The following is a 57,251-nucleotide window of genomic DNA, read 5'->3' on the forward strand; positions in this document are numbered from 1 at the left end:
AGCATTGGAACCACCTGATCCCATCCCGAACTCAGTAGTGAAACGATGTATCGCCGATGGTAGTGTGGGGTTTCCCCATGTGAGAGTAGGTCATCGTCAAGATTAAATTCCGAAACCCCCGATCGCTAACGCGATCGGGGGTTTTGTTTTTTAGGTCTGATAATCAGGCTTCTGAGCGATCTGTAAGTGTTGAGCTATCAACAGCTGATGCACAATCAGGCAGTAGTGCCGGATGACGGCACAGAAGTGAGAAAGCTACTGCTAGCTAACGCTGATTTTTGCTTTACGTACGGGCAATGGTTGAGCGTTAGCCTGGCTTTGCAAATACTGAGTAACGGCTTTCACACCACGGTTGAGGTGCAACTGCAGAGCCTGTACGGTTTCCTCTACCTTCCGTTCCTCAGCCAGTTTAAGCAACTCCCAATGGTCGTCCTGAGCGAGTTTGCCCAAACCCATCGCTGCCAGATTAAAGCGCAGGAAACGCTCCTCTTCGCTTAACCCTTGTTCCACTGCCGCCATTAACCGCCTGTTAGAAACCTTGGCATAGAGCGCCATATGGAACATACGGTTGAGCCTGCCGATTTCAGCGTATTCGGTTTCAACTTCAAGCTTCTCGATGCAGAGCCGCGCTTGGGCAATATCGCTGGCATCAAGGAGGGGGATGGACAAGCGTATTGCCTCTGATTCAAGAAGGATGCGTAGTGCGTAGGCATCAACAGCATCTTCGCCAATCAGTGGAGCTACCACGCCCCCTTTGTGCCGCTCAACCCGAAGCAATGACTGTGCTTCAAGCTGTCGAAGAGCCTCGCGCACAGGCATACGGCTTACGCCGAACAGAGTGGCGAGTTCTTGCTGACGCAACGCGGTACCGGCTGGCAATCGACCATCCAGGATTGCGCTGCGTAGTTTTTCCTCGATCACTGCTCTAGCCAAATGCGCAGGCGGCTGCTCGTCGCCTATGATCGCGCGCAAGAGGCTTTCTCTAGCCGAGTTGGGCATCGCTACTTTTCTTCATGGGTGAAATTATTGGATCCAATTGACACTAGGTGGTGCTCGATGGGTTGTCAAACCTGCTGGCCTGGAGATCAGTGATCTATAGCCGCGGCGGACATACGCTTGCGCGCACTCATGAAGCATAGTGCGCCGCCAGCAGTCGTCAGTCCGGCCAGAACATAAAACATTGTGGTGGGTGGTGTATTGATCAACAGGTAGCCGCAAATCACCGGGCTCAAAGCACCACCGAAGGCGGCCAGGTTCTGCGCGCCATAGTAACTGCCCCGCAAGGCCTCGGGAGCGATTGTATCGACGAACAAATATTCGGCGGGGTATATGATCATTTCCCCGAGGGTAAAAATGAACATTGCGATGCACCACGTCAGCATATTGTAAGAAAAGCTGAAGCTGATCAGGCCCAACACGAACAATCCTATTCCCACACAAATCCATCCGGCCAGTTGCTCGCGCTTGAGTAAGCGGCCTACTTGATATTGCATGAGGATTACCGTCACCGCGTTGCAGGCCAGCACGGCGGACAGAATGTGCAGCGCGTCCTCCTGTACATGAGTGACTAGCAGGAACTGCGATAGATACAGCGTAAAACGGCCATGAACGATCGTGCTGAGCAAACTCCCACAAGTGAACAGGATCAGCGTGCGGTCGCTTTTCAAGATACGCAGAGTGTCGAGGAAACTCTGAGGTTTCGTGCTCTCGGTAGGTTTAACCGGAGCGATCCCGACCATCAAAAACACGCTTCCCAGCGCAATTGCACCTGCAATCAGAAACGGTGCGAGCGGTAGATATCCTGCGATGATCACGCCCAGCATTGGCCCGGTGGCATAGCCGATATTTGTCAGCGTGTAGCGCAGCGAAAAGACTTTGGCGCGCATACCGATGGGCAGGTTCTCGCTGATGATGGCTTTGGAGCCGATAAGAAATAACGCTGATGCTGCCTCGGTAATTACCAATGTCAGGGTCGTCAGGTAGACGTTGTGGGCAAAGGTCAGCAAGGTGAAGCCGATGGCACTGGAAAGCATCGCCATAATCAACAGCCTGCGCTTGTCCAGGCGGTCGATGATGTAGCCCCCATACAGCCCAAGTAGCGTGGCGAGAAACACAGCTATGCCCATCAGCAAGCCGACATCTTGCTGGTCCAGCCCTAGTCGATTGCTCAAGAACAGCGTCAGCAAGGGGCTGGTGATAGCGCGGCTAACAACAATGGTCAGCGAGCAGATCAGCAGCCGACGGATGACGAGGGAATACATGACCACGCGTGGATAACGTCCGCAAAGGATGATTGGGCGTGGCGCGTACCGCCACCCAGGACAACTGATCAGGATGGCAGGATCATCCTGCTCAATTCAGTCAATCGGGTTGTACGGCAAGCTTATATATAAAGTGGGCTGGCGTCAGCGATTGTGCTGACCGCGATAAGGCGTACGGGCGGGAGATGACTTCGCTGCAAACACGGGAGAGTCTGTAGGAGCTGCCGAAGGCTGCGAAGCATTCATGCTCGAATACAGAGATCGCAGCCTTCGGCAGCTCCTACAGAGGATGAATACAGCCCGGAAAATCGAGTGCGGTGAGATGAGTCACCACGTGCGAGAAAGCGCAATACAGCACTTTCTCGCCAGCGATCAGAAGTCCACCGTGGCCGATACCTTGAGCGTCCTTGGCGTACCCTGGGTCAGATAATTATTCGCGGTCGACGCCGAAGCCCAATACGCTTTGTTCGCCACGTTTTCGACATTGGCGCGCAGGGTGATGTCACGTTCGTCCATGGTGAATGTGTAGCGAGCACCCAGATCTACTCGCGTCCACGCCGGGATGCTCAATGTGTTGGTGCTGTTGACGTACTGACCGCCAGTACGCAGCAGGCGCGCATTGAGCGCTGCCCCGCGAATGCCTGGCACGTCCCAGTCGCCTCCCAAATTGAATTGAAAGCGCGGAACGCCAGCCGCGCGGTTACCATCCGTGGCACCCCCGGCGGTTTTAGTCAGCTCGGTGTTCATCCAGGTTGCACCTGCCAACAAACGCAAACCGTTCAGGGGCTCGCCGAATACGTTCAGCTCGACGCCTTTATTGATTTGCTCACCATCAACACTAAAGGTCCCAATGCTCGACCCGGGATTGGTGTACGTGGCGCTGTTAGGCTGCTCAATTCGATAAACACCCAGCGTTGCACCGTATGTATCCCAATCCAGCTTGACCCCTGCTTCTGTCTGTTTGCTTCTATTGGGCGGGAATACTTCGCCGGGATTGGTGACGCCGGTGCCTGTCGGCGCAGTGGGGCCCTGAGCCAGTCCTTCGATACGATTAGCATAAAAGGAAACATGCTCCCACGGCTTGAGCACCAAACCGTAGACCGGGGTCGTGATGGACTCGCCATAATTGGACGTGCGATTTCCAGTCGCAGTGTTCCACGAGTCAACTTCAATGGTCTGGCGACGCAAGCCCAGCGTCAGCAGAATGCGGTCATCGACGAAGCCCAGCGTGTCCGAAAGCGCCACGCTTTTCATACGGTTTTTGCCGACGATACGCGGGTCGTGAAGGTCGCTGCCAAAGTACGTTGCCGGTGGCGTCGGGCGCGGGGCCTGCACCGGGTCATAAAGGTTGCCGGGAAAACGACTGGCGACATACAGCGCCTCATAAGCCGAGCGCTGTTCACCCCATACACCGGACAGGCCGAAGTTCATCTGATGAGTGACAGGGCCGGTATTGAAGTGCCCATTAAGCCCGGCCATTGCGCTCTTGTTGTCTTCGTCATGGGGCGGGTAGAGGAAGCCACCCCGGGCGGTACCCGACTTGTCGCTGACATACAGCGACGAATACACACCGTTTTCGCGCGTGTGCTTGGCGCCCACACCGGCATACACCGTCCAGTTGTCATTCAGGTCGTACTCGCCGTTGAGCATGCCGTAGGTATCTTCGAGCTGCGACCAGGTCCAGTCCTGCGAGTAGTTATGACTGGCCGAAGGTGCCTTGGGAACCGATGTGCCGGTGGGATAAACCACCGCACGACCCTGGTTGATGCGCTCTTTCTGATAACCAAGATCCGCCGAAAGGCGTAGCCGGTCACCGCGATAGTCCAGCGCTACGGCAATCAGCGACGAGCGCTGTGATTCATCATCAATGCCCGTGTCCCCTTCATGCTGGGCCAGGTTAACCCTCACGCCAAATTGATTGTCTTCGCCAAAACGCTGGCCCAAGTCCAGATGCCCGCCGACCTGGCTTTTTCCGGTGTAGTCCAGGGTGACACTGCGGGTAGGTGTGTCCATCGCCCGCTTGGGCACCAGGTTCACGCTACCGCCGATACCGCTGCCTGAGGGTGAAACACCGTTGATGAAGGCATTGGGGCCTTTGAATAACTCGACACGCTCCAGCGCCTGAGTGGTGATGATTTGCCGGGGCAGAATGCCGTACATACCGTTGAGCGAGATGTCATCGGTTTGCAAGGGCAGGCCACGAATAGTGAAGACCTGAGAGAAGTTACCGAAGCCTGCCGATTGGCGCACCGATGCGTCATTGAGTAAGACGTCGCCGACGGTTTTAGCTTGCTGATCAGCGATCGTTTGCGCCGTATAGCTCACGACGCTGAAGGGCACGTCCTTGATCTCGCGGTTGCCCAGTACACCCAGCCGGGCGCTACGGGCGACCTGGCCACCTGCGTAAGTTTCGCTCTGACCGATCGATTGCCCGTCTACCGTGGTCGCGCCCAGCTCTACAGCCTCGCCGGCTTCAATCCGCGGAGCCACGGTGTACCCGTTGTTGCCAGTGCTCAGCAACGTGTAGCCAGTTCCCGCCAGCAACTGCTCAAAGCCTGTTTGTACGGTGTAACTGCCCTTCAGCCCGTTACTTTGACGATTGTTGAGCAACGTCGCATCGAATGACAGTGGTACGCCGGACAGCGCCGCAAACTGCGCGAGCACATGCCCCAGCGGACCCGGGGCGATGGCATAGTCTTGCGCAGTGGTGTTGGTGGTCGCATCAGCCGCCAGAGTGCAATGCATTGGCAGGGCTGCCGTCAGGGCGATGGCGACGCTCAATGCCTTGAGGCGCGAACGGGATGGGCGATTGTGGAGCGAATGCTGAAGCAACCTGGCTGTCATGCGGCATACCTGTCGGCGCAGAGAAAATGTGGGCGTTATCTGCACACCGAACGACACGGGAAAAGGTATCAGCGAAAGTGAAATTATTTTGCGAGCTAGGCGCGAGGCTCAACCGTGACCCAGTAACGGGTCATGTTGCTGACGGTGATCGGGAGCGTGTCATTCAGCAAGCGTAGGCTGGCGTCGGTATCACGCAATGAAAATGCGCCAGAGACGCGCAGCTCGGCAACGGCGGTATGGCAGCGCAACATGCCCGGCCGATAGCGTCCCAATTCAGCCAGCAAATCAGCCAGTCGCATATCCTTGGCCACCAGCATGCCGTTTTCCCACGTCAGCGCACTGGCATCCACACTGCTGACAGGTGTCATCGAGTTATCACTGAACGCACCTTGCTCGCCAGCCTGAAGCACAAGGCTCTGCACGGAGCTGAATGGACGCATCTCCACCGCGCCCTCCAGAACGGCTACACGACTCCACTGTTCATCCAGGCGGACGCTGAATCGCGTGCCCAACGCACGGGCGCTGCCGTGTGGTGTTTTGACGATAAAAGGACGATAGCGGGTCGCAGGGTCTTGCGCCGTGGTAATCAACATCTCGCCCTTGATTAGCTCGACGCGGCGCTCGTCATCGCTGAAAGCAATGTTCACCGAGCTGGCCGTGTTGAGCACCAGATGAGTTCCATCAGCCAGGGTGATTTTGCGCTGCTCGCCAATCGCTGTGTGCTGATCGGCTGTCCATTGCTGCCAGGGCAGACGCTGGTAGGCCAGCCACGCGCTTGGGCCCGCGAGTAACAGCAGGCCAAGACGGGTCAGGGCCTGACGACGTCCTATCCCTTTATTGCGGCCAATCTGCTGCAGTGTCTGCGTAGCAATCGAGCCGGGTACCGAGCGGAAGTCACCGAGGATAGCTTCTGCTCGCTGCCAGGCCTGGGCATGCTGGGCACTGCGGCCACGCCAGCTCTGAATGGCGCGATGGTCTTCATCCGTTGCTGACCCGGAGTGCAGCTGCACCAACCAGTCTGCGGCTTCGCCAAGAATCTGAGGATCAATGGGCGGGTTCATCAGGCCACGCTCAGGCAGGCAAGAAATGCATCGCGCATGTAGCGTTTGACACTGATAAGGGACACGCCCAATTCTTCGGCAATTTGCGCGTAGGTCAGGCCATCGAGCTGGGACATGAGGAATGCTTGGCGAGTTTTGTCCGGCAGCTCTCTGAGCATGGCTTCGATGCGATAGAGCGTCTCAAGAATCAGCAAACGGGTTTCAGGCGAGGGGACTTCCGGCTCAGGTAAATGAGCGATCGTCTCAAGATAGGCGCGCTCGACGTCCTGGCGTCGCCAGCGATCAATTACCAGCCCCTTGGCGATGTGAGTCAGTAGCGCTCGCGGTTCACTCCCCATAGTGCGAGCCTGTCGGGTGAGCAGGCGCAGGAACGTGTCGTGTGCCAGATCCGCAGCATCGCTGGCGTTACCCAGCTTGCGGACAAGCCAACCCTGCAACCAACCGTGGTGATCGCAGTAGAGGTTGTGGATTTCCAGATTGAGTGATCGATCGGCGGACGACATAGATAACCACTGGAGCGCGTCCGGCATCCTTGCCAGATGTAATTAAGAATTGATCGCAATTCTATCCGCGTTCAGCCAGAGGTGGCAATTTTTGAAAGCGGGAGCGAGCGCAGTACCTATCAACAAGCCTCGCTCCGCTAATGACTCAGCCGCAGCGCTGCAACCCTTAGGCCTGGCCTTTCATTGCTGGCAATCCCCAGTTTTGCAGCGGGAAGTCGGCCAGCGATTTCAGAATCAGATCCGCGTGCTCATACTGCTCCAGCGGCATGTGCGAGTCGGGCACCGCAACGGCGTACATGCCAGCAGCCTTGGCGGCCGTCACGCCGAAGGGCGAGTCTTCGAACACCAGGCAGTCGGCTGGCGCAACACCCAGACGGCTGGCGGCGACCAGGAAAATATCCGGCGCAGGTTTCGCCGCACCGACTTCCGGATCATCTGCAGTCACCACGGTTTCGAACAGTTCGAACCAGCTGCGGTGCATCTCGGTCTTGGCGTGGAAGTAATGGATCGATGAACTGGTGCCAACGGCGATGGGAATATTGTTCTCCGCCAGATGCCGTACCAAGGCTTCAGCGCCATGCATCGCGGGGGCTTTCGGGAAGCGCTCATCCAGCATGGGGGCGCGGATTTCGAGGAACTCATCCACTGATAGTGGCAGTTCCAGCGCCTGAATCACGTAATTTGCGAAGTCCTGCGCGCCGCGGCCGATAGTGTGCTGTTTGACACCCCAGTCAAATGTGCGGCCATACCGGCTGGCGATCAAATGGGTCACTTCGGTATAAACCCCTTCGGTGTCCAGCAACAAGCCGTCCATGTCGAAAATCACCGCCTTGATCGGGCCTCGCTCGCTTCGCTGTTCAGTCATCGTCTCGGATCCTGTTATTTCAAACCGGCCCCCAGCCTAACGTCTGGAGCAAGACTATTGCTACCCCACACCTGAATGCAGGCAGTTTGCAACCAAACCGTCGGAACGCTGCCCAACAGCCTTAGAAAAGGAGCATTCGTACACACAAAACAGCAACAGTACTGGGTCATGAGAAGATGGCGATGATAATCTCTCGCGACTTTTCGCCCATGTATCGTGCTGTTTTGGTCGGCCTGGAATCAGGCTGCCGAAAACCCGCGAAGGGTTCAGGGAAGACTTTTTTCAAATTACCCAGAAACGGATCTCTTCGAGTCAAACATGAATAAATCAGTAGGCATCGCAGCAGGCGTCATCGTTGTCGTGGGGGCGCTGGCCACCGCCGGAGCGTGGTACACGGGGACCCGAATCGAAGGCGTACTGCGTGATTCGATCGATCAGAGCAATCAGGAGCTGGCTAAATCCCTCAAAGGCTCTGATAGCAGCATTACGTTGGAGATGGTGTCGATTGACCGGCATCTGTTCAGCAGCACCGCACATTATCGCGTGCTTGTTCACGATGAGAATCTGACCACCGATGGCAAGAATGCCGAGTTCCTGTTCGTCGACAACATCGAACACGGCCCGTTGCCGTTCTCACGCCTGAAGGGCTTCAAGCTCCTGCCGGTCATGGCTCAGAGCAACTTCCAGATGGAGAAGAGTCCAAGCGCCGAGAAATGGTTTGCCATGAGCAACGGTGCAAGTCCGGTCACCGGCTACGCCAGCGTCGGCTATGACCGCTCTGCCACTGGCGCGCTGTTGCTGGCGCCGCTGGAACTGAAGGACACCGACGGGACGTTCACCTTCTCAGGTCTGCGACTGGATACCGAGGCCAGCGCTGATGCTGACAAGATCAAGCTGCTTGGCAAAATGGATAACTTCCAGCTGAACGTCACGTCGCCAGAGGGTGAGGTCGCGTTGGGTGCCAAAGGCGTGACCCTGGACATGGGCGGCACCAAAGGCAAATCCGGTTTCTATCTGGGCCATAACAACCTGAAAGCCGATAGCTTCTTGGCACAGGTTGCAGGGCAGGCCCCCATCGCGCTCAAGGACGTGACCGGGACCAGTCTGGCTCAGGAAGAGGGCGGTAATCTTGCTGCGCAGATGAGCTACAACGTCGGCATGATCAATTACAACGGCAAGGACGTCGGTGCGTTGCAGTCGGCGTTCAAGATCAGCAACTTTGATGTGGCCGCTTCACAGGCACTTTACGACCTGTATCAGACCAAAATCCTGCCGCAACAACAGGCCGCCAACGCAGCCGGTGAGAAGCTGGCGCTGCAACTCAGCCCCGCAGACCAGCAATTGATCGATACGCAAATCATCAAATTGCTGGCCGCCAAGCCACACGTCGAGCTTGAAAGGCTGGCGCTCAAAACTGCCAATGGTGAAAGCCATCTGCACGTTGCCGTGGATTTGACTGACACCGGCTCGACCGAACAGCCATCGCCTGATCGCTTCCGCAACGCCATTGCTCAACTGGACGCGCGTCTGGTTTTGTCCAAGCCAATGATCAGTGACCTGGCGACCCTGCAGGCAGGTCTTGCCGGGCAGACTGACCCTGCTGCGATCGCTGAACAAGCCAAAGCTGCCGGTGACATGGCCGGTGCAATGGCCGTTATGATGCAAGTGGCAAAGGTTGATGGCGATAACATCGTCTCCAACCTGCAATACGCCAATGACATCGTTGATTTCAATGGCCAGAAAATGACCCCTGAGCAATTCATTGCCCTGATCATGAGCAAGGTCATCGGAATGCGGATGAAGTAAGAGGGCGCGGGCCTGCCCTTATAGGGGAGCCGCTAATCTGTTGGCACGAGGCTGGTCCGCGAAAAACGATAACGCGGTGCAACTGGTGCACCGCGTCGACTGATTCGCAGGCGAGCCTCGCTCCAACAAGAATGTGGAAGCAAGCCTCAAACCGGCGGCTGACGAGGAATGTCGACTGGCGTTTCGTGGACGTCGATTTCTGGTCGTACATTGCGCGAGGAAATTTCCGTACGCAGTTGCGGCAGGCTTTGTGGGTATTGCTTGGCGATGAAGGCAATCAGGCGTTCACGCATGTGACAGCGAGCGTCCCAACTGCGCGAGGAGTCTGCCGAACTCAATAGAACCCGAAGCTGCATGGCTTTGGCATTGGTGTCCGCGACTTGCAGTACGCATACTCGACCGTCCCATAGATGGGGAATGTCTTCGCAAATGCGTTGTACCTCTGCGCGCAGTTCTTCCACCGGTAACGAATAGTCCACCCAGACAAACACCGAGCCAATAAGGCTTGAGGTGGCACGTGTCCAGTTCTGGAAAGGCTTCTCGATGAAATACTGCAGCGGAACGACCATGCGTCGTTCGTCCCAGATCTTGATGACCACGTACGTGCCGCTGATCTCTTCAACGCGTCCCCATTCGCCCTCGACAATGACCACGTCGTCGAGCCGGATCGGCTGGGAAATGGCGATTTGCAGACCCGCGATCAAATTCCCCAGTACCGGTTTTGCGGCAAAACCCGCAGCCAGTCCGGCCAGACCTGCTGACGCCAACAAGCTGGTACCGATCTTGGCGACAGGCGGGAAGCTCATCAGGATCAAGCCCGTACCAAAAAGCAAAACCAGCGCATTCAGGCAGCGCACCAGAACGCGGACCTGCGTTTGTATGCGGCGTGCATGCAGGTTATCCACGATGTCCAGCGGGTTACGGATTGCCACCGCTTCACCCACCGCCTTGACGCAGCTGAGCACCAGCCAGGTAAACCCGGCAGTAACCAGCAAGCCATTGACGTGGCGCACCGTGCCGATCAGCACCAGATCATCGGGCGCTGAAGTCCAGACTGTCTGCAACGCCAGTAGTGGCATGAGCCATAGCGTCGGATTGGCCGCTCGATAAACCAGCTGTTGTGGCAGCACGAATGAGCTGGCGACGCGACGCAGAACGCTCAATGCCAGCCAGCGGATCAGCAAGGCCAGTAATACCGCAACACACGCGGCGATCAGAGTCTTGAGCCAAGGCAGAGGCACTGCCTCCAGCCAGCTCTGGGGCAACAGATATTCCATCGACGGTACCCACAGCAAAAATGACTTTAAGCCGAGCGGACCCTCTCGATTTTGGCCCGTCGGCCTCGATGGCGATAGCTGCCTGAAAACGTGTGAACCCTGTAACGCCGCGAATGTTCCCCGGCATTTGGCGTGGCATCTTTCATGAATTGTTGAGGGCGGGAGTCACGAGCGGCTTTCAGGGATTTTTCGTCCCTAAACAAAAAACCCGCCGAGGCGGGTTTTCTTCAAGACCATTCCAACATCCTGTCGGTAAGCCCTCCGGGCCATGGTCGATCATCCTTGATCCTGTGCGCGTCCTGCGCATCAGTTGTTGGATCCAATATTACGCAGGAACCCAAAGCACCAATAGGGCGAATTGCCGTCTCTTCGTGTAAGCCTTTGGCTATTTATGCCAGTAATTCTCATTACCGTTGGGCGGCGCTGTGGATAAGCTGCGGTTAATGTAATATTTAGCAACAAAGATCTGGCCTAGCCTTAGTCGCGAGGTAGCCGGATGAACGATGCGCGACCTGATTAACTTGCCGAGATCACTGATGTCCATGCGTTCCCGTTTTCTGGCCTGGCTGATGTTGCCATTGCTGGCGCTGTGCAGTTCCAGCTTGCTGGCTGATACCACTGATGGCGCGGCGCAAGCCCTGCATTTACTTGATTACATCGGTGCCGATTACCCGTCGAGCGTGGCGGACGGCAAGATCTTGGATGAAGGTGAATACCGGCAACAGGTGGATTCCCTGGGTATTTTGCGAGACCTGGTTGCTGCGTTGCCTGAGCGGGCAGAGCGCGCCGAACTCGGAAAAGCTGTTTCAAGCCTTGCCGATGCCGTTGCCCAAAAGCAGGACGGGGCAGTGGTTACCCGTCAGGCCCGTCAATTGGGAGCACGTTTGGCCGTGGCTTATGAGGTCAGTCAGGCGCCAGTGATCACACCCGATCCTGCGCGTGGCGCGCCGTTGTATGCCCAACATTGTTCGGTCTGTCATGGTGACGCTGGCGCCGGTGACGGCCCGGCGGGTATCGGCCTTGAGCCGCCTCCCTCGGATTTACGCGATGTCGCTCGCCTGGATCGTCTGAGCCTTTACGACTTATACAACGCACTAGGCCTCGGGATTGCCGGGACTGATATGCCGGCTTTCGCTGACCAGCTGGATGATCGTCAGCGCTGGGACGTTGCCACTTATATCGCCAGCTTCAGCGCGCAGCCGGTGACGGCACCCGCCAAGACTTACAACCTCGCTGACCTGGCGCGGCAAACCCCACTCGAAGTCAGCGCTGCCGAGGGCGAACAGGCTGTTGCCATGTTCCGTGCCCAGCGTGCGCAGCCACCACAAGTCCAGCGCGGCCCTGCGCAATTGCTCGATTACACCAGCCAGACGCTGGACAAGAGTCTCGCTGCTTATCGCGCAGGCGATCACGAACAGGCTTATGACTTATCCGTTGCGGCCTATCTGGAAGGCTTCGAGCTGGTTGAAAGTTCGCTGGATAACGTCGACGCCAATGTCCGCAAAGACACTGAAAAGGCTTTGATGGCTTACCGTCAGTCTTTGCAGGACGGCTTGCCGCTTGAGCAGGCTGCGCAAAAGCTGGATTTCGCCAAAGCCAAACTCAAGGAGTCGGCGGGCCTGCTGGGCAGCGATGGACTCAGCACTTCGCTGAGCTATATTTCCGGGCTGTTGATTCTGCTGCGTGAAGGCCTTGAGGCGATTCTGGTGTTGGCGGCGATCCTCGCTTTCCTGCGTAACACGGGTCAGGAGTCAGCGGTACGCAGCGTCAATATCGGTTGGGCACTGGCCTTGCTGGCGGGGCTCGGGACCTGGGCGCTGGCGGCTTACGTGATCGACGTCAGTGGCGCTCAACGTGAACTGCTTGAGGGCGCGACGGCGTTGTTCGCCAGTGTGATGGTGTTGTGGCTGGGTGTCTGGATGCACGACCGTCGTCATGCCGCGGCCTGGCAGGATTACATCAAAAGCAGCCTGGTAGGCGGCGGTGGTCGTTTCGGTTTTGCGATTCTGGCGTTCTTCTCGGTTTATCGGGAACTGTTCGAAGTCATCCTGTTCTACGAAACCCTGTGGTTGCAAGCTGGCCCGGCCGGGCACAATGCTGTATTGGCTGGCGGCGCTACGGCGCTGGTATTGCTGATCGGTCTGGCGTGGATCATCCTGCGCGGCTCGGCAAAACTGCCATTGACGCTATTCTTCGGAATTAACGCTGCACTGTTGTGCGCATTGTCGGTGGTGTTCGCCGGGCATGGCGTCAAAGCCCTGCAGGAAGCTGGCATATTCGGGACTCGCCCCGTGCCGTTCTTCGAGTTCGACTGGCTTGGGATTCATGCCGACGCGTATTCCCTGAGTGCTCAATTCATTGCCTTGCTGGCCATCGCGGTGCTGTACGGCCGCAGTTGGCTGGCCGAGAAGCGCAGGGCGCAGGCTGTGCAATAATTCGCGGCGCGGCTAATTCCCGGTAGGAGCGAACTTGTTCGCGAGCCGTTGGTACAAACGATACACAGCGTTCGCCAGCCGAGGTGCTCGCGAACAAGTTCGCTCCTACCGGTGTTGGAGGCTTCTGTCATGGCGAAATCCCACACCGTTCATGAGTCACTACAAAGGACACCGCCCCATGCGCGTCTGGATCGATGCCGACGCCTGCCCCAAGGCAGCAAAAGACCAGGTCATCAAGTTCGCCCTCAAACGTCAGTTCGAAGTGGTGCTGGTTGCTGGTCAAAGTCAGATCAAGCCCACGTACACGCTGGTCAAGCTGATCGTGGTCCCGAGTGGTCCTGATGCCGCGGACGATTATCTGGTGGAGCATGCTGTGCCCGGCGAACTGGTGATTTGCAGCGATGTGCCGCTGGCCGATCGCCTGGTTAAAAAGGGCGTCGCAGCGCTGGATCCGCGTGGCAAGGAGTTCGACGCGCAGAACATGGGCGACCGTCTCGCTGTGCGTAATCTGTTTACTGACCTGCGTGATCAAGGCCAGATGGGTGGTGGGCAGCCGCCGTATGGCGACCGGGAAAAACAGGCCTTTGCCAACTCTCTTGACCGCATTCTCACGCGTCTCACCCGCTGAAAATTGCACCCTAAAACGGTGCATGCCCGCCTCGGAATGAATCACTCTGCACAGTCTTCCGCAAAAATAGCGCGTTGAGGTGTGCAGTTCGCACATCTGCCGATATCAACACTGCCTGCTTTTTTCTGCTTCGAAGCGACGTCCGGAAACGGCCTGGTTATTGCTCTGGCACCAGCCTGCCCCGACCCTTTCGATGTGGAGAAAAACGATATGAGTTCACCCAGCGAGTTTCCCTTGAGCGAAGCCCCGCGTGAAGGACGCAAAGGGCTGTTGTCGATTTCCATGGTGCTGTTCAGTTTCACGTTCTTCACCGGGACTATGTTTGCCGGTGGAAAGCTGGGTATGGCGTTCAACTTCGTCGACATGCTGTGGATCGCAGCCATTGGCAACAGTCTGTTGGCGATCTACGCGGCGGCGCTGGCCTTCATCGCGTCGCGCAGCGGCTTGAACACTGTGCTGATGGGCCGTTTTTGTTTTGGTGAGGCGGGTAGCCGACTGTCGGACGTCCTGCTTGGCTTTGCCGAACTGGGCTGGTACGCGTGGGGCACCGCGACGGTTGCCATCGTGTTGGTGAAAATGCTCGGCCTGGCGGAGGGCTTCACGTCACCACTGATGGTCTTGTTTGGTCTTGGCTTCAGCATCACGGCGATCATCGGCTACAAAGGTCTGGACGTGCTGTCGCGAGTCTCAGTGCCACTGATGTTCGTTCTGTTGGTTATCTCCATGTACATCGCCACCCGCGATGTGGGCGGTTTTCAGGGACTGGCAGCGGTTATTCCTCACGAAACCATGACGCTTTCAGCGGCTATCACTATGGTTTTCGGTACGTTTGCCAGTGGCGCGACTCAGGCCACCAACTGGACGCGTTTGTCGCGCAGCGGACGCGTGGCCGTGACTGCCAGTGTCGTTGCCTTTCTGCTGGGCAACGGTTTGATGGTCGTCGCTGGCGCCTGGTGCGCGATGGTTTATCAACAGGCCGATATCGTTGAAGTGATGATGCTTCAGGGCCTGTCGTTCGCCGCAGTGATCATGCTTTGCCTGAACCTGTGGACCATTCAGGGGCCGACTATTTACAACGTATCGGCTGCGGCCTGCCACCTGTTGCGTAGCGAGCGGCGGCGGACCATGACATTGATCGCCGCAGCGCTCGGTATCGTGTTGGCCATCGGCGGCATGTACGAAATGCTGATTCCGTTTCTGGTCCTGCTGGGCTCGATCATCCCGCCGATAGGTGGCGTGATCATGGCTGACTTCTGGTATCGCCATCACGGTAAATACCCTGCTTTGGCCAGCGTCGTGCTGCCACGCTACAACCTGCTGGGCCTATCGGCGTATGCGGTTGGCGCCGCACTGGCGTATTTCTCGCCGTGGATTGCGCCACTTGTAGGCATTGCCGCGTCGGCTATTTTCTACATCGTCCTGCTTGAAGTCACCGGCAAGCGGAGCATGGTTGCCAGCGTTCAGGAGGAGCTTTGACCCTGACCGTTGAAGAAATCCTCCAGCTACCGGGGCTGGAGGAAATGACCGTGCGCGCAGGGTCGGCGAATCTGCATCGCAGTGTGCGCTGGTCCTATGTGGCGGAGAATGAGGGTATTGCCGACTGGATCATGGGCGGCGAACTGGTGTTCGTCACCGGCATCAATTATCTGCGCGACGAAGCCAACCTGCTGCGTATGGTTCGTGAAGGCGATGCAAGTGGCATCGCCGGGCTGGTGATCCTCACCGGTGATGCTTATATCCAGCACATCCCCGAGTCTGTAATCGCGCTTGCTGAGCAGTGTGGCTTGCCGCTGATTGAGCAGCCGTATCTGTTGAAGATGGTCATCGTCACCCATCTGATCGGCACGGCGCTGGTGCAGATGGCGCAGACCAAACGCTCGCGCCACGACATCCTAGGCCAATTGCTCAGTGGTGATTACCCGAGCCTGAGTATCGCCCGGCAGCGCGCTGCGCATTTGCGTTTGCCGCTGGAAGTGCCCCGGCATCTGGTAGCGCTGCGTTTGTCGGCGGTCAGCGTGCTGTTCGACAGCCATGAGCCGGAGGCGGCGGAGCGCCTGCTGCAACAGACCCGGCAAGCGGTGCTGGATCATCTCGACGCTTGGAATCGCGTTTTGCCAGACGCTTTGCCGGTTATTGTGCAGGGCGATCTTTTCATCTTGTTGCTGCCCAGGCTTGAAGCAATTCGTCATGAACTGGCGTTGCTTTATCGAGAGCTCGCGTCGGTGCTCGGCAAAATGGCGTTGTTTATGGGGCTGGCCAACCCGGTCGCAGACTGTGGGCAATACCGGCAGGCGCTGAACGAGGCTCGGCAGGCATTGGACGTTGCCGAGCACCTACGCCCCGCCAGTGGCCTTTGCGATTTCAGCGAGCTGGGCGTATTGCGCTTGCTGCAAGCCGTTGCTGATCGCTCGGTCATCGATAGCTTCGTCAAGCAGATCCTCGGGCCGCTGATTGAAACTCACCGCAAGCAGCCTCATAGCCTGATTGAAACCATGGACGCCCTGCTTCAGGAAAACGGCAACGGGCTCAAGGCCGCTCAGCGCCTGGGCATCCATCGCAACACCATCAACCAGCGTATTCAACGAATCGAGCAGCTCAGTGGGCAGTGTCTCGATGACCCGAATTTTCGAATGAACGCTTCGGTTGCGCTGCTGGTATGGCGCATGTCCGAAGCCCAGCGACAGGAATGAACATGAACATCATCAATGCCACATTGCGTAAAACCCAAGGGCTGCACACTGTCAGCTGGGAGAACGGCTGTATTACGGCCATCACCGCTCAGGCTGAGAGCCTGCATCCCGGGGTTGATGACATCGATGCTCGCGGCCAGCTAGTGATTGCGCCATTGATAGAGCCGCATATCCACCTGGACGCAACGCTGACCGCTGGCGAACCAGAATGGAACATGAGCGGGACTTTGTTCGAAGGTATCGAGCGCTGGGCCCAGCGTAAGGAAACCATCACTCATGAAGACACCAAGCAGCGCGCGCATACCACCATTCGGATGCTGGCCGAGCATGGCATTCAGCATGTACGAACCCATATCGATGTCACCGACCCGACCTTGGGTGCGCTCAAGGCGATGCTTGAGGTGCGTGAAGAAGCCCGTCACCTGATTGATCTGCAAATCGTTGCGTTTCCTCAAGAAGGCATCGAATCCTACGCAGGCGGTCGTGAGCTGATGGAGCGTGCCGTGGAGATGGGCGCCGATGTGGTCGGCGGCATTCCGCATTTTGAAAACACCCGTGAGCAGGGCGTCAGTTCGATCAAGTTCCTTATGGACCTGGCTGAGCGAACCGGTTGCCTGGTGGATGTACATTGCGACGAGACTGATGACCCGAATTCGCGGTTTCTGGAGGTGCTGGCTGAAGAGGCGCGGGTGCGTGACATGGGTAGCCGCGTGACGGCCAGCCACACCACCGCCATGGGCTCCTACGATAATGCGTACTGCTCGAAGCTGTTTCGCTTGTTGAAGCGCTCGGGGATCAATTTCGTCTCCTGCCCAACCGAGAGCATTCACTTGCAAGGGCGTTTCGATAGTTACCCCAAGCGCCGCGGCCTGACCCGAGTCGCCGAACTGGATCGAGCAGGGATGAACGTGTGCTTTGGTCAGGACTCGATCAAGGACCCGTGGTATCCGCTGGGTAATGGCAACATCTTGCGCATACTCGACGCAGGCTTGCACATCTGCCACATGATGGGCTTCGAGGATCTGGCACGCAGCCTTGATCTTGTCACCGACAACAGTGCTCGCACCCTTAACCTGGGCGAGGGCTACGGCATCGCAGTGGGCCGACCGGCGAACCTGTTGATCCTCGATGCTGAAAGTGATTACGAGGCCGTGCGCCGTCAGGCAAAGGCTCGGATGTCGATTCGCGGCGGGAAGGTACTGATGACGCGGGTGCCGGAGCGGGTTGAGTTTAGTTAAACCGCCATACTGCGCTGTCCTGCAGGAGCTGCCGAAGGCTGCGAATCGCGGCGCATCAGGACAACCGCTTCCCAGCCTTCGGCAGCTCCTACAAGGCGGCTACTCAAGCCTATTCCTCGTGTGTCAATTCCAGCACCCGGTCCACCAGTTTGTTGATCCCGGCGGCCGCCTCGCCGATGGTTTTGGCAACCATATAGGCCGGAGTACTGACCAGTTTGCGGGCTTTATCTTCGACGATATCGGTCACTTCGCATTCCTGATGCTCACCCTTCATGCGGGTGATGGCGTCTGCGGTTTCGGCATCGTTGCCGATGGTGCAGGTCACGCCGGGGCCGTAGATTTTTGCGGCCAGCGCAGGGCTTATGCAGATAAGCCCGACTGGCTTGCCCGCTTCAGCGAATGCTTCGGCTAATGCCAGGACTTCAGCCTGTACCTTGCAGTCCGCACCTGCGGTGGCGAAGTCAGACAGATTTTTGGCTGCGCCGAAACCACCAGGAATAATCAGTGCATCAAACTGGGTGACATCGGCCTCACGTATATCTTCGATGGCACCGCGAGCGATGCGTGCCGACTCCACCAGCACGTTGCGGGTCTCCGGCATCTCTTCGCCCGTCAGGTGATTGACCACATGATGCTGCGTGATATTGGGCGCGAAGCATTGCACCGCCGCGCCACGCTGATCAAGGCGCAGCAGCGTGAGCACGCTTTCATGAATTTCTGCGCCGTCATAGACACCACAGCCGGACAAAATCACGGCGACTTTCTTTTGCATGATCATTCTCCCTATCGAAAGCAGCGGTCTGCCCAACGACTTTTAACCTGGTATTGGGACAAGCGTCTGGGGCGGGGATTCAATCGGATAGTCTATGCGTACGTCTTGGCACCGCGCTGTCGCGCAGCAAACATTGGACCTGCAGGAGTGACCGGGGTTGCGTTCCACATTGCTCGCGATTCGGTTTGTCAGTCAATGAATATAGAGCCTGTGCTGACGCTATCGCGAGCAAGCTCACTCCTACAGGCAAGTAGGTAGCTGTATTCTTTTGATAGAAGGAGGGGCGTTACAGGCGAGCGCAATGCCGGGGCATTGCGCTCGTGGTGGACCTAGCGGTCGCCGTGTTTCTTGCTGTCAGCAGGCACTTCAACGGTGACTTCAGCCGGAACCGGGTTAGCGACACCCGCTTCAGCATCGGCGGCCGCTGCCATGGATGCTGCGGCAGCTTCTTCTCTGGCAATGCGCGCGTTCTTGAAACGACGACGCAACCAAAGGGCGAACCCAAGTACCAGCAGTGCGCCGAGTACCCACAATTCGTACTTCTTGATGTTACCCAGCATGCCTTCGAGCACTGCGCCGAAGTGATAGGCCGCATAACCCAGCGCCGCGGCCCAGACAGCTGCGCCAATGCCGTTGAGGATCAAGTAGCGCAGCGGCGGATAGCCCGAGAGGCCGATGGCCACAGGCATGACAGTACGCAGCCCGTAGACGAAGCGAAAGCTCAGGACCCAGAGATCCGGATGCTTGCGTACGTGCGCGAGCGCTTTGTCGCCCATGAGTTGCCAGCGCGGTTTACGCGCCAGGATTTTGCGACCGTGCTTGCGCCCCATGTAATACCAAAGCTGGTCCCCGGCGTAGCTTCCGAAGAAAGCCACGACCACGACCAGTTTGATGTCCATGTACTCACGGAACGCCAGAAATCCAGCGAGGACCAATATGGTCTCGCCTTCAAAGAAGGTGCCGATGAAGAGGGCAAAGTAGCCAAATTCGTGCAAGAAATTCTGGAGCATTGTCTGGATGCTGGCGAAATGAACGCGCAGCCTAACTCGGCCAAGGCATTCAGGAAAGTGTGGAAATGTGTCTCGACGTTAATCTTTCCTACAAGGACAATGGCAAAAGCCTCAACTGCGGCCCCGAGTCGCACGTGGCCCATGACTGTCACACATTAGTCATAATGGTCGCTTATAACTGTCACGCTTGCCCGTGTACGCGGGCTCAGGAGTCTCGCCGTGAGCTTTACCCCCGCCAACCGCCTGTTTCCTCTTACCCGCCTGCGCCGCAATCGTCGCGATGATTTCTCTCGTCGTCTGGTCCGCGAAAACGTTGTGACTGTCGATGACCTGATCCTCCCCGTATTTGTACTCGACGGTGAAAACCGTCGTGAAGAAGTCGCGTCGATGCCTGGCGTTGAGCGCTTGAGTATCGATCTGCTGCTCGAAGAAGCGCAGAAGTGGGTGGCGCTGGGCATTCCTGCCCTGGCGCTGTTCCCGGTGACTCCGGTCGAAAAGAAAACCCTGGATGGTGCCGAAGCCTGGAACCCGGACGGTATTGCCCAGCGCGCCACTCGCGCGCTGCGTGACCGCTTCCCGGAGCTGGGCGTCATCACTGATGTGGCGCTTGACCCGTTCACGACTCATGGTCAGGACGGCATTCTTGACGAAGAAGGCTATGTGCAGAACGACATCACCGTCGATGCACTGGTCAAACAGGCACTGTCCCATGCCGATGCCGGTGCTCAGGTTGTGGCACCCTCCGACATGATGGACGGTCGGATCCAGGCTATTCGTGAAGCGCTTGAACTGGCTGGCCACGTCAACGTGCGGATCATGGCCTACTCGGCCAAGTACGCCAGCGCCTACTACGGTCCATTCCGTGATGCGGTCGGGTCGGCGTTGAATCTGGGCAAGGCGAACAAGGCGTCCTATCAGATGGACCCGGCCAACAGCAACGAAGCGCTGCATGAAGTGGCTGCCGATCTGGCTGAAGGCGCGGACATGGTCATGGTCAAACCGGGCATGCCTTATCTGGACATCCTTCACCGGGTCAAGGATGAGTTCAAAGTGCCGACATTTGTTTATCAGGTCAGCGGCGAGTACGCGATGCACATGGCGGCCATCCAGAATGGCTGGCTCAGTGAAGGCGTTATTCTCGAATCGCTCACCGCTTTCAAACGCGCAGGGGCTGACGGCATCCTTACTTATTTCGCCGTCCGCGCTGCAGAACTGTTAAAAGGGCAATAGCCGTACAGGAACATTCATGAATACCGAAGGACTCACCGAAGCTGCTGTTGAAGTCAACGATCAGGAAGTTCTTACTGTGGTCGAGCCAAGCGTCGAGGTCATACCCGCTATCGTCGAGACGCCGCCGGTTCCGGCTATTGTCGTGCCAAATCTGGACGACAGCAGTCTGTACATTCACCGGGAGCTGTCGCAGCTCAAGTTCAACATTCGCGTGTTGGAACAGGCACTGGATGAGTCCTATCCATTGCTGGAGCGGCTCAAGTTCCTGCTGATCTTTTCCAGCAACCTCGATGAGTTCTTCGAAATTCGTGTCGCCGGTCTGAAAAAGCAGATCACCTTCGCCCGTGAACAAGCCGGTGCCGACGGTCTGCAACCGCATCAGGCCCTGGCCCGCATCAGTGAGCTGGTGCATGGCCACGTTGATCGCCAATACGCGATCCTCAATGACATTCTGCTGCCTGAGCTTGAAAAGCATCAGGTGCGCTTCATCCGTCGTCGGCACTGGACGGCCAAGCTCAAAGCCTGGGTTCGTCGTTATTTCCGTGACGAAATTGCGCCGATCATCACGCCCATTGGTCTGGACCCAACTCACCCGTTCCCGCTGCTGGTCAACAAGAGCCTGAACTTTATCGTCGAACTTGAAGGCATCGATGCTTTTGGTCGTGACTCCGGTCTGGCGATTATTCCGGCTCCGCGTCTGTTGCCACGTGTGATCAAGGTGCCGGAAGAGATCAGTGGTCCTGGGGATAACTTTGTCTTCCTGTCATCAATGATCCACGCCCACGCTGACGACTTGTTCCAAGGCATGAAGGTCAAGGGCTGCTATCAGTTCCGCCTGACCCGTAACGCCGACCTGGCGCTGGATTCCGAGGACGTGGAAGACCTGGCCCGCGCACTGCGTGGCGAGTTGTTCTCCCGCCGTTATGGTGATGCGGTACGTCTGGAAGTGGCCGATACCTGCCCTAAACACCTGTCGGATTACCTGCTCAAGCAGTTCAATCTGGCAGAGTCCGAGCTGTATCAGGTCAATGGCCCGGTCAACCTGACACGTCTGTTCAGCATTACCGGGCTGGACAGCCATCCGGAACTGCAATACCAGCCGTTCACCCCAGCCATTCCGAAGTTGCTGCAAAACAGCGAGAACATTTTCAACGTGATCGGCAAGCAGGACATTCTGCTGCTGCATCCGTACGAGTCCTTCACGCCAGTGGTTGATCTGCTGCGCCAGGCCGCCAAAGACCCGCACGTTCTGGCTGTTCGCCAGACGCTGTATCGCAGCGGCGCGAACTCGGAAATCGTTGATGCACTGGTCGACGCCGCCCGTAACGGCAAAGAGGTCACTGCGGTGATCGAGTTGCGTGCGCGTTTTGACGAAGAGTCCAACCTGCAACTGGCCAGTCGTCTACAGGCCGCGGGCGCGGTAGTGATCTACGGGGTGGTGGGCTTCAAGACCCACGCCAAGATGATGCTGATCCTGCGTCGCGAGGCGGGCGAGATTGTCCGTTACGCGCATTTGGGTACCGGTAACTACCACGCCGGGAACGCTCGCCTGTACACCGACTACAGTTTGCTGACTTCCGATGATGCCTTGTGCGAAGACGTTGGCAAGCTGTTCAGTCAGTTGATTGGCATGGGTAAAACCCTGCGCATGAAGAAGCTGCTGCATGCACCGTTCACGCTGAAGAAGGGCATGCTGGACATGATTGCCCGGGAAACACAGTTCGCTGTCGACGGTAAGCCGGCGCACATCATTGCCAAATTCAACTCGCTGACCGATCCGAAGATCATCAGGGCGCTGTACAAGGCCAGTCAGTCCGGTGTGCGTATCGATCTGGTGGTGCGTGGCATGTGCTGCCTGCGGCCAGGCATTCCGGGCGTGTCTCACAATATTCATGTGCGCTCGATCATCGGCCGCTTCCTGGAGCACACGCGGGTGTTCTACTTCCTCAATGGCGGCGACGAGCAGATGTATCTGTCTAGCGCCGACTGGATGGAGCGAAACCTCGACAAGCGCGTCGAGACTTGCTTCCCGGTAGAGGGTAAAAAGTTAATCCTGCGAGTGAAGAAAGAGCTGGAGCTTTACCTGACCGACAACACCCACAGCTGGCTCTTGCAGCCAGATGGCACTTACGTGCGCAGCACGCCGACCGGCAATCAGAATGCGCGCAACGTTCAGGCGACCCTGCTGGAGCGCCTGAGCAACCCGGTCCTCAGCGTACGCTGAGGACGATACCGACCCGGGTCAGCCACTCCGCTTCCAGCGCGAAGTCGGCCTGGGTCAGTTGGTTGTTTTCCAGCCAACCTTTGGGGAATACCACATCAAGATTGTTGCCGTTGGCGGTGAGAACCGGCTGCGGCATTTCTTGCGTGCCGCGAATGTGATGAAACAGGATCGCAAAGCGCAGCAGCACGCACAGACGAATCAGTTTCTCGCCTTCCGCGCCAAAATCAGCGAACTTATCCTTGGGAATATTGCGACGATGACCGCGTACCAGCAGGGCCAGCATCTGCTGATCTTCCCGTGAGAAACCGGAGAGGTCGGAGTGCTCGATCAGGTAAGCGCCATGCTTGTGATAGTGATAGTGAGCGATGTCCAGACCCACCTCATGAACCTTGGCGGCCCAACTGAGCAGTTCCCGATAGCTGTCGTCTTCCAGGTCCCACGCGTGAGCGACCTGCTCAAGCGCGTGTAGCGCTTTGCGTTCCACGCGTGCGGCTTGTTCAAGGTCTACGTGATAACGCTCCATCAGCGAGCTCAGAGTGCGCTCACGGACGTCTTCATGATGATGGCGACCCATCAGGTCGTATAGCACACCCTCGCGCAGCGCACCTTCACAGTGATCCATACGCTGCAGCTCCAGCGCGTCGAAGATCGCTTCAAGAATGGCCAGGCCTGCCGGGAAGATCGAGCGGCGATCCGGCTTGATGCCGTCGAAGTCGATCTTGTCGACATCACCCAGTTTGAACAGCTTGCGCTTGAGCCAGGCCAGGCCATCGGCGTTCACTTCACCTGAACCGTGGCCGTTGGCCTTGAGGGCCAGACCGATCGCACGAATAGTGCCCGACGAGCCGATGGCTTCATCCCACTTCAGGCGATGCAGAGCGTGTTCGATACTCATGATCTCCAGGCGCGCGGCAGTGTAAGCCTGTGCATAGCGCGCCGGGGTGATCTTGCCATCCTTGAAATAGCGCTGGGTAAAGCTGACGCAGCCCATTTGCAGGCTTTCGCGCAGCAGCGGTTCAAAACGCTGGCCAATAATGAATTCAGTACTGCCACCGCCGATATCCGCTACCAGTCGTTTGCCGGGAGTATCAGCCAGTGTGTGCGACACACCGAGGTAAATCAGGCGGGCTTCTTCACGACCTGAAATCACTTCCACCGGGTGGCCCAGAATTTCCTCGGCGCGAACGATGAATTCATTACGGTTGCGTGCTTCACGCAGGGCATTGGTGCCCACGATACGCACCGCACCAAGCGGCAGGCCGTTGATGAGCTGTGCGAAGCGCTTCAGGCAGTCGAGCCCGCGCTGCATGGATTCTTCGTTGAGTTGCCGCTCTTCGTTAATACCGGCTGCCAGCTGAACCTTCTCTCCCAGGCGCTCCAGGATGCGGATGTCACCCGAGTTGGCTTGGGCCACCACCATGTGGAAGCTGTTCGAGCCAAGGTCAATGGCGGCGATCAGGGAAAGATTCTTGGCTTTGGATTGCGGCATGATCAGAAAATCTCGGTCGATAACCGCGCCATCGTGCCACGATCCATGGCTAACGCCAACGCGAAGCTTTGAAGCTGGCGCTTGGCCTGCAATATCCATGGTCTGGATCAATTAATTGGCAGGCCTGACTCATACCTGTGGGAGCTGGGCTTGCCCGCGATAAGAGCACCATCATATTCGGATATGTGGTGTTCTTATCGCGAGCAAGCTCGGCTCCTACAGGCGGAGCATTAGACCGGCAAGCTGGTGGTGGATTTGATCTCCGACAGCGCCACGGTCGAGTTCACCTCCTGTATGCCCGGCACCAGCGACAGCTTCTCGAAGAAGAATCGCTCATAAGCCTCGATATCCGGCGTCACGATACGCAGTAGAAAGTCGACTGAGCCCATCAGCACGTAACACTCCAGTACTTCGGGAAAGCCGCGAATCGCCTCGGTGAATTCCGTGAAGTTCGAGCGCCCGTGAGCATTGAGCTTCACCTCGGCAAAGATCTGGGTGTTCAGGCCAATTTTCTTTCGGTCGAGCAGGGAAACCTGGCGGCGAATAACCCCTTCATCTTTAAGCCGCTGAATCCTGCGCCAGCAGGGTGATTGGGACAAACCTACCTGCTCGGCAATTTGCGCGCTGGACAGCGAAGCGTCCTGCTGCAGCAGCGCGAGGATCTTGCGATCGTACGCATCCAGCTCGGGTTGCATAATTATTTCCTGATTGGTCCATAGCGAGCATTAACAAGTCTTATTGAGACTAAATCAATCAATCATGGACCAGAAATTTCTTTTTCTGCATGTAAGAATTTCTTCAATCGTTCAAACCTCGACATCGCAGAGGCCAACATGCCCAATCTCGAAGCCGTCACCTCTCTGCCACACCGTCCAGACAGCTGGTCGGCCGACAATGCCCATTGCTATGCGCGCTTTGAAATTATTATCGAAGCTGAGGCCGATTCGCTGTGTCGAGTGTTGAATCTGTTTGCGATGCAGTACCTGATTCCTCGTCAGGTCAACGTTTTACAGCAGGACGACGTGCTGGCCATTGATGTCGAAGTCACCCACCTGACCTGGCACCGGGCGCAGGTCATTGCGGAAAAAATGCGCAGCCTGATCAATGTCTGTTCAGTTGAGCTGGAACAAGTCGCTCAGCCACACGTCTCAACCTCAACGGTTTCCCTAGCCGTCGGTTGAGCCAGGCTGAAAGAAAACGTCACTCATGTGTACGCATATGCCGAAATAACTGACACGCTGGGGGCTACTCTTGGTTCGTTTGAACCGAATTGTCCAAAGGAATCCGCATGTCAGCTCACGCCTCATCATCACAGGACCGTTGGCTGGATCTGAATGATCTGCTGCGCGATCTGGTCGCCCAAGAGTTCATTGATCAGAACAGTGCCGAGCAGGCGCTGACCCAGCGACGCCGGGCCGCGAACCTGCAACTGCACCCACTGGAATTTATCGCCGCGCAACAGCTCGACGACCTCAAGCGCCCGGGGCGCAAGCTGGATCTGGAAACACTGACTGCCTGGCTTGCCGCGCAAAGCGGGCAGCCTTACCTGCGCATTGACCCGCTGAAGATCCAGGTGGCGTCGGTTACCCCTCTGATGTCTTACGCGTTTGCCCAGCGCCACAAAATTCTGGCGGTGGCGGTGGATCGTGATTCTGTAACCATCGCCAGTGCACAGCCTTATGTGCGTGCCTGGGAAGCCGACCTGACTCATGTACTGAAGCTGCCAATCAGACGTGTGGTGGCCAACCCGACTGATATTCAGCGCCTGGCGGTGGAGTTTTATCGACTGGCCAAATCCGTCAGTGGCGCTGCCGCGACGGATCAGAAAATCAGTGGCATGGGCAACTTTGAACAGTTGCTCAAGCTGGGAGCCAGCGACCAGGAGCCTGACGCGAACGACGCGCATATCGTCAACATCGTCGACTGGCTGTTCCAGTACGCGTTCCAGCAGCGGGCCAGCGACATACATATCGAACCCCGTCGCGAGCAAGGCACGGTACGCTTCCGGATTGACGGTGTTCTGCACAATGTCTATCAGTTTCCCGCACAGGTGACGATGGCGATTGTCAGCCGTTTGAAAAGCCTGGGGCGTATGAACGTTGCCGAGAAGCGCAAGCCTCAGGACGGGCGCGTCAAAACCACCACGCCGGATGGCGGTGAGGTTGAGTTACGTTTGTCGACGCTGCCTACCGCGTTTGGGGAAAAGATGGTCATGCGGATCTTCGATCCGGAAGTACTGCTGAAAAACTTTGATCAACTGGGTTTTTCCAACGATGACTTGCGCCGCTGGGAGGGCATGACCCGCCAACCTAACGGCATCATTCTGGTTACCGGGCCCACTGGATCGGGCAAGACCACCACGCTCTACACCACGCTCAAGATGCTCGCGACCTCTGAAGTCAATTTGTGCACCATCGAAGACCCTATCGAAATGGTCGAGCCCGCTTTTAACCAGATGCAGGTTCAGCACAACATCGACCTGACTTTCGCCAGCGGTATACGCGCGTTGATGCGGCAAGACCCCGATATCATCATGATAGGCGAGATACGTGATCTGGAAACCGCCGAAATGGCTATCCAGGCGGCGCTCACCGGCCACTTGGTGCTTTCGACACTGCACACCAATGACGCGCCGAGTGCGATCAGCCGGATGCTGGAGCTTGGCGTGCCGCATTACTTGCTGAAGGCAACGATCCTTGGTGTTATGGCGCAGCGGTTGGTGCGAACCTTGTGTCCGCACTGCAAAGCCCCCGTGCAGCTCGACGAGGGTGACTGGCAAAGCCTGACCCGTCCGTGGCAAGCGCCAGTTCCTGCGGGAGCGCACCGGGCAGTAGGTTGTGTGGAATGCCGTGATACCGGTTACCGTGGCCGTGCCGGGGTGTATGAAATCATGTTGATGTCCGATGGCGTTCAAGGCTTGATCAGTGCTGATCTTGACCTCACGGCAATGCGCCGCCAGGCGTTCAAGGAGGGCATGCGCAGCTTGCGTCTGTCCGGCGCGCAGAAAGTCTCCGCAGGGCTGACTACGCTTGAAGAAGTACTGCGCGTGACGCCGCAGAGCGAGCAGCGCTGAGGTCGCCTGGAGCGCGGTTCACCGTGTGAGATTTAGACCTGCAAACCCAATCCCCGTGGGAGCGAATTCATTCGCGAAGCGGCCGGTACATTCGCAGTTTATGTACCGCCTGAAATACCGCTTTCCCGAATAAATTCGGTCCCACAGGATTTATGTCACACGGAAAATCGCTCACATCCAGAACCAATATTCCATCGAATCATTGGCTTTTTGTGGCCGAAGTCTGACTAAATAGCTCCCTGATAACCGTTCGTAACCAACAGGGAAATGTTATGCAACTGGGCAGTGTGGTTTTACTTTTCGTTGCGCTGGCAATCGCCATCGTCTTCATGGGCTTCAAGGTCGTGCCGCAGGGCTACCAATGGACGGTCGAGCGCTTTGGCCGCTACACGACAACCCTCAAGCCAGGCCTGAACATCATCGTGCCGGTGATGGACCGTATCGGGCGCAAAATCAATGTCATGGAAAGCGTGCTCGACATTCCTCCGCAGGAGGTGATCACAGCTGACAACGCAACGGTGCAAATCGATGCGGTGTGCTTCTTTCAGGTAGTGAATACCGCGCAGGCGGCCTACGAGGTGAACAACCTCGAGCATGCTATTCGCAACTTGCTGCAAACCAACATCCGCACCGTACTGGGCTCCATGGAGCTGGATGCGATGCTCAGCCAGCGTGACAACATCAACGAGCGGCTGCTGCGCACGGTGGATGAAGCCACGGCGCCGTGGGGCATCAAGATCACCCGGATTGAAATCAAGGACATCAGCCCACCAGCCGATCTGATGGCCGCCATGTCCGGTCAGATGAAAGCCGAGCGGATCAAGCGGGCGCAAATTCTCGAAGCCGAGGGCCTGAGGGCGTCGGCGATTCTGACGGCTGAAGGCAAGAAGCAGGCGCAGATTCTTGAGGCTGAAGGCGGCCGGCAGGCGGCGTTTCTGGAGTCTGAAGCGCGTGAGCGTCAAGCCGAGGCCGAAGCGCGGGCCACTCAGGTGGTGTCCGAAGCGATCGCCAGCGGCAACGTTCAAGCGGTCAATTATTTCGTCGCGCAGAAGTACATTGATGCGCTGGGCAAACTGGCTTCAGCCAATAACAGCAAAGTCATCCTGATGCCTCTGGAGGCCAGTCAGGTCATTGGCGCCGTCGGTGGCATCGGCGAAATCGTCAAGGCCACTTTTGACAGCAAGAAGGTCTGAGGCGGGCGCTATGGAATACCTGCAAAACCTGTCGTTCTGGGATTGGTTGGGGTTAGGCACCGTGCTGTTGATTCTTGAAGTGTTCGGCGCGGGCGGCTATCTGTTGTGGATGGGCGTAGCGGCCGCAGCGGTCGGGGTGCTGACGTTCATCATTCCCGGCATGCTCTGGACCCTGCAGTTCTTGCTCTTTGCAGTGACCTCGGTGCTGACCGCCGTCTATTGGTGGCGCCGCCAGCGAACGGTGAACCGGCCTTCCGATCAACCCGGTTTGAATATGCGTGGCCAGGAGTTGATCGGTCGAGTTTTTGTCGTTCAGGACGCGATCGTCGACGGTCGCGGCAAGATCAAGGTCGGCGATGGCGTATGGCTGGCCAGTGGGCCAGACACACCAGTGGGCACGCAGGTGCGGGTGATTGGCCAGGATGGGGCGATATTGCGGGTTGAGGCGCTTTAGGTGGGGGCAGGTGCAGCACCTGTGGGAGCCGGGCTTGCTCGCGATAAGGCTGGACGCAATGCATCTGAGATAGGTGTCGTCCCTATCGCGAGCAAGCTCGGCTCCCACATGGAACTACCGCATCACTCCAGATATCCAACAGTTTCAGAACAATCACTGTTGGAGTACTTCACCATGCGTCTCAAGCTCGCTGTCGCCACGTTTGCTCTGCTCTCTCTCCCGGTCGGTTCAGCAATGGCTGACGCTGGGTTCTGGCGTGATGTTATTTCCTCTGGTGCCACTACCGGCTCCACCTACCTGACTTTCAAGGATCACAAGCTGATCGTGGCCGCTCAAGACGACGCAGGCAGCTTCGTTGCCAGCGACGGCGGCATCCGTGGTCCTTTCCTGGAAGCTGCCATCCAGCAGGTTCGCAGTGAAAACCCAGGCCTCAATGCTTCGGACATGGATCTGGCCAACGCCATCCTGGCCAAGAACCTGGTCGCTGAAAACCAGTAATTTGCTGGCAAAAAAAATGCCGCTCAATGAGCGGCATTTTTTATGGTGGGCTGTTCGGCTTATTCGCCGATAGCGGCTTTGTAGCCTGCAGCATCCAGCAGTTTTGCCAGGTCGGCATCCGCTGCACTTGGCTTGATCTTGAAAATCCACGCACCGTAAGAGTCGTTATTCAACGATTCCGGCGCATCGGCCAGCGCTTCGTTGACTTCGACGACTTCACCGGCAATCGGCGAATAGATATCGGAAGCGGCCTTCACCGATTCAACGACCCCTGCAGCGTCGCCAGCAGCGAAGACTTTGCCGATTTCTGGCAGCTCGACGAATACCACGTCACCCAGCGCTTCCTGAGCGTGATCGGAAATGCCGACAACGATCAGGTCACCTTCTTTCTTCGCCCACTCGTGGCTTTCAGCAAAACGCAGTTCGGCGGGGATATTGCTCATTTAGTCATCCTCAAAATCGGGTCAGCGGTAAACCCGCCAGGAAAATTCAGATCAGGGCTTTGCCATGACGTACAAACGCGGGCTTCACCACGCGAACCGGGTACCATTTGCCACGAATTTCGACTTCGGCACGGTCAGCAGTGGCCATGGGCACACGTGCCAAGGCAATCGACTTGCTTAGCGTAGGAGAGAAACTACCACTGGTGATCTCTCCTTCGCCAATTTCTGCGATACGGACCACTTGGTGAGCACGCAAAACGCCGCGCTCTTCGAGTACCAGGCCAACCAGTTTTGAGGCTATACCCCGTGCGCGCTCGGCTTCCAGAGCTGCTCGTCCGATGAATTTGCGCGAAGTCGGTTCCCAGGCGAGGGTCCAGGCCATATTGGCTACCAGGGGCGTGACCTGCTCGTCGATGTCCTGACCATAAAGGTTCATCCCTGCTTCAAGGCGCAAGGTGTCTCTGGCACCCAGACCAATCGGAGAGATACCAGCGCCCACCAGATCATTGAAGAAACCGGGTGCTTGCTGCGACGGCAGAATGATTTCCAGCCCGTCTTCGCCGGTGTACCCGGTGCGGGCTATGAACCAGTCGCCATCGTCGCGACCTTCGAACGGCTTGAGCTGACGGATAAGTTCGGCGCGGGAGGCGCTGACCAGTTCGGCGATCTTGTTTCGGGCGTTGGGGCCTTGGATGGCCAGCATCGACAGGTCATTACGCTTGTTCAACTGAACATCGAAGTCATTCAGATGCACGAACATCCAGGCCAGGTCTTTCTCACCCGTGGCGGCGTTGACCACCAGTCGGTAACCGCTGTCGGTGAGGTAGACGATCATGTCGTCGATGATCCCGCCATCGTTATCGAGCATTGCGCTATACAACGCCTGCCCGACATTTTTCAGCCGGTCGACGTCATTGGCGAGCAAGTACTGCAACCAGGTTTTTGCCTGGCTGCCGGTCACATCAATCACATGCATGTGTGAGACGTCGAACACACCGCAGTCGCGGCGCACCTGATGGTGCTCTTCGACCTGCGATCCATAATGCAACGGCATGTCCCAACCACCAAAATCGACCATTTTCGCGCCGAGCGCGAGGTGCAGGTCAAAAAGCGGCGTGCGCTGTCCCATGGGTTTCTCCTTCCGGGCGTGGCGAAGGTGCGGACAGGCAAAATGCTCACATGCCCCCGTGAATTGGGGTGTAGAACAGATAGCAACATGTCGAACAGTCTGACAGACCGCACCGATTGCGGCGCATTGTAGCCGCAAGGTTGTAGACCCGCACCTAACGAAATTGACGAGCAGAGCGTCGGATCAAACCGATGACCGGCAGCAGACCAACCAGAACCAGCGTCAGTGCAGGCAGGGCGGCGCGGGCCCATTCGCCTTCGCTGGTCATCTCGAAGATGCGTACCGCCAGCGTGTCCCAGCCGAACGGGCGCATCAGCAGGGTGGCGGGCATTTCCTTGAGCACATCGACGAAGACCAGCAATGCTGCGCTGAGTGCGCCAGGGACCAGCAGCGGTAGATACACCTTGAAAAACAATCGGGGCCCACTGACACCCAAACTACGTGCTGCTTCCGGTAGAGAAGGGCGGATGCGTGACAGGCTGTTCTCGAGCGGTCCATAGGCCACGGCAATGAAACGCACCAGGTAGGCCAGCAGCAACGCGGCGAGGCTTCCCAGCAGCAACGGTTTGCCCGCACCCCCGAGCCAATTGGACACTGGAATCACCAGCACGCGATCCAGATAACTGAACGCCAGCATGATCGACACAGCCAGCACCGAACCTGGCAGTGCATAGCCCAGATTAGCCAGGCCAACTCCGGAGTTGATCGCCGGAGTCGGGGCCAGACGTCGGGCGAACGCCAACACCAGTGCCACGCTCACGGTAATCAGCGCGGCGATGCTGCCCAGATACAAGGTGTGCAGGATCAGCCCGGTATAACGCTCATCCAGATCGAAGCGCCCGCGTTGCCAGACCCAGACGATGAGTTGCAGCAGCGGGACCGCAAAGGCGCAGAGGAACACCAGTCCACACCAGCAACTGGCAGCCGCCGCTTTGAATCCACGAAGGTGGTAAAGCGCCTTGACCCGAGGCCTTTCGTTGGTCGCCCTGCTCGCGCCTCTGGCTCGGCGCTCGCCGTAGAGCACGATCATCACCGCCAGCAGCAACAGGCTGGCCAGTTGCGCAGCGCTGGAGAGGCTGAAGAAGCCGTACCAGGTTTTATAAATGGCAGTGGTGAAGGTATCGAAGTTGAACACCGAAACCGCGCCGAAATCGGCAAGGGTTTCCATCAGTGCCAATGCCACACCTGCACCAATGGCTGGACGTGCCATGGGCAATGCAACGCGCCAGAAAGCTTGCCACGGCGTTTGGCCGAGCACTCTCGCAGCCTCCATCAAACCTTTGCCCTGGGCAAGAAAAGCGGTACGTGCGAGCAGATACACGTAGGGGTAAAACACCAGCACCAGCACGATGATCACGCCGCCGGTGGAGCGTACCCTTGGCAGTCGCAACCCGGTGCCGAACCACTCGCGCAGCAGTGTCTGTACGGGACCTGCAAAATCCAGCAGGCCGACAAATACAAACGCCAGTACATAAGCGGGAATCGCAAACGGCAGCATCAACGCCCAATCCAGCCAGCGTCGACCGGGGAATTCACACAGGCTGGTGAGCCACGCCAGGCTGACGCCCAGCAGTGTGACGCCAACGCCCACACCCAGAATCAGGGTCAGGGTGTTGCCCAGCAGGCGGGGCATCTGGGTTTCCCACAAGTGTGACCAGATCTGCATGTCGATGGTTTGCCAGGACAGCAGCAGAACGCTGAGCGGCAGCAGCACCAATGCAGCGATGGCGAAGACCAGCGGGTACCAGCGGCGTTGAGCGGGATGGGCCAAGAGGGCTCTCTATGGAGAAATCAGGCTTTCAGAGACTCATGTGGGAGCAGAGCTTGCTCGCGATATCAGCGACGCTGTCTATCTGATACCGCAGTGCCCTTATCGCGAGCAAGCTCTGCTCCCACAGGAGAAATATGCTTTCAGGAGGTAATCAGTTCCAACCCACCCGATCCATCATGCGGATCGCTTCGGCCTGGCGCTTGCCTGCAATTTCGACCGGGATGGTATCAGCCTTGAACTGACCCCAGCTCGCGACTTCTTCGGAGGGGGCGACTTTCGGGTTGGCCGGGAACTCCTGATTGGTGCCCGCGAAGATCGCCTGTGCTTCAGGGCCGGTCATCCACTCGACCATCGCCTTGGCGGCTTCCGGGTGGGGGGCATGCTTGGTCAGGCCGATACCGGACAAGTTGACATGCACGCCACGGTCCGACTGATTCGGCCAGAACAGCTTCACCGCCAGATCAGGATTATCCTTGTGCAGACGCCCGTAGTAGTAAGTGTTGACGATGCCGACATCGCACTGCCCGGCGTTGATCGCTTCCAGCACGGCGATGTCGTCCGAGAACACGTCGGTGGACAGGTTGTTTACCCAGCCCTTGAGGATCTTCTCGGACGCTTCTGCACCATGGGTTTCAATCAAGGTGGCGGTCAGCGACTGGTTGTACACCTTTTTCGCCGTGCGCAGGCATAGGCGACCTTCCCAGTCCTTGCCTGCCAGGGCTTCATAGGTGTTCAGCTCTTCGGGCTTAACGCGATCAGTCGAATAGGCGATGGTCCGCGCCCGCAGGCTCAGGCCGGTCCAGCTGTGTGTCGACGAGCGATACTGTGCAGGAATATTGGCGTCGATTACCGGCGAAGTGAACGGCTGCAGAATACCCATCTGCTCGGCCTGCCAAAGGTTGCCCGCATCGACGGTGAGCAGCAGATCGGCTGTGGCGTTCTCGCCCTCGGCCTTGATGCGCTGCATCAACGGTGCTTCCTTGTCGGTGATGAACTTGACCTTCACGCCGGTCTTGGCGGTGTACGCATCAAATACCGGTTTGATCAGTTCATCAATCCGGGAGGAGTAAACCACTACCTCGTCGGCAGCCTGGGCGGTGCTGCCAAGCACTGTCAGTGTCAAAGCAGCCAGAAGACGCTTGCTTGCCTGCATGGGGAGGGTCTCGCGTTCGCAAAATGAGGCGAAATGGTAGTGAATCCCATTTGCCAAGTCTGGATAGACGAGTAACAGAATGTTGCGAAGTTTTGCCTCAGTCTTGTGGGAGCCGGGCTTGCCCGCGATGAACGATGACGCGATATGTCTGCTGCACCGAGGTGTTTGTATCGCGGGGAAGCCCGGCTCCCACATTACCGAGACATTCGGCCTACAGCCGCGCCAACTCCGGCAAGTCCCCATTCAACCCCAGAGCCTGTCGCACGAATGTCGCTTTGGCTTCAGGGACCTGGTTAACCATTTTCAGACCTGTGTTGCGCAACCAGCGTAGTGGCAGTTGATCTGCCTGGAACAAGCGCTCAAAGCCTTCCATAGCGGCCATCAGCGCCAGGTTGTGGGGCATGCGCCGCCGTTCGAAGCGGCTTAGCACACGCACATCGGCCAGACGTTCGCCGCGCTCGCTGGCATGCAATAACACTTCGGCCAGCACTGCGGCGTCGAGGAAACCCAGGTTTACGCCTTGGCCTGCCAGCGGGTGGATGGTGTGGGCTGCGTCGCCGATCAAGGCCAGGCCTTCAGCGACATAACGCTTGGCGTGGCGCTGGCGCAATGGCACGCAGACGCGAGGGTCTGCGGCCACAACTGAACCCAGACGTCCCTCGAAGGCCTGTCCAAGCTCACGGCAGAAGGTTTCATCATCAAGGGCTGTCAGTCGCTCAGCTTCTTTTGGAGTCACCGACCAGACAATGGAGCACCAATGCTCGCCTTCACGCTGCAACGGTAAAAATGCCAGCGGACCATTATCGGTAAAACGTTGCCATGCAGTTTTGCGGTGCGAGTTGCTGGTCCGTACGCTCGTCACGATAGCGTGATGCTGGTAGTCCCACTCACGGGTTTGAGTGCCGGTCAGGCGTCGGACAGCCGAGTTGGCGCCGTCAGCGGCAATGACCAGCGGTGCCCGCAGTAGGCGACCGTCAGCCAGTGTCAGCAACCAATCGTCGCCAGAGCGTCTCATTTGCTCCAGCCGCGCGTTGGCCAGCAGGCCGATATCGCAATCATGCAGACGGTCCAGCAAGGCGTCTTGAACAACACGGTTTTCAACGATATGGCCGAGTACGTCGGCATGTACGCTGGCAGCCGAGAAATGAATCTGCCCGGTGCCGCTGCCATCCCAGACCTGCATTTCGCCGTAGGGGCTGGTGCGACGCCCGGCGATGCCATCCCACGCGCCCAAGCGTTGCAGGATCCGCTGGCTGGCGGAAGACAACGCGCTGACCCGAGGTTCGAACATGGCCTGGGAGTCGAACGGCTTGACGCTCAGCGGGCCGCCATCGACCACGACAATGTTCAAGCCGCTGCCTTGAAGTGCAAGCGCCAGGGCGCTGCCGACCATTCCGGCTCCGACAATCAGCAGATCTGCGCGGATTTCCATGCTTTAAATCGTTCCCGCTGTAGGCGTGAGCCGGTGGTTAAGAGACTGAAGATCAAACATTGGGTCGGGTTCCCAGCCCCATTGCCTGCCGCGCAAACCAGCGCTTGGCCGGGGGCAACAAATCAAGCCCGAGTAAGCCGAGGTTACGCCCTGTCGCGATCAGCGGCTGGTTGCTGCCGAACAAGCGGGTGACCTGATCTGAAAAACCGACCGTGAGTTGCTGGTCCAGACGCTGTTGTTCGCGATAGAGCTGCAACGTCGACAGGTCGCCGGGCAGCGTGTCGCTGGTCAGTAACGTCTGCGCCAACGCATGGGCATCCCGTAGCGACAGGTTGAAACCCTGCCCGGCAATCGGGTGCAGGCTGTGCGCTGCGTTACCCAGTACGACCAGATGTGAGCGGACTTGTTCTTCGGCTTCGATGAGATTCAGCGGATAGACATGCCGCGCCCCGACTTGCTGCAGCGTACCGAGGCGATAGCCGAATACAGTCTGCAGTTCGTTGAGGAAGCTGCGGTCGTCCAGTTCGAGCAAGCGCTGAGTGTCGGCCCCCGTGCGGGTCCAGACCAGCGCACAGCGATTTTCCGGCAGCGGCAACAGGGCCATCGGGCCTTCATCGGTGAAGCGCTCGAATGCCTGGCCGCAATGGGCTTCGCTCGGGGTGATATTGGCGATCAGTGCGCTCTGATTATAGGGGCGCTGACGAACGCCTATGCCCAACTGCTCGCGCAGACTTGAGCGGCCGCCGTCAGCCAGAACCGCCAGATCGCATTCGAGCTCGGTTTCGTCGTCAAGCAGCAGACGATAGCCATCGGGCAACGCCTGCATGTGTTTGACTTCAGCCGGAACCCTCCAGCTGACCACGTCCTTGTCCAGGCCTTGCCAGAGGCACTGGCCCAGCCAGGCGTTTTCTACCACGTAGCCGAGGGCGGGCACGCCTTCTTCCATTGCCGATAAGCGCGCAGAGCCGAACCGACCGCGATCTGACACTTGGATTTGCAGGATCGGCTCGGCGCGGCGGGCGATGGCTTGCCACAGCCCGAGACGCTCATAAATTTGCCGAGCGCCGAACGACAGCGCCGAAGAGCGAGCGTCATAGCTAGGCTGATAGGTATCGCCTGGGGCGAACTGCTCGATCAACACGATCTTCCAGCCGCGCTCTTTGGCACCGGCTTGCAACGCCATGGCGAGGCTGGCACCGACCAGGCCGCCACCTACGATTGCCAGATTGAAACGGCTCATGCTGCGAATTCCGGTTGGTTGCGGGCGGCGGCCATCAACGCCTCGATTTCTGCGACAGATTTGGGCGCGCCACCGGTAAGAATTTCACAGCCTTTTTTGGTCACCACGACGTCATCCTCGATTCGCACACCGATACCTCGCCATTTTTTCGCGACCTGTTGATTGTCCGGCGCAATATAAATACCCGGTTCGACCGTCAGGGTCATGCCGACTTCCAGTACCCGCCATTCGCCGCCGACCTTGTAGTCACCCACGTCATGCACATCCATCCCCAACCAGTGTCCGGCACGGTGCATGTAAAAAGCTTTGTACGCCTCGTCGGCGATCAGTTCGTCCACATCGCCTTGTAGCAAGCCCAGCTCCACCAGGCCGTCGGTAATAACCAGAACCGTTGCCTCGTGCGCCTGGTTCCAGTGCTTGTCCGGGCCAATGGCCGCAAAGGCTGCTTCCTGAGCCTTGAGCACCAGCTCGTAGATAGCTTTCTGCTCAGGGGAGAATTTGCCGCTGACCGGGAAGGTTCGTGAGATGTCACTGGCGTAGCAATCAATCTCACAGCCCGCGTCGATCATCACTAGGTCGCCATCCCTGAGCAGCGCATCGTTTTCCTGATAGTGCAGGATGCAGGCGTTGCGGCCCGAGGCAACGATGGAGCCATAAGCGGGCATCTTCGCGCCGCCTTTGCGGAACTCATAATCGAGCTCTGCCTCGATACTGAACTCATACAACCCCGGGCGGCACGCCTGCATGGCCCGCACGTGCGCACGGGCGGAAATCTGCGCAGCCTCGCGCATCACCTTTATTTCTGCCGCCGATTTATACAGGCGCATGTCGTGGAGCAAGTGATCCAGAGCAACGAATTCGTTCGGCGGCTGCGCGCCCAAATGAGCTTTGGAGCGGATGACATTGATCCATTCCATCAGGTGCCGATCAAACTCTGCGTTACTGCCCATTGCCGAGTACACCCGGTCACGGCCTTCAATCAGGCCAGGCAGGATTTCGTCGATGTCATTGATCGGGAAGGCGTCGTCGGCACCGAAGTCACGAATAGCGCCTTCCTGGCCAGCGCGCAGCCCATCCCAGAGTTCACGCTGAGGGTTACGCTCACGGCAGAACAGCACGTACTCGCCGTATTCACGGCCGGGGATCAACACCACCACTGCTTCGGGTTCGGGGAAGCCGCTCAGATACTGAAAGTCGCTGTCCTGACGATAAACATGCTCGACATCGCGATTGCGGATCGCCACGGCAGCAGCGGGCAGGATGGCGATGCTGTTGGGTTCCATCTGCGCCATCAAGGCCTTGCGTCGTCGAGCGTATTCCGACTTCGGGATATGGATCATAGGCAGGCGGGTTCCCTTTGAGCGCTGCGGTCATCGTCGAAGATCATGGACGATGACCGCAAAAGCGGCGATGAAGGATCAATGCAAGGAAGGCTTTGGCTCGGCAGCAACGGCTTTGTTGAACTCGGTGAACAGCAGCAACGGCGCGACGCGCAGGTATTCCATGACTTCCATGTAGTCGCTTTCGCCGTCGTCGGATTCTTCCAGCGCATCCTGTACCTGAGCGATGGCAGCGAGATCCTGCAACACTTCCATGGCCTCGGCGCTCAACGCAGTGTCTCCGGCCGTCAGACCGAAGCCGGTCAGGAAGCCCTGGCACCATTGACCAAGCGCAATGGCACGTTCGCCCAGCGGTTCGTCGTCACTCGGGAGCAGCAAAACAACAGTCATGTCGTCGCTGGTCAGCTCGCCTTTGACCATCTCTTGCAAACCGATCAACGCCTGACGGACATTGTCTTCGGGCGCGGACTCGAGCAGCTCGGCCGCATCGTTCAACCAGTCCCCGGCGTCGAAGCCGGAACCGGCGCAACTGCGACCGAGTAACAGGCCATGCAGCTCGGCGGGAGACACAGGGTGGCCGCTGCTGCTGAGCAGGGTGGCGAAGGCTTTGTACGGGGAATTCTGAATAGGCATGGGTAGCTAGTCGCCAATCGGCTCAGTGTCTAGAATGAAGGTCTGTATCCTAGACTATCCGGGCCACAAGATCATCTACGCGGCCTTAGGCGGCGCTTCAGAGGCCGTGGCGTAAAGCCAGCTCCTGTGCCACTCATCAGAAAGTATTCAGTGGGAAACAATGGAAGACACCGACCTGCAAGCGCTGATGGCCCGACTGGAATTACTGATCACTCGTGTCGAGCAACTAAAACGCCAAAACGGACTCCTATTAGCTCAGGAAAAGTCGTGGCGCGAGGAACGCGCGCATTTGATTGAAAAAAACGAAATCGCCCGGCAAAAGGTCGAGACAATGATTTCGCGCCTCAAGGCCCTGGAGCAAGACTCATGAGCAATGGCAACAGCGTCACCGTACAGATCCTCGACAAAGAATATTCGATCATCTGCCCTCAGGAGGAGCGCACCAATCTGGTCAGCGCCGCGCGTTACCTTGATGGCAAGATGCGTGAAATCCGCAGCAGCGGCAAAGTAATCGGTGCTGACCGGATCGCGGTGATGGCGGCGTTGAACATCACTCATGATTTGCTGCATAAGCAGGATCTGCCAGACCTGCAGGCCAGTGGCTCGACCCGCGAACAGGTCCGCGACCTGCTCGATCGCGTTGATCTGGTGCTCGCCACAGACTCCGATTTGCCTCCGGATGCGCCTCGGGGCTGAATTTTCCGACTAGTTTCGGTATACTTGCGCCCGCTCCCTGGAGTGCTTGCCAGTCGGTCATGTCCCTGAGCCGATACGCACAACCACGGGGGTTGCACGTTGGGGTTGGTGTGCATGTCCGCTCGACGGAAAGCCTTAAAACCTCCTGCAATCTCCACCTTGAACTTTCGGGTTCAAGGGCTACACCGACAGCGGTTCGTCGGGGAGTCTCAATTCTGATCGTTGCCGGTTTTGCCCGACAACGGTATCCGCGAGGTCGTCGCTCTGGCGTCCTCGGTTCTGGCTCAACCGTGATGGATCAGTCTGCATGTCCCGCCGCTCATGACCAGTGACGCTCCGCTCACACGCCAGCAATTGCGCCGCAAGTTACGCATGGCGCGTCGCGCACTGAGTGCCAGCCAGCAGCGTGAAGCGGCACGCGGCATCTATCGTCAGTTGGTTCAGCACCCTCTGTTTCGTCGCGCGCGGCATATCTCGCTTTATCTCCCTATGGACGGTGAGATTGATCCGCGTCTATTACTGCGCGCCGCTCAAAAGCGCGGTAAAGCGACCTATCTTCCAGTACTCAGTGCCTGGCCCCGGACCAAAATGGTCTTTCAGCGGGTAAAGCCTGGAGAAAAATTCAAACCCAACCGCTTCCGCATTCCCGAGCCGCGTATCAACCTGGCCCGACAGCGTAAAATCTGGGCGCTGGATCTGATCCTGATGCCGCTGGTAGGTTTTGACGACGAGGGTGGAAGACTGGGGATGGGCGGAGGTTTCTATGACCGTAGCCTGGCCTATCGCTCGCGCAGAAAAACGTGGCTTAAACCAGCGCTGCTCGGGCTTGCTCATGAGTGTCAGAAGGTCGAGCGTCTGGCGCAGGCCAGTTGGGACGTGCCGCTGGACGGCACAGTGTCGGATCGCCGGTGGTACTTGGCGTAAAACGCGGCGTTTACGGCCCTGTAGGAGTGAGCTTGCTCGCGATTCGGTCTGCTAGCCGATGAATATATCGCCTGCGTTGACGCTATCGCGAGCAAGCTCACTCCTACAGGTGTGCAGCTCAATGCCGCGAAGGATACTTCTGCTGCTGTTGGGTGATTTCAACAGGGGCATCAGTTTTGCTGGACCACAAGCTTTGCGCGTAACCCGTCGTGACGACACCCAAGCCGAACAAAATAACCAAAATCCAAAGTAAATCCGGCTTGCGTTTCATTGACTGCCCTCCTTAGGCAAATCAATACGATGTCAGCATCGGTTTTTGTATAGGCCGTGCAGCAGCGTGGAGCTTAAAATCCCGGCATTCTGCGACAACACGTGCGCACACGCAAACGTTGACGTCAGCCGACTGTCGGTTTGTCATGAAACTGTCTGACAACTTGTCCGCGACACATTTCAGGAGCAACAAATATGGCCTACTGGCTGATGAAATCAGAGCCCGATGAGCTCTCTATCACTGACCTTAGAAGGCTTGGCGACGCCCGCTGGGATGGCGTTCGCAATTATCAGGCGCGTAACTTTCTTCGCGCCATGGCCGTAGGCGATGAATTCTTCTTCTATCACTCCAGTTGCCCAGAACCAGGCATTGCCGGTATCGCGCGTATCACGCAGGCGGCTTACCCGGACCCGACGGCGCTGGATCCGCAAAGTCATTACTTCGATGCCAAAGCCAATGCAGACAAAAATCAATGGAGCGCCGTCGACGTAGGCTTTGTCGACGCTTTCCCGAAAGTACTAAGCCTGAGCTATCTGAAGCAGCAAAGCGCGTTGGAGCAATTACCACTGGTACAGAAGGGCACTCGTTTGTCCGTAATGCCAGTGACCGCCGAACAATGGGCGGCGATCCTGGCACTGCGTTAACGTTTACTGAACGATGAAGTTGTTGAACAGCAAGTCTTCAACGATGGGCTTGCCTTCTTCGTCATTCATCACTTGCTGAACCTGCTTGAGTGCTTCCTGGCGCAACTTTTCTTTGGCCTCGGCGCTACTCATGGTGTCGACGGTTTGCTGGGTGAACAGCGCAACTAGCTGGTTACGAATCAGCGGATCGTTACGTTTTACTGCGGCCTGTGCTTCCGTGCCAGTCACACGCAAGGCGACATCGGCTTTGAAAACGCGCAGCTTTGGTCCGCCATCCAGTGCGTAATTACCCACGAACGGTGGCGTCAGAGATACATAGGCAACCTTGGGCGCCTCACCTTCTTTGGCCGCTTCTTCAGCCAGCGCCATAGTCGGCAACGTCAGGGCCAGTAACATCAAGATCCACGCTTTCACAGTCCACTCCTTTATCCGGTTTGCCGCCTAGCTTACTTGAGCTTATGCATGAGTATCAGGGCGGATCATGCTCATTGACCCGAAAATCTACATACCTGAACGTATCGGCCACAAATCCAAAAGGAATAGTCCGATGAAAGCCTTGCTGTGCAAAGCGTTCGGCCCCGCCGAAACCCTCGTCCTCGAAGACATCGCCAGCCCGCAAATCAAGAAGAATGAAATCCTGCTGGATGTGCACGCTGCCGGGGTCAACTTTCCCGACACATTGATCATCGAAGGCAAGTACCAATTCAAGCCGCCATTTCCCTTCTCCCCAGGCGGAGAAGCCGCAGGTGTTGTGGCTGAGGTTGGCGAAAAAGTTACCCATTTGAAAGTCGGCGACCGAGTGATGGCGCTCACCGGCTGGGGCAGTTTCGCCGAGCAAGTCGCCGTGCCTGCCTACAACGTACTGCCCATGCCGCCCGCGATGGATTTCAACACCGCAGCCGCTTTCAGCATGACCTACGGCACCTCGATGCACGCCCTTAAACAACGCGCCAACCTGCAACCCGGCGAAACCCTGCTCGTTCTTGGCGCGTCGGGTGGGGTTGGTCTGGCCGCTGTTGAAATCGGCAAAGCTATGGGTGCCCGTGTCATCGCCGCCGCCAGCTCCGCGGAAAAACTAGCCGTTGCCAAGCAGGCTGGCGCAGATGAACTGATCAACTACAGCGAAGCCAACCTCAAAGAAGAAATTAAACGCCTCACCAATGGCAATGGTGTCGACGTTATCTACGATCCCGTCGGCGGCGACCTCTTCGACCAAGCCATCCGCTCCATCGCCTGGAACGGCCGCCTGCTGGTCGTCGGCTTCGCCAGCGGCCGCATTCCCGAACTGCCCGTCAACCTCGCGCTATTGAAAGGCGCCTCAGTCATTGGTGTTTTCTGGGGATCATTTGCGCAACGTCAGCCTGAAGATAATGTGGCGAACTTCCAGCAGTTATTTGGCTGGTATGCGCAGGGCAAGTTGAAGCCGTTGGTGTCGAAGGTTTATCCGCTGAGTAAGGCGGGTGAGGCGATTGATTCATTGGGGGCGAGGCGGGCGGTTGGGAAGGTTGTTGTTGGGGTTCGGTGAGTATCACTTTTTGATCGTGATGCTGATTAGCCTGTTGAGCTAAAAAATATTTATATACCACAATCTTTTGCCGGAGAACTATTAAGTAGTTGCCATACAGCTAATTAGGAGAACTGTATGAGCAACTCAGATGATGTAGTTATTAGGCCAGGTTCGCCTAGCGGCGGACCGTCCTCAAATGATCGAGTTCCGATCGGAGCGGGCGGTTCTGGTATCGGCCTGCGTCGCGGTGGCCATAGCGGCATGACCAATAAGGAGGCAATGCGGCGCCTACGGCAGCAACAAGCTGCCAGAGAGCAGAGTGCTCGGGACGCCATTGCTAATGCAGAGGCACAAGCTCAACGAGAGCATGCTGCTGCTATTCATAAGCAAACTATCGAATCGCTTGCTGGATATTATCCCGAGAAGAAAGCTGCGCTAGATAAAGCTTACTCTGCAAAGGCAGCAGACCTTTCGAGTAAGGTTGAATCAGATATTCTTTCTGAAAAGAGAGCGCCTAATCCGTCAAAGGTCGAAAGGTGGCAGCTTTACCTAATCGCTAAGGAAAAGTCTGAAGTTGAAGGGTTGATCGCCAAAAGAACTGCAGAGTTGCAGGCGAAAAACGTTCAGGCCAACTTATTTAATGGTCGAAATCCACTCAATCAAAGTGTTGATGAGTATGGGCATGGTCTGGTTCAAAATAGCGCCGGCAGTTCTGCGTTGGCACTTAGCGCTCATGATAAGTGGGAAAGTTCTTACGCTGCTGCGCATGATGCTAGCTTGTTGTCGGAAGCAATTCGCATCCTGGCGGCGAAATCCCAAGCGTTATCTGCTCACTACGTCGAGCAGGAAATAAGATGGCGCGAAATTGATGCGATACATGAAGGTCACCGACGTTACGAAGAGCAGCGCGAAGAGCAGATCAAATTCAAAACGCGTGTTGATGGGGAATCGCGCCGCGAATTGATCAAGGCAGCAAATACTATCCGCCTCTCGAGTCCAGCTATTGCTGGCGGGGCGATGGTCTGGGGTAGAAGCGGGATAGCAGTCGCCGAAGGCGCCGCTGTTGCTCTGGAGGGGGCCATTACGTCAGCGGCAAAAGAGCTTGCACGTATTGCCGCTATACGTCTGGGGCAGACCGTTAGTATGGGTGTTTCAGCGCTGTTTTACTCGCCTGAGCTAGGCAATGGGGAGCTCACTTCCGAACAACGGCGTCGCTTGTTTCAGGGTGTAGCTGTAAGGCCTCAGGCGCTAGGCATGCCGACAAATACTGACCTGAACACCATTGCTGATGTTGGTGGTTCGGTGGAGCTGCCCAGCAGAATCAAAGCAATTCCTTCCGAGCGGGGCACTGAGCTGCACCTCGTCAGTACGGGTGGTTCAGTATCTGCTGGTGTCCCCGTATTCCAGGCATCGTTCGACCCTTTGAGCAATACCTATCAAGCACAAACCTCTGGTCCGCAGCCAAAGTATCTGGAGTTTGATTCATCAACTGCTGCGCCAAAGGTCACAGGCTTGGGTAGCCCTGAGTTGCACGCCACAGAGCCGCAGGCCGTCGATGTCCCTTTGGGAGTTGATACCCGTATCAGCGATTGCGTGGTTTGTTTCCCGGCAGATTCTGGCTTGCAGCCCCAGTACTTTTCGTTCGCCAATGAAATACAGAAAGCGGGCGTTGTGACGGGTAATGGTCAGGCTGCATCGGCAGATTGGTGGAAGTCCGCTACACAGGGAACTGGCGCCTTCATACCTGCGCAGTTTGGCGAGCTGTACCAGCATAAAGAGTTCGCGTCGATTGGGGCGTTCGATAAAGCACTCTGGCGCACTATTGCCGAAGACTCGGTGCTTGGCAGATCGCTGGACGAATTTAACCGAAAGCGTATGGCGCGTGGCTTCGCTCCATATGCACCCAAAGCAACATGGAGCGGTGATCGACGAGAGTTCGAAATCCGCGTCAGCAATGCGGCAAATGATGGAGCCGCGTTCTTCAAGCTGGATCAGCTCAGCATCACATTACCCAACAGCCCCAATGGGCTGCTTCGCGTCACTCCAACCTTTTTGCCGTGGCCAGTTTCCGGCGCAAACCAAACCTGGACTCCGCTGGTACCGCCGGGCAGCGAATCACTTGGTCCGACGGAATTGCCGGCAGCGCCAGAGCAACCCGCGATCTACCCTGGTGAAACGATTGATCCTGTTGACTCACAAAACGAATCACTTCCTTCTGTGGATCCGGACGATGTTAATGCCAGTATTCCAGGGTATGGCGAAGATGATGATTTGCCGTCGCCGGATTTGGTGTTTGCTGGGCCGCCGGTTGATCCGTTGGAGGTTGGACCGTATAACGAGTTGAGTGGAAGGAGCCGTTTGGATGGGCTTGATATTGATCATATTGTTTCTAGGCAGGCGCTTAAGAGGCACATCTTTAAACAATACCCCGACGTTAGTAAGCATGAAATGAACGATTTTCTGCGCAAAGCACCAAGTATTGCGATTCCGGTTCACGTGCATCAGAAATTCAGCGAAACATATGGTGGGAGAAACACAGCATTGAAACAGGAGGCTGATGCTTCAGATTTGCGAGCAGCAGTGGACAGCAACCTTAACGCGATGAAACCTGGGCTTATCGAGGCCGGACTTGATGAGGGGGCTGTCGAGGCAGCCCGTCTTGAACTTCATGAACTAAATATAAAACAGGGGTGGTATCTATGAGCGCAGCGAATATCAAGGTGTGGATAGAGAGTCTAGGAATGACTCATAGTGAGATGATTTCGAAATCCATAATTCCGGACAGCGAGCTAGTTCAACTTTTCCCGGGAGATGATGAGTTTTACTTCGAGCCTGAAATCGGTTTGGAAATAAATTTCGCGGCGGACACTCTGAGCTTCCGCTCACTGCACATCACTCTATTGACCACAACACCTTCTACAGTCAAGTACACAGGCGAGCTACCAGAACCCTTCTCGTTGCGAATGAGTCAGTCTGATGTTCACGCAATTTTTGGTCAACCTCTGGAGTATTCTGGACCGGTCAGCCTGCCTGAACCTAGGGGGCAGACTGGCGGTTGGGAATATTATCAAATAGATGCTGAGGTATGCCCGAATGTAAAAATTCAATTTCAATACCTCGAGTCAATGGAAGTGAGTGCGATTGTTTTCACACGGTTCAACAAAGACTAGAAGCCCCATCCTGCTCGCCCAAAGTGGGCAGGATGTGACTCGATAGACACATTGCAGGACAACAAAAATGAAGCTCATGCAGAAGTTTCAGGGTTGCACGCGTGCTGTTTCCTAAGAAACTTTATTTATTTCCTACTTGCAGATCATCATATTAATAAGGCGGTACGAATGAGTGCGTCAAAGATCGAAAGTTGGATAAAAAATTTTGGTCAAACCCATGAATATCTGCTGTCAGAGTCACTTGTCTCCGATGATGAGTTGGTGGAGTTGTTTTCCGGCGATGAACAAGTGTACTTGCAGCCCGAAAAAGGCATAAGTATGACTTTTCGGGATGAGGACGGTAGGTTCGAATCCTTTTGCATAACGCTAATTAAAGTTTTTCCGGAAGAGCGGGAGTATCATGGGGATTTACCAGATCCATATACATTAAATATGAATAAGCCTTCAGTACACCGCATATTCGGGACTCCCTCCGAATCATCTGGTCCCGCAAAAATGCCATTTCCGGTAGGGCTCACCGGAGGGTGGGATGCGTATCCGCTAGATCAGACTCTATACCCAAATGCGAAAGTGACTTTTCATTATCTTGAATCTGAGCAGGTTGATTATATTGCGTTCAGTGTGTGTGATAAAATTTAAGGTTAACTAAGGTCTGTCCCGTTTGCCGCAAAGTAGGCGGAATATGACTCGCCAGACACATTGCAGTTTGACTATCTGACTGGCGTGGAATTAAGGACAGCGGATAGTGATCGGAGAATTAAACTATGAAGCACCTTATTATGGGCGTTCCCAAAGGCGAAAATTTTCCAGTTTATGAAGTTGGCGTCGCTATGCCTACTAATAAGCTCGCCGCTATTATGAACTGGCAGGATGAAAGCGATTGGATTTTTGATTATCAGCTGGATGCTGAGCAAATATCTGCCATCGAAGAAGTAGAGAAATATGAGCTTCCCAAGGAGCTTGATTTATTTCTTACTTACAGGTCATCATCTAAATAGGACGATGCGAATGAGTGCGTCTAAGATCGAAAGTTGGATAAAAAGCCTTGGTCAAACCCATGAATATCTGCTGTCAAAGTCACTTGTCTCCGATGATGAGTTTTTAGAGTTGTTTCCAGGTGATGATGAACTGTATCTAGAGCCCCAGGTTGGGATCTCGATGAGTTTCCGGGCTGACACGCGTCGCTTTCAAGGGCTTTGCATCACCCTTCGGAAGTCGACTCCTTCGACAGTCGAGTACACTGGAGAGTTGCCAAGGCCTTACTCTCTGCGAATGAACCAGTCGGGCGTTCATGCGCTTTTGGGTAAGCCTATGGAGTCTTCTGGCCCGGTTCGCATGCCTCAACCGCTGGGGCAGACCGGTGGTTGGGAATCCTATCAACCGCATCCAGAAATAAATCCTGATATCAGAGTCTACTTTCAATACCTTGAGTCAATGGAAGTTAATGCGATTGTCTTCACACTGACTAACAAAAACTAGAATGCCCCAACCAGCTCGCCAAAGTGAGCAGGATCTGGCTCCCCAAACACATTGCAGGAAAATAAAGATGGAACTTAAACAAAAGTTGCAGGATTACACGCGTGCGGAATTTGAGTATCTGGTTCAAAAAATTACAGATGTAAACGGTGCGCTGAGCGAACATAACCAGCTAGTTAACCATTTCGATAAGCTGGTAAAACACCCCAAGGGTGCAGATTTGCTCTTCTACCCCGACGCCCAACTTTTAATGGGTGGGGGATACGGTGTGGGCGATATAGCTTACACCATCAAGAAATGGCACAACGATAACGGCCAGTTGGCCTTCTCTGATGACTCATTTCCTCCCGTCAGACCAAAGCCGACCGGCGCAAGGCCAAGTGATGAATATCGGGCTCGCATTGCTTCCTCTGAAAATCTTGTGAAGACCACTAAAGTTATTCAGCGGATAGAAGACGCCCGGCATAAAGTAGAAAGCGTTTTTTCCCTTCTGGATGGCCTGCTCAATCCCGTTAAAGAGCATCCAGGCAGCGGTCGTGATCTTTACATTGCGCAAGAGAGGCAGCTGGCTAATATTGAAGCAGCCCTTCATGAGGTTGTGCTCGGCGTACAGCGCTTCAACTTTCTGGACATGACGGTAAGGTTTGCCAAGGACGATGCGATAAGATCCATCTCCTTTTATTACCTTGATCACGGTATACAGTCGTCCATTCTTCAACAGATTTCAGCGGCGAGTGATCGATATCTCGCTCAGAAAGCCATATTTGCGGCACGTCATTCAGCGCTGCATGTACGGGCGCAAGCCGTAATACAAGATCTGGAAGAGAAACTGATTCGCTTGGCGTCGGCGACGGGCGTTGGCCCTTTGAAAGATGCTGGTGTACTCGTTGCAATGATCGACGACATTGACGCAATCCCTCGGATTATCACTACCTATCCAGACAACTCCAGCAGTTCCGATAGAACCGGTACCGAACTCAAGCAGGCAATACGTTCGGCCGTTAGCGGCCTTACTTGGGAAGCAACATTGTTGGGGGAGCGACAAACTGCCAGGCACGCAAGTGTCATGTCCTTTCGATTTGATACCCCGGGGTGCGGAGAGCGGTTTGCAATCAGCTTACCGCTATCGGATTTTATGCCCAGCGAGGGCCAGAGTTGGCAAGAGCTTGCTCAGGCTAATGCCGAGGTCGATTTGCCTTTTCGTATGAGCTCGGGCGTGGCCAAGAAACTCAACGGCAAGCTGAGTCATGGGCTGAGGGAAATTACCGAGCTGGCTCATGTATACATCGTGCCTACAAACGGCACGACCATCGCGTCAAAAGTCAAAGTCCGTGCGGCAGTGTTTGATGTTGATTCCGGTGCGTATCGTTTTGTTCGTCCAGGGCTTCCTGTAAGCGAGGTGCTGTGGATGCCGCAGTTGTCTCCTGGTGTGAACGACACCCGCCCTACGCGCCCCGGCTACACCGCGCCTGTCAGAGTGCCGGTGGTAGAGCCAATTCCTTTCATTGAGGACTTGGGTTTTGATGACTGTATCGTTGTCTTCCCCTGCGAGTCTGAACTTGAGCCCGTCTACGTCATGTTCAAACGCGCCTGGGAGTATCCAGGGGTAGCGACTGGCGCCGGTCAGCTCGTGAGTGATCATTGGCTGCAAGCTGCCGCAACCGAGACGGGGGCAGCCATTCCCTCTTCGATTGCTGACCAGCTTCGCAACAAGATATTCAAAAGATTCAGCTTCTTCAGAGAGGCGTTCTGGAAAGCAGTTGCAGGCAACTCTGAGCTTACCGCGCTATTTTCGCCTCAGGACCTCGCTGCAATGACGGAAGGGCGGGCACCCTCGGCGCAACTGCAATCAGGCAAGCTGGAAATACGTTACGTGTTATCCCCTGAGGACGGAGGGGACGTCTACGACATGGACAACATGCGCATTTTTGCTCCCTTGGTCGTGTGATGTGCTGATGTCTGTATAGAAGTATCCGCCACCCTCATCGGTTGGCGGATCTCTGATCCAGGATCATCTTCGACGAGCTACAACATCTGCCTTAGCTGTCTCGGCAGGAAGTCAGCATAAAACGCCCGTGGATTTTCCCTGCATCCTTCAATAATCGCGGGTTTTGCCATGTCGAAATCGTCGATTAATGCCTGCCTTTCCTCTTCAGCTACGAACGCGCTGATCACGGCTCCGTTAAGCAGGTAATTTCGGGTGTCACGAAATGTCTTTGCTTCCTCGACAGGGAGGCTGTGTCGAGTCCAGATCAACTCGTTATTAAGCTGACTGCAACGCAGTTTCTTCAGTTCGACATTCGCGCTGAGGCTAGAAATATTGGGTGTCTGAGCATCGAAGTCGTAACTCAAAAGAATACTTTCACCGTGAGGTTTGTCTGCGGGCGGCGTCCAGGCAGTGAAGCGCCAGGTTGGTGCCACTTGCTTCACTGCTTCGGCGAGCCGCGGGTCTGAAGCCTTGACGATGTCTTTGAATAACACTGTGCCGTTGGCGTTGATGAATAGTCGAACCTTGACCTTCCCACCCTCTTTGTTCTTGAGCATTTCCTCGGGGTATTCGGCATGAGGCAGATATAGGGGTTTGGGGTAGGAAGTGCCTGCCTGTGTGGTGAGCGACAATGAGAGGCTCACGAGAATCAGGAGAATGCGCATGTTGAAATCCTTTGGACTGACGATCACAACAGCGTCCGAATCTGATGAGGTAAGTAATCCGCATAACGAGCATCCGGATTTCGCCTGCATTCTTTGATGATCCCGGGAATAGCGCCCTCAAGCTCTGCAAATAGCGCCGTGCGCTTCTCCTGTTCCGGTACGCGATGCGCGACATAACTTCCCGCAAGATACTGGCGTGTGTGCCAGAACACATCAATCTTGTTCAGGGGATCCTTTGGGTAATCGAGCTTGCTGGTCTTGGCCTCGTAGTTGAGATAAGCGCAGAGCGTATGTTCCAGGCCGACGGTTATTTCCTTCGAAAACGGTTCAATGCCGCGAGCGCCGAACAGTATTGGGACGACGATGCTGACGTTTCCCGGTTTACCTTCGGCAACCTCCCATGGCTGATAGCGCCACTTCACGATTGCGTGCAGCGCTGCCTCGAACAGTTTGGGATGGCTGCTCTCGATGATCCTCGTACTCTGCACTGTGCCGAAAGCGCTGATGGTCAGGTTGATCAGCACCTTACCGGTGTAACGCGATTTCACCAGCTCCTGGGGATATTCAGGATTCGGTCTGGAAATGGGGTTGAGCAGGGCGTCGCTTGCCAAGACGCCAGTAGAAAACCAGCCAATAAGAATAAACACGAATAACTTCACTACCTACCTCTAGCGGTCACGGGCGCGGGGTGGCCCTGCAGGCTGCGATGGTAGGTGCCCGCTGCATAGGAGCAGAATCCTGCGGCTTCCGATACGGCTGTAGGAGTGATCCTAAAAATTCGTATTTAGTTACACATTGGCGATATGTTCACGCGCCACCCCACATACCCTGCAACTTATCTCGTGATAAGCAGTGTTTTCTGTAACAACAAAGCGTTTTTCTATTCCGCACAGAAAAATCTAAACGCAGTGTCTCGATGCTTGGTTTCTTGTTCCGCCACCCATCAGGTACCCCGGCCTGAAGATAACGTCGTTAACTTTTTGGAGGTGTTTGGCTGGTATGCGCATGGTAAGTTGAAATCGCTGGTGTCCAAGGTATATCAATTGGAAGAGGCGGGGCTGGCGATTGATTTGTTGGGGGAGAGGCGGGCGGGGATGTTATTATTAGGGGCGACGATTTGATTGCTTTCATAAGGCTCGCCGCAATCGCGGTTTTATCTCAATTTTAGCCAGTAAACAATATTAATAATTAGCTAATAATAGGGTCGCCGCAGTTAAAAATAAATATGCACCACATTTGCTCCTGTGAAGATAGTTAGATCTAGCTATACAGAAAATCAAGGAGAACTGTATGGCAGAGAAAAATATTCTAGTTACTCGTGGCATTCCTCAGGGTTCTTCGTCGGGATCAGATGGCTCGGGATGGAATTCGAGCTATGGACCAAACGACCCGTTTCAATGGGCTGACACTGAGCGCATGTACGATGATATAGCGAGAGCTCAGTATGAGGAGTATTACTGGGCATGGATGGATAACGCCAAACTGAAAGCCGAGGAGCGCGCCAAGGCTGAAGCCGATGCCATCGTCGCTGCTCAAGAGAAAGTTCGTGCTGACGCCGCTGCGAAACAAGCTGAAGAAGCCCGCCAATATGCTGAGCGACTAGCCAATGAAGCCGCGCAGTTAAAGGCTCGACTTCAAGCAGTGGAAGCAGAGCGGTTGCAAGCTCGACTTCAGGCAGAGGAAGCTGCGCGGTTACAAGCTCGACTTCAAGAAGAGGAGGCCGCGCGTCAACTTTCTCGTCGTCAAGCTGAGGAAGCACTCAGTGAGCTTACTCGACGCATCGCGTTAGAGGCGGAGCAGGCGGCAGAACGAGCAGAAGTTCGAAGGCAGACGGCAAGTGTTGAAGCCTATGTTGCGCATACGTTTGATGCAGGACGGGTATGGTCGGTCGTCGCAGGACCACATAATCCAACGCAGCAACTTCCATCCAATTGGGAGAATGCCAACGACGTAGCAAAGCGAATTTTTGTGCGTAGATTAAGCGCAGTGCTTGGCAGGCGGCTTTCAATTCTTGCTGCTTTGTACCCATCTGATATTTCTTCAGGGGAACAAACGCCTCATATGTTCGCCGTTGATGCATCTGCGGTGGGTGTTAGTCTCAGCATTGATATCGGATTTATCGCCAGCAAAAGAGGTGCTGTCGACGTCACCCATCGCTTGATGCCAGATATAGAAGCGCAAGATGATCGTCTTGCGTGGGTAAAAGCTGATGGCATAGACGTTGGCTCGCGTGTCCGCGTCCGACCTGTTGTCTATGAACCGGCGACGAATACATACACTTTCACACGTGATGGTGAAACGACTCCTGCATTGGTTTGGACTCCACATGCGTCCCAGATAGATAGCTCCACCCGCTTGCCCTCGGTACAACAAGGAGCGTCTATATATAGTGGTGCGGGCACCCCCATCATTACGGAAGACTATGTACATCTAGAGCATGTTGCGGAACCTGATGATTACATTCTCGATCTGCCCGCCGAACTCGGGCTAGGAAAGCCATACATCTATTTCAGAAATCCACGAAAAATTCCTGGAGTTGCGAGTGGATATGGGCAATCTGTTGTTGGAACCTGGCTTGGTGAAAGTACTACAGGGCAGGGGGCCGCTATTCCATCGCAGATTGCAGACAAATTACGAGGTAGACGCTTTTCCAGTTTTGATAGTTTGCGGAAAACAGTTTGGCAAGAAGTTGTTAGCGATCCAATACTTAGCAGCCAATTCACAATGTGGGATGTCGCCTTGATGAAAGATGGAATCGCTCCCTATGTTGAAAAGTCAGAGCGACGAGGTCATCGTAAAAAATTTGAGATACATCATATAAATGAACTGGCGAAAGGTGGGCAGGTTTACGACTTTTCTAACATGGTTATAATGACACCAAGCGCGCATATCAATCATCATAGGAAGCCAAAGAAATGAATTTTTTCAAAGATAAGCTGGAAGACTACACCGAAAGCGAGTTTGTGTTCTTTTTGAACTCCATGACTGCCAATCCAGATAATTTACGAGGTCGTAAATTCGAGAGGAAGGTAGACGAATTTGTTGAGCACTTCGAAAAAATCACCGAACATCCAGACGGTTCGGATGTCATTTTTCACCCGAAAAATGGTAGAGACGACAGCGCGCTTGCAATCATGCTGGAGATTAAAGAGTGGCGCGCCGCTAATGGCAAGCCTGGCTTCAAACCAGAACCAGATAATAAATAAATTGGATGTATCGGATTAGTATCCGATGGACATGGAAGTATATATATGCACGAGATTAATCATCAACTTAGCCAGCTTCCCCGCGCCGTTCGTTTGGACGTTGAGGCGCACGCTGGTCATACATCCGCAATGACGCCTGCGCAGTTGGTCGCGCACTACCGTGCGATAGCGCAAGGTTTGATCGATAATAAGTGGTCCCATTATCACCCTCTTCCCCCGGTCGGTGACATCGCCCAGACCATTTTGGACATGCTGCAAGGTAATGACCTCGCCTTCATCGGAGGTCCGGAATATCGGCCATTTCCTCGATGGGTGAGCCACCAGATCATCACGTTTCTGCAGGGTTTTATAAGCAATCTCGCGCCATTACAGGCCAGGCTTGAGCATGAAACTCGTCAGCTTGCGTTACATGCGGCCCAGGAGGTCGCCCGACTAGAGGTCCAGCGTCAGGCTGAAGATGCTGAACGCCGTCGCGTTCAAGAAGAGGCTGTGCGTCAGTTGGCACAACGGCAATCTGAAGAAGCGACCCGGTTGGCAGCGGAGCAGGCTGCTCGCCAATTGGCTCTGCAGGAAGCCGAAGCTGCGGCGCAGGCGCTCGCCAAGCGCGAAGCTGATGAGGTTGCGTTACATGAAGCGCGCCTAGCGTTGGAGTTGGTGACTGCGGTGGCAGTACCGCCTGTAGAAGCCGGAGTGAATACGGACGATGCATTGATAAACCCGAGTGCTCAGGAAAAGGTTCCTGCGCACGAAATTCGGTTCGTTCCTGGACCTGCGGCAATGACTGAAATTGATCGTGCAACATTGGTACTTAAGCACAGTATTGAGGCTGCTGTGACTCAGTATGAGGCTGCGATCAGCCCCTACCTGGATACACCAAAAAGTTTCGCCAACGTCGTTTATTGAGTTTGGCGTGGCCAGTAGTTGTGCAGAGTGGAGCGCGGACCTGATCTGCGTTTCGCTTTCGTTCGCAAAGAAGAAGATATAGAAGCATCCGCAACCCTCATCGGTTGGCGGATGTCAGATCCAGGGTCATCCTTGACGATCTACAACATCTGCCTTAGCTGTCTCGGCAGGAAGTCAGCATAAAACGCCCGTGGGCGTTTCCTGCACCCTTTAATAATCGCGGGTATTGCCAAGTCGAAGTCGTCGATTAGTGCCTGCCTTTCCTCTTCAGCTACGAACGCGCTGATCACGGCTCCGTTAAGCAGGTAATTTCGGGTGTCGCGAAACGTTTTTGCTTCATCGACGGAGTGGCTATGTCGAGTCCAGGTCAACTCGTTATTTAGCTGGCTGCAACGCCGTTTTTTCAGATCTATATTCGCGACCAGGTTTGTGTCATATGCCTTAGCATCGAAGTTGTAACTCATAAGTGAGCTCTCCCCGTCAGGTTTGTCAGCAGGCGGTGTCCAGGCAGTGAAGCGCCACTCTGGAATTACCTTCTTTACTGCATCGGCGAGCTGTGAGTCTGAAGCCTTGACGATTTCCTTGAATGCCACGCTTCCATTGGCATGAATGAATATCCGAACCGTGACCGAACCTCCCTCTTTGTCCTTGAACATCGTTGCGGGATATTTCGGGTCGGGCAGGTATATGGGTTTTGGGTAGGACGTGCCTGCCTGTGTGGTGAGCGACAATGAGAGGCTCACGAGAATCAGGAGAATGCGCATGTTGAAATCCTTTGGACTGACGATCACAACAGCGTCCGAATCTGATGAGGTAAGTAATCCGCATAACGAGCATCCGGATTTCGCCTGCATTCTTTGATGATCCCGGGAATAGCGCCCTCAAGCTCTGCAAATAGCGCCGTGCGCTTCTCCTGTTCCGGTACGCGATGCGCGACATAACTTCCCGCAAGATACTGGCGTGTGTGCCAGAACACATCAATCTTGTTCAGGGGATCCTTTGGGTAATCGAGCTTGCTGGTCTTGGCCTCGTAGTTGAGATAAGCGCAGAGCGTATGTTCCAGGCCGACGGTTATTTCCTTCGAAAACGGTTCAATGCCGCGAGCGCCGAACAGTATTGGGACGACGATGCTGACGTTTCCCGGTTTACCTTCGGCAACCTCCCATGGCTGATAGCGCCACTTCACGATTGCGTGCAGCGCTGCCTCGAACAGTTTGGGATGGCTGCTCTCGATGATCCTCGTACTCTGCACTGTGCCGAAAGCGCTGATGGTCAGGTTGATCAGCACCTTACCGGTGTAACGCGATTTCACCAGCTCCTGGGGATATTCAGGATTCGGTCTGGAAATGGGGTTGAGCAGGGCGTCGCTTGCCAAGACGCCAGTAGAAAACCAGCCAATAAGAATAAACACGAATAACTTCACTACCTACCTCTAGCGGTCACGGGCGCGGGGTGGCCCTGCAGGCTGCGATGGTAGGTGCCCGCTGCGTAGGAGCAGAATCCTGCGGCTTCCGATACGGCTGTAGGAGTGATCCTAAAAATTCGTATTTAGTTACACATTGGGGGGATGTTCATAAAGCAACACGACCTACTCCGCATCTCCTGCAAATTCTCAGACGAGAAGCAGTGCTTTTTTCTGTAATGAAAATGTAATATTCGCTTTCGCGCAGAAAAACAAAAAATGGAGTGTCTCGATGTTTGCTTTCTTCCGTCCCGCCGCACATCAGGCACCCCTGCCTGAAGAAAAGGTCGACAGTACCTATCGACGTCTGCGGTGGCAGATATTCGCGGGTATTTTCATCGGCTATGCCGGTTACTACCTGCTTCGTAAAAACTTCTCGCTGGCAATGCCTTACCTGATCGACGAGGGTTACACCCGTGGACAGCTGGGTGTGGCGATGTCAGCGATTGCTATTGCGTACGGTTTGTCCAAGTTCCTGATGGGCATCATTTCCGACCGTTCCAACCCAAGGTACTTCTTGCCATTTGGTCTGCTGGTTTCAGCGGGCGTCATGTTCGTGTTCGGTTTCGCGCCCTGGGCTACGTCCAGTGTGACGATCATGTTTATCCTGTTGTTCATCAACGGTTGGGCGCAGGGCATGGGCTGGCCGCCAAGCGGGCGGACCATGGTGCACTGGTGGTCGCAGAAAGAGCGCGGTGGCGTGGTATCCGTATGGAACGTTGCGCACAACGTGGGTGGTGGTCTGATTGGCCCGCTGTTCCTGTTGGGTATGGGCTGGACCAACGACTGGCATGCTGCGTTTTACGTGCCGGCAGCAGTTGCTTTGCTGGTGGCGGTGTTTGCGTTTGCAACCATGCGTGACACCCCGCAATCGGTAGGTTTGCCGCCGATCGAGGTCTACAAGAACGATTATCCTGAAGGCTACGATTCCAGCCACGAAGAAGAGTTTTCCGCCAAGGAAATCTTCGTCAAGTACGTGCTGCGCAATAAGATGCTCTGGTACATCGCTCTGGCGAACGTGTTCGTTTATCTGCTGCGTTACGGTGTGCTGGACTGGGCACCCACTTACCTGAAAGAAGCCAAGCACTTCACCGTCGACAAGACGTCGTGGGCTTACTTTCTCTATGAGTGGGCGGGTATTCCAGGCACGCTGCTGTGCGGCTGGATGTCGGACAAGATCTTCAAAGGTAACCGTGGTCTGACGGGCGTAGTGTTCATGGTCCTGGTGACCGTCGCGACGCTGGTTTACTGGCTGAACCCGCCGGGCAACCCGACCGTTGACATGATTGCTCTGGTTTCCATCGGCTTCCTGATTTACGGCCCTGTCATGCTGATCGGCCTGCAGGCGCTGGAACTGGTACCGAAAAAGGCTGCGGGTACGGCGGCTGGCTTCACCGGCCTGTTCGGCTATCTGGGTGGCTCGGTTGCGGCCAGTGCCGCCATGGGCTACACCGTTGATCACTTCGGCTGGGATGGTGGTTTTGTCCTGCTGATCGGTGCCTGCGTGCTGTCTATCGTCTTCTTGCTGCCGACGTTGTGGCACAAGCAGATTGAGAGCACGAGTCGCTAAGACGGTGACGGGGCATTCGCTGATTTATGCGTTTGCCCTGGCCTGGCAGAATCGTGCCGAGCATGGATCTGTAGGAGT

General features: G+C 56.0%; 53 protein-coding genes, 1 rRNA gene and 1 other RNA gene. 30 read left to right on the forward strand and 25 right to left on the reverse strand.

The window, feature by feature from the left end; genetic code table 11:
- Positions 1-102 (forward strand): 5S ribosomal RNA (rrf, locus tag ACYASS_RS06795); the annotation flags it as partial.
- A gap of 159 nt (positions 103-261) precedes the next feature.
- Here rrf and ACYASS_RS06800 read toward each other — a convergent pair.
- The 6 genes from ACYASS_RS06800 to ACYASS_RS06825 all read right to left on the reverse strand — a co-directional run bounded on the left by ACYASS_RS06800 (position 262) and on the right by ACYASS_RS06825 (position 7,534).
- Positions 262-999 carry a GntR family transcriptional regulator gene (locus tag ACYASS_RS06800; protein ID WP_463585562.1) on the reverse strand — a complete coding sequence of 246 codons (738 nt, stop codon included), beginning with the start codon at positions 997-999 and terminating at the stop codon, positions 262-264.
- An 86-nt stretch (positions 1,000-1,085) separates the two neighbouring features.
- On the reverse strand, positions 1,086-2,267 hold the full coding sequence (locus tag ACYASS_RS06805; RefSeq protein ID WP_463585563.1) for an MFS transporter: 1,182 nt from the start codon (positions 2,265-2,267) through the stop codon (positions 1,086-1,088).
- A 366-nt stretch (positions 2,268-2,633) separates the two neighbouring features.
- Positions 2,634-5,105, reverse strand: a complete 2,472-nt coding sequence (locus tag ACYASS_RS06810; protein ID WP_463585564.1) for a TonB-dependent siderophore receptor — start codon at positions 5,103-5,105, stop codon at positions 2,634-2,636.
- 95 nt (positions 5,106-5,200) lie between these two features.
- Positions 5,201-6,166, reverse strand: coding sequence for a FecR domain-containing protein (locus ACYASS_RS06815; RefSeq protein ID WP_463585565.1), 966 nt, complete (start codon positions 6,164-6,166; stop codon positions 5,201-5,203).
- On the reverse strand, positions 6,166-6,669 hold the full coding sequence (locus ACYASS_RS06820; protein WP_243243899.1) for a sigma-70 family RNA polymerase sigma factor: 504 nt from the start codon (positions 6,667-6,669) through the stop codon (positions 6,166-6,168). Before ACYASS_RS06820 ends, ACYASS_RS06815 begins: the two co-directional genes overlap by 1 nt.
- 166 nt (positions 6,670-6,835) lie before the next feature.
- Positions 6,836-7,534 (reverse strand): HAD-IA family hydrolase, encoded by a 699-nt coding sequence (locus ACYASS_RS06825; RefSeq protein ID WP_463585566.1) that lies wholly within the window; start codon positions 7,532-7,534, stop codon positions 6,836-6,838.
- Positions 7,535-7,852: 318 nt separating this feature from the next.
- Between ACYASS_RS06825 and ACYASS_RS06830 the strand changes: the two genes are divergently transcribed.
- Positions 7,853-9,340: a YdgA family protein gene (locus ACYASS_RS06830; RefSeq protein ID WP_463585567.1), complete on the forward strand. Its 1,488-nt coding sequence runs from the start codon at positions 7,853-7,855 to the stop codon at positions 9,338-9,340.
- A 146-nt stretch (positions 9,341-9,486) separates the two neighbouring features.
- On the opposite strand, the gene ACYASS_RS06835 is transcribed toward ACYASS_RS06830, so the two are convergent.
- Positions 9,487-10,617: a mechanosensitive ion channel family protein gene (locus ACYASS_RS06835; RefSeq protein WP_463585568.1), complete on the reverse strand. Its 1,131-nt coding sequence runs from the start codon at positions 10,615-10,617 to the stop codon at positions 9,487-9,489.
- A 536-nt stretch (positions 10,618-11,153) separates the two neighbouring features.
- On the opposite strand from ACYASS_RS06835, the gene ACYASS_RS06840 reads away from it, so the two are divergent.
- The 5 genes from ACYASS_RS06840 to codA all read left to right on the forward strand — a co-directional run bounded on the left by ACYASS_RS06840 (position 11,154) and on the right by codA (position 17,608).
- Positions 11,154-13,052 (forward strand): FTR1 family protein, encoded by a 1,899-nt coding sequence (locus ACYASS_RS06840; RefSeq protein ID WP_463585569.1) that lies wholly within the window; start codon positions 11,154-11,156, stop codon positions 13,050-13,052.
- 178 nt (positions 13,053-13,230) lie between these two features.
- Positions 13,231-13,680, forward strand: coding sequence for a YaiI/YqxD family protein (locus tag ACYASS_RS06845; RefSeq protein WP_463585570.1), 450 nt, complete (start codon positions 13,231-13,233; stop codon positions 13,678-13,680).
- Positions 13,681-13,890: 210 nt separating this feature from the next.
- Positions 13,891-15,156, forward strand: coding sequence for a cytosine permease (gene codB, locus ACYASS_RS06850; RefSeq protein WP_463585571.1), 1,266 nt, complete (start codon positions 13,891-13,893; stop codon positions 15,154-15,156).
- Complete coding sequence (locus tag ACYASS_RS06855) at positions 15,153-16,370, forward strand: PucR family transcriptional regulator (protein ID WP_463585572.1); 1,218 nt, start codon at positions 15,153-15,155, stop codon at positions 16,368-16,370. Before codB ends, ACYASS_RS06855 begins: the two co-directional genes overlap by 4 nt.
- A 2-nt stretch (positions 16,371-16,372) precedes the next feature.
- Positions 16,373-17,608 carry a cytosine deaminase gene (codA, locus tag ACYASS_RS06860; protein ID WP_463585573.1) on the forward strand — a complete coding sequence of 412 codons (1,236 nt, stop codon included), beginning with the start codon at positions 16,373-16,375 and terminating at the stop codon, positions 17,606-17,608.
- Positions 17,609-17,717: 109 nt separating this feature from the next.
- Here codA and elbB read toward each other — a convergent pair whose 3' ends face one another.
- The gene (gene elbB / locus ACYASS_RS06865; RefSeq protein WP_122667070.1) at positions 17,718-18,380 is read right to left on the reverse strand and encodes an isoprenoid biosynthesis glyoxalase ElbB; all 663 of its coding nucleotides are present in this window, start codon (positions 18,378-18,380) and stop codon (positions 17,718-17,720) included.
- A gap of 329 nt (positions 18,381-18,709) precedes the next feature.
- Entirely contained in the window at positions 18,710-19,390 is a 681-nt protein-coding gene (locus ACYASS_RS06870; RefSeq protein WP_243243916.1) for a DedA family protein, read from the reverse strand.
- 219 nt (positions 19,391-19,609) lie between these two features.
- Between ACYASS_RS06870 and hemB the strand changes: the two genes are divergently transcribed.
- Both hemB and ppk1 read left to right on the forward strand, forming a co-directional pair.
- The gene (gene hemB, locus ACYASS_RS06875; RefSeq protein ID WP_087271991.1) at positions 19,610-20,620 is read left to right on the forward strand and encodes a porphobilinogen synthase; all 1,011 of its coding nucleotides are present in this window, start codon (positions 19,610-19,612) and stop codon (positions 20,618-20,620) included.
- A gap of 16 nt (positions 20,621-20,636) precedes the next feature.
- Positions 20,637-22,844, forward strand: a complete 2,208-nt coding sequence (gene ppk1 / locus ACYASS_RS06880) for a polyphosphate kinase 1 (RefSeq protein ID WP_463585574.1) — start codon at positions 20,637-20,639, stop codon at positions 22,842-22,844.
- Here the strand turns inward: ppk1 and ppx are convergent.
- Positions 22,831-24,333 (reverse strand): exopolyphosphatase, encoded by a 1,503-nt coding sequence (gene ppx, locus ACYASS_RS06885; protein WP_122667093.1) that lies wholly within the window; start codon positions 24,331-24,333, stop codon positions 22,831-22,833. The two genes, ppk1 and ppx, sit on opposite strands and share 14 nt — an antisense overlap.
- A gap of 230 nt (positions 24,334-24,563) precedes the next feature.
- On the reverse strand, positions 24,564-25,028 hold the full coding sequence (locus ACYASS_RS06890) for an Lrp/AsnC family transcriptional regulator (protein WP_463585575.1): 465 nt from the start codon (positions 25,026-25,028) through the stop codon (positions 24,564-24,566).
- Between the two features lie 138 nt (positions 25,029-25,166).
- On the opposite strand from ACYASS_RS06890, the gene ACYASS_RS06895 reads away from it, so the two are divergent.
- The 5 genes from ACYASS_RS06895 to ACYASS_RS06915 all read left to right on the forward strand — a co-directional run bounded on the left by ACYASS_RS06895 (position 25,167) and on the right by ACYASS_RS06915 (position 29,551).
- Complete coding sequence (locus ACYASS_RS06895; protein WP_122667092.1) at positions 25,167-25,514, forward strand: hypothetical protein; 348 nt, start codon at positions 25,167-25,169, stop codon at positions 25,512-25,514.
- Positions 25,515-25,621: 107 nt separating this feature from the next.
- The gene (tfpB, locus tag ACYASS_RS06900) at positions 25,622-27,406 is read left to right on the forward strand and encodes a type IV pilus assembly ATPase TfpB (protein ID WP_463585576.1); all 1,785 of its coding nucleotides are present in this window, start codon (positions 25,622-25,624) and stop codon (positions 27,404-27,406) included.
- A gap of 272 nt (positions 27,407-27,678) precedes the next feature.
- Entirely contained in the window at positions 27,679-28,599 is a 921-nt protein-coding gene (locus ACYASS_RS06905) for an SPFH domain-containing protein (protein ID WP_122667065.1), read from the forward strand.
- A 10-nt stretch (positions 28,600-28,609) separates the two neighbouring features.
- Positions 28,610-29,053 (forward strand): NfeD family protein, encoded by a 444-nt coding sequence (locus ACYASS_RS06910; protein WP_463585577.1) that lies wholly within the window; start codon positions 28,610-28,612, stop codon positions 29,051-29,053.
- A gap of 174 nt (positions 29,054-29,227) precedes the next feature.
- Entirely contained in the window at positions 29,228-29,551 is a 324-nt protein-coding gene (locus ACYASS_RS06915) for a DUF2388 domain-containing protein (protein WP_027901291.1), read from the forward strand.
- A gap of 59 nt (positions 29,552-29,610) precedes the next feature.
- Here the strand turns inward: ACYASS_RS06915 and gcvH are convergent, their stop codons facing one another.
- The 8 genes from gcvH to ACYASS_RS06955 form a co-directional block, all read right to left on the reverse strand.
- Entirely contained in the window at positions 29,611-29,994 is a 384-nt protein-coding gene (gcvH, locus tag ACYASS_RS06920) for a glycine cleavage system protein GcvH (RefSeq protein WP_122667063.1), read from the reverse strand.
- Between the two features lie 46 nt (positions 29,995-30,040).
- Entirely contained in the window at positions 30,041-31,123 is a 1,083-nt protein-coding gene (gcvT, locus tag ACYASS_RS06925; RefSeq protein WP_463585578.1) for a glycine cleavage system aminomethyltransferase GcvT, read from the reverse strand.
- A gap of 154 nt (positions 31,124-31,277) precedes the next feature.
- The gene (locus ACYASS_RS06930; protein WP_463585579.1) at positions 31,278-32,894 is read right to left on the reverse strand and encodes an ABC transporter permease; all 1,617 of its coding nucleotides are present in this window, start codon (positions 32,892-32,894) and stop codon (positions 31,278-31,280) included.
- Between the two features lie 151 nt (positions 32,895-33,045).
- Positions 33,046-34,047 (reverse strand): extracellular solute-binding protein, encoded by a 1,002-nt coding sequence (locus tag ACYASS_RS06935; protein WP_463585580.1) that lies wholly within the window; start codon positions 34,045-34,047, stop codon positions 33,046-33,048.
- 211 nt (positions 34,048-34,258) lie between these two features.
- Positions 34,259-35,473: a 2-octaprenyl-3-methyl-6-methoxy-1,4-benzoquinol hydroxylase gene (locus ACYASS_RS06940; protein ID WP_463585671.1), complete on the reverse strand. Its 1,215-nt coding sequence runs from the start codon at positions 35,471-35,473 to the stop codon at positions 34,259-34,261.
- Positions 35,474-35,531: 58 nt separating this feature from the next.
- A complete protein-coding gene (ubiH, locus tag ACYASS_RS06945; RefSeq protein WP_463585581.1) occupies positions 35,532-36,719 on the reverse strand; it encodes a 2-octaprenyl-6-methoxyphenyl hydroxylase in 1,188 nt (395 codons plus the stop codon).
- The gene (pepP, locus tag ACYASS_RS06950; RefSeq protein ID WP_463585582.1) at positions 36,716-38,059 is read right to left on the reverse strand and encodes a Xaa-Pro aminopeptidase; all 1,344 of its coding nucleotides are present in this window, start codon (positions 38,057-38,059) and stop codon (positions 36,716-36,718) included. The genes ubiH and pepP overlap by 4 nt, the downstream gene beginning before the upstream one ends.
- Before the next feature lie 78 nt (positions 38,060-38,137).
- Complete coding sequence (locus tag ACYASS_RS06955; protein WP_243243933.1) at positions 38,138-38,692, reverse strand: YecA/YgfB family protein; 555 nt, start codon at positions 38,690-38,692, stop codon at positions 38,138-38,140.
- A 160-nt stretch (positions 38,693-38,852) separates the two neighbouring features.
- Here ACYASS_RS06955 and ACYASS_RS06960 point away from each other — a divergent pair, with 160 nt between their 5' ends.
- From ACYASS_RS06960 to ACYASS_RS06975, 4 genes are all read left to right on the forward strand, one after another.
- Positions 38,853-39,062, forward strand: a complete 210-nt coding sequence (locus ACYASS_RS06960) for a TIGR02449 family protein (protein ID WP_027902404.1) — start codon at positions 38,853-38,855, stop codon at positions 39,060-39,062.
- Positions 39,059-39,388 (forward strand): cell division protein ZapA, encoded by a 330-nt coding sequence (locus ACYASS_RS06965; RefSeq protein WP_027902405.1) that lies wholly within the window; start codon positions 39,059-39,061, stop codon positions 39,386-39,388. Before ACYASS_RS06960 ends, ACYASS_RS06965 begins: the two co-directional genes overlap by 4 nt.
- A 31-nt stretch (positions 39,389-39,419) precedes the next feature.
- Positions 39,420-39,598, forward strand: a non-coding RNA gene (ssrS, locus tag ACYASS_RS06970) — 6S RNA.
- A gap of 111 nt (positions 39,599-39,709) precedes the next feature.
- The gene (locus ACYASS_RS06975; protein ID WP_463585583.1) at positions 39,710-40,312 is read left to right on the forward strand and encodes a 5-formyltetrahydrofolate cyclo-ligase; all 603 of its coding nucleotides are present in this window, start codon (positions 39,710-39,712) and stop codon (positions 40,310-40,312) included.
- Positions 40,313-40,430: 118 nt separating this feature from the next.
- Here the strand turns inward: ACYASS_RS06975 and ACYASS_RS06980 are convergent, their stop codons facing one another.
- The gene (locus ACYASS_RS06980; RefSeq protein ID WP_087271945.1) at positions 40,431-40,583 is read right to left on the reverse strand and encodes a hypothetical protein; all 153 of its coding nucleotides are present in this window, start codon (positions 40,581-40,583) and stop codon (positions 40,431-40,433) included.
- Between the two features lie 194 nt (positions 40,584-40,777).
- On the opposite strand from ACYASS_RS06980, the gene ACYASS_RS06985 reads away from it, so the two are divergent.
- The gene (locus tag ACYASS_RS06985; RefSeq protein ID WP_463585584.1) at positions 40,778-41,227 is read left to right on the forward strand and encodes an EVE domain-containing protein; all 450 of its coding nucleotides are present in this window, start codon (positions 40,778-40,780) and stop codon (positions 41,225-41,227) included.
- 3 nt (positions 41,228-41,230) lie between these two features.
- On the opposite strand, the gene ACYASS_RS06990 is transcribed toward ACYASS_RS06985, so the two are convergent.
- Positions 41,231-41,641 carry a flagellar basal body-associated protein FliL gene (locus tag ACYASS_RS06990; protein ID WP_243243937.1) on the reverse strand — a complete coding sequence of 137 codons (411 nt, stop codon included), beginning with the start codon at positions 41,639-41,641 and terminating at the stop codon, positions 41,231-41,233.
- Positions 41,642-41,774: 133 nt separating this feature from the next.
- On the opposite strand from ACYASS_RS06990, the gene ACYASS_RS06995 reads away from it, so the two are divergent.
- The 7 genes from ACYASS_RS06995 (at position 41,775) to ACYASS_RS07025 (ending at position 49,328) form a co-directional block, all read left to right on the forward strand.
- Positions 41,775-42,752, forward strand: a complete 978-nt coding sequence (locus tag ACYASS_RS06995) for an NADPH:quinone oxidoreductase family protein (protein WP_463585585.1) — start codon at positions 41,775-41,777, stop codon at positions 42,750-42,752.
- Between the two features lie 243 nt (positions 42,753-42,995).
- Positions 42,996-45,437, forward strand: coding sequence for an S-type pyocin domain-containing protein (locus tag ACYASS_RS07000; RefSeq protein ID WP_463585586.1), 2,442 nt, complete (start codon positions 42,996-42,998; stop codon positions 45,435-45,437).
- A complete protein-coding gene (locus tag ACYASS_RS07005) occupies positions 45,434-45,904 on the forward strand; it encodes a DUF6392 family protein (RefSeq protein WP_463585587.1) in 471 nt (156 codons plus the stop codon). The genes ACYASS_RS07000 and ACYASS_RS07005 overlap by 4 nt, the downstream gene beginning before the upstream one ends.
- Positions 45,905-46,072: 168 nt before the next feature.
- Positions 46,073-46,543 (forward strand): DUF6392 family protein, encoded by a 471-nt coding sequence (locus tag ACYASS_RS07010; RefSeq protein ID WP_463585588.1) that lies wholly within the window; start codon positions 46,073-46,075, stop codon positions 46,541-46,543.
- Positions 46,544-46,668: 125 nt separating this feature from the next.
- Positions 46,669-46,902 carry a DUF7683 domain-containing protein gene (locus ACYASS_RS07015; RefSeq protein ID WP_463585589.1) on the forward strand — a complete coding sequence of 78 codons (234 nt, stop codon included), beginning with the start codon at positions 46,669-46,671 and terminating at the stop codon, positions 46,900-46,902.
- Positions 46,903-46,912: 10 nt separating this feature from the next.
- The gene (locus ACYASS_RS07020) at positions 46,913-47,383 is read left to right on the forward strand and encodes a DUF6392 family protein (protein WP_463585590.1); all 471 of its coding nucleotides are present in this window, start codon (positions 46,913-46,915) and stop codon (positions 47,381-47,383) included.
- A gap of 67 nt (positions 47,384-47,450) precedes the next feature.
- A complete protein-coding gene (locus tag ACYASS_RS07025) occupies positions 47,451-49,328 on the forward strand; it encodes an S-type pyocin domain-containing protein (RefSeq protein WP_463585591.1) in 1,878 nt (625 codons plus the stop codon).
- A gap of 77 nt (positions 49,329-49,405) precedes the next feature.
- Here ACYASS_RS07025 and ACYASS_RS07030 read toward each other — a convergent pair whose 3' ends face one another.
- Together ACYASS_RS07030 and ACYASS_RS07035 are read right to left on the reverse strand one after the other, a co-directional pair.
- The gene (locus tag ACYASS_RS07030) at positions 49,406-50,032 is read right to left on the reverse strand and encodes a TonB family protein (protein WP_463585592.1); all 627 of its coding nucleotides are present in this window, start codon (positions 50,030-50,032) and stop codon (positions 49,406-49,408) included.
- Positions 50,033-50,055: 23 nt separating this feature from the next.
- Positions 50,056-50,691, reverse strand: coding sequence for an energy transducer TonB (locus ACYASS_RS07035; protein ID WP_463585593.1), 636 nt, complete (start codon positions 50,689-50,691; stop codon positions 50,056-50,058).
- A 631-nt stretch (positions 50,692-51,322) separates the two neighbouring features.
- Here ACYASS_RS07035 and ACYASS_RS07040 point away from each other — a divergent pair.
- The 3 genes from ACYASS_RS07040 to ACYASS_RS07050 are packed head-to-tail and all read left to right on the forward strand — an operon-like array spanning position 51,323 to position 54,141.
- Positions 51,323-52,951 (forward strand): S-type pyocin domain-containing protein, encoded by a 1,629-nt coding sequence (locus ACYASS_RS07040; RefSeq protein ID WP_463585594.1) that lies wholly within the window; start codon positions 51,323-51,325, stop codon positions 52,949-52,951.
- Positions 52,948-53,238 carry a bacteriocin immunity protein gene (locus tag ACYASS_RS07045; protein ID WP_463585595.1) on the forward strand — a complete coding sequence of 97 codons (291 nt, stop codon included), beginning with the start codon at positions 52,948-52,950 and terminating at the stop codon, positions 53,236-53,238. Before ACYASS_RS07040 ends, ACYASS_RS07045 begins: the two co-directional genes overlap by 4 nt.
- A gap of 45 nt (positions 53,239-53,283) precedes the next feature.
- Positions 53,284-54,141 (forward strand): hypothetical protein, encoded by an 858-nt coding sequence (locus tag ACYASS_RS07050; protein ID WP_463585596.1) that lies wholly within the window; start codon positions 53,284-53,286, stop codon positions 54,139-54,141.
- A 140-nt stretch (positions 54,142-54,281) separates the two neighbouring features.
- Here the strand turns inward: ACYASS_RS07050 and ACYASS_RS07055 are convergent, their stop codons facing one another.
- Complete coding sequence (locus ACYASS_RS07055; RefSeq protein ID WP_463585597.1) at positions 54,282-54,905, reverse strand: energy transducer TonB family protein; 624 nt, start codon at positions 54,903-54,905, stop codon at positions 54,282-54,284.
- A 23-nt stretch (positions 54,906-54,928) separates the two neighbouring features.
- The gene (locus tag ACYASS_RS07060) at positions 54,929-55,564 is read right to left on the reverse strand and encodes an energy transducer TonB (protein WP_463585593.1); all 636 of its coding nucleotides are present in this window, start codon (positions 55,562-55,564) and stop codon (positions 54,929-54,931) included.
- A gap of 271 nt (positions 55,565-55,835) precedes the next feature.
- On the opposite strand from ACYASS_RS07060, the gene glpT reads away from it, so the two are divergent.
- Positions 55,836-57,173 (forward strand): glycerol-3-phosphate transporter, encoded by a 1,338-nt coding sequence (glpT, locus tag ACYASS_RS07065; protein WP_243243941.1) that lies wholly within the window; start codon positions 55,836-55,838, stop codon positions 57,171-57,173.
- The last annotated feature ends 78 nt before the right edge of the window (positions 57,174-57,251 follow it).

Source organism: Pseudomonas sp. HP_14 (genome assembly GCF_055283875.1).

Excerpts from the sequence above, each read along its gene's own strand:
- ACYASS_RS07005 (WP_463585587.1), top strand. The coding sequence starts at position 45,434 with ATGAGCGCAGCGAATATCAAGGTGTGGATAGAGAGTCTAGGAATGACT.
- ACYASS_RS06995 (WP_463585585.1), top strand. The coding sequence starts at position 41,775 with ATGAAAGCCTTGCTGTGCAAAGCGTTCGGCCCCGCCGAAACCCTCGTC.
- gcvH (WP_122667063.1), bottom strand. The coding sequence starts at position 29,994 with ATGAGCAATATCCCCGCCGAACTGCGTTTTGCTGAAAGCCACGAGTGG.
- ACYASS_RS06980 (WP_087271945.1), bottom strand. The coding sequence starts at position 40,583 with ATGAAACGCAAGCCGGATTTACTTTGGATTTTGGTTATTTTGTTCGGC.
- pepP (WP_463585582.1), bottom strand. The coding sequence starts at position 38,059 with ATGATCCATATCCCGAAGTCGGAATACGCTCGACGACGCAAGGCCTTG.
- ACYASS_RS06955 (WP_243243933.1), bottom strand. The coding sequence starts at position 38,692 with ATGCCTATTCAGAATTCCCCGTACAAAGCCTTCGCCACCCTGCTCAGC.
- ACYASS_RS07030 (WP_463585592.1), bottom strand. The coding sequence starts at position 50,032 with ATGCGCATTCTCCTGATTCTCGTGAGCCTCTCATTGTCGCTCACCACA.
- ACYASS_RS06965 (WP_027902405.1), top strand. The coding sequence starts at position 39,059 with ATGAGCAATGGCAACAGCGTCACCGTACAGATCCTCGACAAAGAATAT.
- ACYASS_RS06915 (WP_027901291.1), top strand. The coding sequence starts at position 29,228 with ATGCGTCTCAAGCTCGCTGTCGCCACGTTTGCTCTGCTCTCTCTCCCG.
- ACYASS_RS07010 (WP_463585588.1), top strand. The coding sequence starts at position 46,073 with ATGAGTGCGTCAAAGATCGAAAGTTGGATAAAAAATTTTGGTCAAACC.
- ppx (WP_122667093.1), bottom strand. The coding sequence starts at position 24,333 with ATGCCGCAATCCAAAGCCAAGAATCTTTCCCTGATCGCCGCCATTGAC.
- ACYASS_RS07045 (WP_463585595.1), top strand. The coding sequence starts at position 52,948 with ATGAATTTTTTCAAAGATAAGCTGGAAGACTACACCGAAAGCGAGTTT.
- ACYASS_RS06960 (WP_027902404.1), top strand. The coding sequence starts at position 38,853 with ATGGAAGACACCGACCTGCAAGCGCTGATGGCCCGACTGGAATTACTG.
- elbB (WP_122667070.1), bottom strand. The coding sequence starts at position 18,380 with ATGCAAAAGAAAGTCGCCGTGATTTTGTCCGGCTGTGGTGTCTATGAC.
- ACYASS_RS06820 (WP_243243899.1), bottom strand. The coding sequence starts at position 6,669 with ATGTCGTCCGCCGATCGATCACTCAATCTGGAAATCCACAACCTCTAC.
- tfpB (WP_463585576.1), top strand. The coding sequence starts at position 25,622 with ATGTCAGCTCACGCCTCATCATCACAGGACCGTTGGCTGGATCTGAAT.
- ACYASS_RS06825 (WP_463585566.1), bottom strand. The coding sequence starts at position 7,534 with ATGACTGAACAGCGAAGCGAGCGAGGCCCGATCAAGGCGGTGATTTTC.
- ACYASS_RS06975 (WP_463585583.1), top strand. The coding sequence starts at position 39,710 with ATGACCAGTGACGCTCCGCTCACACGCCAGCAATTGCGCCGCAAGTTA.
- ACYASS_RS07055 (WP_463585597.1), bottom strand. The coding sequence starts at position 54,905 with ATGCGCATTCTCCTGATTCTCGTGAGCCTCTCATTGTCGCTCACCACA.
- ACYASS_RS07015 (WP_463585589.1), top strand. The coding sequence starts at position 46,669 with ATGAAGCACCTTATTATGGGCGTTCCCAAAGGCGAAAATTTTCCAGTT.
- ACYASS_RS06985 (WP_463585584.1), top strand. The coding sequence starts at position 40,778 with ATGGCCTACTGGCTGATGAAATCAGAGCCCGATGAGCTCTCTATCACT.
- ACYASS_RS07020 (WP_463585590.1), top strand. The coding sequence starts at position 46,913 with ATGAGTGCGTCTAAGATCGAAAGTTGGATAAAAAGCCTTGGTCAAACC.
- codA (WP_463585573.1), top strand. The coding sequence starts at position 16,373 with ATGAACATCATCAATGCCACATTGCGTAAAACCCAAGGGCTGCACACT.
- ACYASS_RS06810 (WP_463585564.1), bottom strand. The coding sequence starts at position 5,105 with ATGACAGCCAGGTTGCTTCAGCATTCGCTCCACAATCGCCCATCCCGT.
- ACYASS_RS06895 (WP_122667092.1), top strand. The coding sequence starts at position 25,167 with ATGCCCAATCTCGAAGCCGTCACCTCTCTGCCACACCGTCCAGACAGC.
- ACYASS_RS06890 (WP_463585575.1), bottom strand. The coding sequence starts at position 25,028 with ATGCAACCCGAGCTGGATGCGTACGATCGCAAGATCCTCGCGCTGCTG.
- ubiH (WP_463585581.1), bottom strand. The coding sequence starts at position 36,719 with ATGAGCCGTTTCAATCTGGCAATCGTAGGTGGCGGCCTGGTCGGTGCC.
- ACYASS_RS06840 (WP_463585569.1), top strand. The coding sequence starts at position 11,154 with ATGTCCATGCGTTCCCGTTTTCTGGCCTGGCTGATGTTGCCATTGCTG.
- ppk1 (WP_463585574.1), top strand. The coding sequence starts at position 20,637 with ATGAATACCGAAGGACTCACCGAAGCTGCTGTTGAAGTCAACGATCAG.
- gcvT (WP_463585578.1), bottom strand. The coding sequence starts at position 31,123 with ATGGGACAGCGCACGCCGCTTTTTGACCTGCACCTCGCGCTCGGCGCG.
- ACYASS_RS06910 (WP_463585577.1), top strand. The coding sequence starts at position 28,610 with ATGGAATACCTGCAAAACCTGTCGTTCTGGGATTGGTTGGGGTTAGGC.
- ACYASS_RS06835 (WP_463585568.1), bottom strand. The coding sequence starts at position 10,617 with ATGGAATATCTGTTGCCCCAGAGCTGGCTGGAGGCAGTGCCTCTGCCT.
- ACYASS_RS07050 (WP_463585596.1), top strand. The coding sequence starts at position 53,284 with ATGCACGAGATTAATCATCAACTTAGCCAGCTTCCCCGCGCCGTTCGT.
- ACYASS_RS06935 (WP_463585580.1), bottom strand. The coding sequence starts at position 34,047 with ATGCAGGCAAGCAAGCGTCTTCTGGCTGCTTTGACACTGACAGTGCTT.
- ACYASS_RS06845 (WP_463585570.1), top strand. The coding sequence starts at position 13,231 with ATGCGCGTCTGGATCGATGCCGACGCCTGCCCCAAGGCAGCAAAAGAC.
- codB (WP_463585571.1), top strand. The coding sequence starts at position 13,891 with ATGAGTTCACCCAGCGAGTTTCCCTTGAGCGAAGCCCCGCGTGAAGGA.
- ACYASS_RS06905 (WP_122667065.1), top strand. The coding sequence starts at position 27,679 with ATGCAACTGGGCAGTGTGGTTTTACTTTTCGTTGCGCTGGCAATCGCC.
- ACYASS_RS06870 (WP_243243916.1), bottom strand. The coding sequence starts at position 19,390 with ATGCTCCAGAATTTCTTGCACGAATTTGGCTACTTTGCCCTCTTCATC.
- glpT (WP_243243941.1), top strand. The coding sequence starts at position 55,836 with ATGTTTGCTTTCTTCCGTCCCGCCGCACATCAGGCACCCCTGCCTGAA.
- ACYASS_RS06830 (WP_463585567.1), top strand. The coding sequence starts at position 7,853 with ATGAATAAATCAGTAGGCATCGCAGCAGGCGTCATCGTTGTCGTGGGG.
- ACYASS_RS06800 (WP_463585562.1), bottom strand. The coding sequence starts at position 999 with ATGCCCAACTCGGCTAGAGAAAGCCTCTTGCGCGCGATCATAGGCGAC.
- ACYASS_RS07040 (WP_463585594.1), top strand. The coding sequence starts at position 51,323 with ATGGCAGAGAAAAATATTCTAGTTACTCGTGGCATTCCTCAGGGTTCT.
- ACYASS_RS07025 (WP_463585591.1), top strand. The coding sequence starts at position 47,451 with ATGGAACTTAAACAAAAGTTGCAGGATTACACGCGTGCGGAATTTGAG.
- ACYASS_RS07000 (WP_463585586.1), top strand. The coding sequence starts at position 42,996 with ATGACCAATAAGGAGGCAATGCGGCGCCTACGGCAGCAACAAGCTGCC.
- ACYASS_RS06815 (WP_463585565.1), bottom strand. The coding sequence starts at position 6,166 with ATGAACCCGCCCATTGATCCTCAGATTCTTGGCGAAGCCGCAGACTGG.